Origin of the sequence: Stenotrophomonas veracruzanensis (assembly GCF_032911525.1) — a bacterium.
GTDB classification, from domain to species: domain Bacteria; phylum Pseudomonadota; class Gammaproteobacteria; order Xanthomonadales; family Xanthomonadaceae; genus Stenotrophomonas; species Stenotrophomonas africana.
This window is the reverse complement of record NZ_JAWJTI010000023.1, coordinates 1-57,671: the sequence shown is the minus strand read 5'-3', so window position 1 is coordinate 57,671 and position 57,671 is coordinate 1. Positions and strand designations below refer to the sequence as shown.

At 66.5% G+C, this 57,671-nt stretch carries 49 protein-coding genes (1 of these 49 running past the window's edge); 32 read left to right on the top strand and 17 right to left on the bottom strand.

Annotated elements, in window-relative coordinates:
* Positions 1-1,427, top strand: partial view of a TonB-dependent receptor gene (locus tag R1H25_RS14200; protein ID WP_317223900.1) — the 3' portion only. It extends 1,330 nt beyond the left edge of the window; 1,427 of the gene's 2,757 nt are visible here — the last part of the coding sequence; the start codon falls outside the window, past its left edge; its stop codon occupies positions 1,425-1,427.
* Between the two features lie 183 nt (positions 1,428-1,610).
* Here R1H25_RS14200 and R1H25_RS14195 read toward each other — a convergent pair whose 3' ends face one another.
* On the bottom strand, positions 1,611-3,224 hold the full coding sequence (locus R1H25_RS14195; RefSeq protein WP_317223899.1) for an alpha-glucosidase family protein: 1,614 nt from the start codon (positions 3,222-3,224) through the stop codon (positions 1,611-1,613).
* 214 nt (positions 3,225-3,438) lie between these two features.
* Between R1H25_RS14195 and R1H25_RS14190 the strand changes: the two genes are divergently transcribed.
* Entirely contained in the window at positions 3,439-4,437 is a 999-nt protein-coding gene (locus tag R1H25_RS14190) for a polyprenyl synthetase family protein (RefSeq protein WP_317223898.1), read from the top strand.
* An 84-nt stretch (positions 4,438-4,521) separates the two neighbouring features.
* Here the strand turns inward: R1H25_RS14190 and R1H25_RS14185 are convergent, their stop codons facing one another.
* The gene (locus tag R1H25_RS14185; protein ID WP_317223897.1) at positions 4,522-5,307 is read right to left on the bottom strand and encodes a dienelactone hydrolase family protein; all 786 of its coding nucleotides are present in this window, start codon (positions 5,305-5,307) and stop codon (positions 4,522-4,524) included.
* 132 nt (positions 5,308-5,439) lie between these two features.
* Here R1H25_RS14185 and R1H25_RS14180 point away from each other — a divergent pair, with 132 nt between their 5' ends.
* On the top strand, positions 5,440-6,036 hold the full coding sequence (locus tag R1H25_RS14180) for an SMI1/KNR4 family protein (protein WP_317223896.1): 597 nt from the start codon (positions 5,440-5,442) through the stop codon (positions 6,034-6,036).
* Between the two features lie 33 nt (positions 6,037-6,069).
* Here R1H25_RS14180 and R1H25_RS14175 read toward each other — a convergent pair whose 3' ends face one another.
* The 4 genes from R1H25_RS14175 to R1H25_RS14160 all read right to left on the bottom strand — a co-directional run bounded on the left by R1H25_RS14175 (position 6,070) and on the right by R1H25_RS14160 (position 12,102).
* Positions 6,070-6,600, bottom strand: a complete 531-nt coding sequence (locus tag R1H25_RS14175; protein ID WP_317223895.1) for a hypothetical protein — start codon at positions 6,598-6,600, stop codon at positions 6,070-6,072.
* A gap of 94 nt (positions 6,601-6,694) precedes the next feature.
* Positions 6,695-8,104: a UDP-N-acetylmuramoyl-L-alanine--D-glutamate ligase gene (murD, locus tag R1H25_RS14170; protein ID WP_317223894.1), complete on the bottom strand. Its 1,410-nt coding sequence runs from the start codon at positions 8,102-8,104 to the stop codon at positions 6,695-6,697.
* Positions 8,085-9,437: a UDP-N-acetyl-alpha-D-muramoyl-L-alanyl-L-glutamate epimerase gene (gene murL, locus R1H25_RS14165; protein WP_317223893.1), complete on the bottom strand. Its 1,353-nt coding sequence runs from the start codon at positions 9,435-9,437 to the stop codon at positions 8,085-8,087. The genes murD and murL overlap by 20 nt, the downstream gene beginning before the upstream one ends.
* 70 nt (positions 9,438-9,507) lie before the next feature.
* Positions 9,508-12,102 carry a bifunctional aspartate kinase/diaminopimelate decarboxylase gene (locus R1H25_RS14160; protein ID WP_317223892.1) on the bottom strand — a complete coding sequence of 865 codons (2,595 nt, stop codon included), beginning with the start codon at positions 12,100-12,102 and terminating at the stop codon, positions 9,508-9,510.
* Positions 12,103-12,177: 75 nt separating this feature from the next.
* Between R1H25_RS14160 and R1H25_RS14155 the strand changes: the two genes are divergently transcribed.
* Entirely contained in the window at positions 12,178-13,050 is an 873-nt protein-coding gene (locus tag R1H25_RS14155; RefSeq protein WP_317223891.1) for a PhzF family phenazine biosynthesis protein, read from the top strand.
* Between the two features lie 70 nt (positions 13,051-13,120).
* Positions 13,121-13,999, top strand: coding sequence for a PhzF family phenazine biosynthesis protein (locus R1H25_RS14150; protein WP_317223890.1), 879 nt, complete (start codon positions 13,121-13,123; stop codon positions 13,997-13,999).
* Positions 14,000-14,098: 99 nt separating this feature from the next.
* On the opposite strand, the gene R1H25_RS14145 is transcribed toward R1H25_RS14150, so the two are convergent.
* The gene (locus R1H25_RS14145) at positions 14,099-14,530 is read right to left on the bottom strand and encodes an OsmC family protein (RefSeq protein WP_005408443.1); all 432 of its coding nucleotides are present in this window, start codon (positions 14,528-14,530) and stop codon (positions 14,099-14,101) included.
* Between the two features lie 372 nt (positions 14,531-14,902).
* Between R1H25_RS14145 and R1H25_RS14140 the strand changes: the two genes are divergently transcribed.
* From R1H25_RS14140 to R1H25_RS14125, 4 genes are all read left to right on the top strand, one after another.
* On the top strand, positions 14,903-15,301 hold the full coding sequence (locus R1H25_RS14140; protein WP_010483539.1) for an HU family DNA-binding protein: 399 nt from the start codon (positions 14,903-14,905) through the stop codon (positions 15,299-15,301).
* A gap of 255 nt (positions 15,302-15,556) precedes the next feature.
* Positions 15,557-15,865 carry a DUF3861 family protein gene (locus R1H25_RS14135; RefSeq protein WP_049447529.1) on the top strand — a complete coding sequence of 103 codons (309 nt, stop codon included), beginning with the start codon at positions 15,557-15,559 and terminating at the stop codon, positions 15,863-15,865.
* A gap of 55 nt (positions 15,866-15,920) precedes the next feature.
* Positions 15,921-16,469: a hypothetical protein gene (locus tag R1H25_RS14130; protein WP_317223889.1), complete on the top strand. Its 549-nt coding sequence runs from the start codon at positions 15,921-15,923 to the stop codon at positions 16,467-16,469.
* Positions 16,470-16,550: 81 nt separating this feature from the next.
* Positions 16,551-17,147, top strand: coding sequence for a DUF1439 domain-containing protein (locus R1H25_RS14125; RefSeq protein WP_049447531.1), 597 nt, complete (start codon positions 16,551-16,553; stop codon positions 17,145-17,147).
* Between the two features lie 38 nt (positions 17,148-17,185).
* Here R1H25_RS14125 and R1H25_RS14120 read toward each other — a convergent pair whose 3' ends face one another.
* Together R1H25_RS14120 and R1H25_RS14115 are read right to left on the bottom strand one after the other, a co-directional pair.
* Positions 17,186-17,728, bottom strand: coding sequence for a type 1 glutamine amidotransferase domain-containing protein (locus tag R1H25_RS14120; protein WP_005412532.1), 543 nt, complete (start codon positions 17,726-17,728; stop codon positions 17,186-17,188).
* A gap of 128 nt (positions 17,729-17,856) precedes the next feature.
* Entirely contained in the window at positions 17,857-18,324 is a 468-nt protein-coding gene (locus R1H25_RS14115) for an SET domain-containing protein (protein ID WP_191862952.1), read from the bottom strand.
* Between the two features lie 209 nt (positions 18,325-18,533).
* Here R1H25_RS14115 and R1H25_RS14110 point away from each other — a divergent pair, with 209 nt between their 5' ends.
* The 5 genes from R1H25_RS14110 (at position 18,534) to R1H25_RS14090 (ending at position 23,836) form a co-directional block, all read left to right on the top strand.
* Positions 18,534-18,989, top strand: a complete 456-nt coding sequence (locus R1H25_RS14110; RefSeq protein ID WP_005408436.1) for an SUF system Fe-S cluster assembly regulator — start codon at positions 18,534-18,536, stop codon at positions 18,987-18,989.
* Between the two features lie 17 nt (positions 18,990-19,006).
* Positions 19,007-20,482, top strand: a complete 1,476-nt coding sequence (sufB, locus tag R1H25_RS14105; protein WP_043396952.1) for a Fe-S cluster assembly protein SufB — start codon at positions 19,007-19,009, stop codon at positions 20,480-20,482.
* A 74-nt stretch (positions 20,483-20,556) separates the two neighbouring features.
* On the top strand, positions 20,557-21,321 hold the full coding sequence (gene sufC / locus R1H25_RS14100; protein WP_019337095.1) for a Fe-S cluster assembly ATPase SufC: 765 nt from the start codon (positions 20,557-20,559) through the stop codon (positions 21,319-21,321).
* On the top strand, positions 21,321-22,583 hold the full coding sequence (gene sufD / locus R1H25_RS14095) for a Fe-S cluster assembly protein SufD (RefSeq protein ID WP_317223888.1): 1,263 nt from the start codon (positions 21,321-21,323) through the stop codon (positions 22,581-22,583). Before sufC ends, sufD begins: the two co-directional genes overlap by 1 nt.
* Entirely contained in the window at positions 22,580-23,836 is a 1,257-nt protein-coding gene (locus R1H25_RS14090; protein WP_121503983.1) for a cysteine desulfurase, read from the top strand. The genes sufD and R1H25_RS14090 overlap by 4 nt, the downstream gene beginning before the upstream one ends.
* A gap of 889 nt (positions 23,837-24,725) precedes the next feature.
* Here R1H25_RS14090 and R1H25_RS14085 read toward each other — a convergent pair.
* A complete protein-coding gene (locus R1H25_RS14085; protein ID WP_317223887.1) occupies positions 24,726-25,682 on the bottom strand; it encodes an RHS repeat-associated core domain-containing protein in 957 nt (318 codons plus the stop codon).
* Between the two features lie 3 nt (positions 25,683-25,685).
* On the bottom strand, positions 25,686-31,016 hold the full coding sequence (locus R1H25_RS14080) for a wall-associated protein (protein ID WP_317223886.1): 5,331 nt from the start codon (positions 31,014-31,016) through the stop codon (positions 25,686-25,688).
* 240 nt (positions 31,017-31,256) lie between these two features.
* Between R1H25_RS14080 and R1H25_RS14075 the strand changes: the two genes are divergently transcribed.
* The 13 genes from R1H25_RS14075 (at position 31,257) to R1H25_RS14015 (ending at position 44,695) form a co-directional block, all read left to right on the top strand.
* Positions 31,257-31,796, top strand: coding sequence for a GNAT family N-acetyltransferase (locus R1H25_RS14075; protein ID WP_088479814.1), 540 nt, complete (start codon positions 31,257-31,259; stop codon positions 31,794-31,796).
* Positions 31,793-32,125, top strand: a complete 333-nt coding sequence (locus R1H25_RS14070; protein ID WP_088479813.1) for a non-heme iron oxygenase ferredoxin subunit — start codon at positions 31,793-31,795, stop codon at positions 32,123-32,125. The genes R1H25_RS14075 and R1H25_RS14070 overlap by 4 nt, the downstream gene beginning before the upstream one ends.
* Positions 32,126-32,328: 203 nt before the next feature.
* Positions 32,329-32,733 carry a hypothetical protein gene (locus tag R1H25_RS14065; protein WP_317223885.1) on the top strand — a complete coding sequence of 135 codons (405 nt, stop codon included), beginning with the start codon at positions 32,329-32,331 and terminating at the stop codon, positions 32,731-32,733.
* Between the two features lie 148 nt (positions 32,734-32,881).
* Complete coding sequence (locus R1H25_RS14060; RefSeq protein ID WP_049447539.1) at positions 32,882-35,170, top strand: TonB-dependent siderophore receptor; 2,289 nt, start codon at positions 32,882-32,884, stop codon at positions 35,168-35,170.
* A gap of 68 nt (positions 35,171-35,238) precedes the next feature.
* Positions 35,239-35,958 (top strand): tetratricopeptide repeat protein, encoded by a 720-nt coding sequence (locus tag R1H25_RS14055; RefSeq protein ID WP_088479811.1) that lies wholly within the window; start codon positions 35,239-35,241, stop codon positions 35,956-35,958.
* A gap of 10 nt (positions 35,959-35,968) precedes the next feature.
* Complete coding sequence (locus R1H25_RS14050; RefSeq protein ID WP_057501291.1) at positions 35,969-36,646, top strand: Fe2+-dependent dioxygenase; 678 nt, start codon at positions 35,969-35,971, stop codon at positions 36,644-36,646.
* A gap of 164 nt (positions 36,647-36,810) precedes the next feature.
* On the top strand, positions 36,811-37,212 hold the full coding sequence (locus tag R1H25_RS14045) for a hypothetical protein (RefSeq protein WP_317223884.1): 402 nt from the start codon (positions 36,811-36,813) through the stop codon (positions 37,210-37,212).
* Between the two features lie 143 nt (positions 37,213-37,355).
* Positions 37,356-39,776, top strand: coding sequence for a TonB-dependent receptor domain-containing protein (locus tag R1H25_RS14040; protein ID WP_317223883.1), 2,421 nt, complete (start codon positions 37,356-37,358; stop codon positions 39,774-39,776).
* A 229-nt stretch (positions 39,777-40,005) separates the two neighbouring features.
* Positions 40,006-40,644: a PepSY-associated TM helix domain-containing protein gene (locus R1H25_RS14035; protein ID WP_005408421.1), complete on the top strand. Its 639-nt coding sequence runs from the start codon at positions 40,006-40,008 to the stop codon at positions 40,642-40,644.
* Between the two features lie 26 nt (positions 40,645-40,670).
* The gene (locus R1H25_RS14030; RefSeq protein ID WP_004147429.1) at positions 40,671-41,189 is read left to right on the top strand and encodes a DUF2271 domain-containing protein; all 519 of its coding nucleotides are present in this window, start codon (positions 40,671-40,673) and stop codon (positions 41,187-41,189) included.
* A gap of 75 nt (positions 41,190-41,264) precedes the next feature.
* A complete protein-coding gene (locus R1H25_RS14025; protein WP_057502957.1) occupies positions 41,265-42,068 on the top strand; it encodes a DUF4198 domain-containing protein in 804 nt (267 codons plus the stop codon).
* 54 nt (positions 42,069-42,122) lie between these two features.
* The gene (locus R1H25_RS14020) at positions 42,123-43,094 is read left to right on the top strand and encodes an FAD:protein FMN transferase (RefSeq protein WP_317223882.1); all 972 of its coding nucleotides are present in this window, start codon (positions 42,123-42,125) and stop codon (positions 43,092-43,094) included.
* Positions 43,091-44,695 (top strand): sulfite reductase subunit alpha, encoded by a 1,605-nt coding sequence (locus R1H25_RS14015; RefSeq protein WP_317223881.1) that lies wholly within the window; start codon positions 43,091-43,093, stop codon positions 44,693-44,695. The genes R1H25_RS14020 and R1H25_RS14015 overlap by 4 nt, the downstream gene beginning before the upstream one ends.
* Before the next feature lie 46 nt (positions 44,696-44,741).
* On the opposite strand, the gene R1H25_RS14010 is transcribed toward R1H25_RS14015, so the two are convergent.
* The 4 genes from R1H25_RS14010 to R1H25_RS13995 form a co-directional block, all read right to left on the bottom strand.
* Positions 44,742-45,350: a HutD family protein gene (locus tag R1H25_RS14010; protein ID WP_088479807.1), complete on the bottom strand. Its 609-nt coding sequence runs from the start codon at positions 45,348-45,350 to the stop codon at positions 44,742-44,744.
* A 34-nt stretch (positions 45,351-45,384) separates the two neighbouring features.
* Complete coding sequence (locus R1H25_RS14005) at positions 45,385-46,110, bottom strand: murein L,D-transpeptidase catalytic domain family protein (protein ID WP_010483599.1); 726 nt, start codon at positions 46,108-46,110, stop codon at positions 45,385-45,387.
* 17 nt (positions 46,111-46,127) lie between these two features.
* Positions 46,128-47,213, bottom strand: coding sequence for a L,D-transpeptidase (locus R1H25_RS14000; RefSeq protein ID WP_057501285.1), 1,086 nt, complete (start codon positions 47,211-47,213; stop codon positions 46,128-46,130).
* A 352-nt stretch (positions 47,214-47,565) separates the two neighbouring features.
* The gene (locus tag R1H25_RS13995; protein ID WP_317223880.1) at positions 47,566-47,901 is read right to left on the bottom strand and encodes a helix-hairpin-helix domain-containing protein; all 336 of its coding nucleotides are present in this window, start codon (positions 47,899-47,901) and stop codon (positions 47,566-47,568) included.
* A gap of 190 nt (positions 47,902-48,091) precedes the next feature.
* On the opposite strand from R1H25_RS13995, the gene R1H25_RS13990 reads away from it, so the two are divergent.
* The 4 genes from R1H25_RS13990 to murU all read left to right on the top strand — a co-directional run bounded on the left by R1H25_RS13990 (position 48,092) and on the right by murU (position 51,721).
* Positions 48,092-49,585: a M20 family metallopeptidase gene (locus R1H25_RS13990; protein WP_049447554.1), complete on the top strand. Its 1,494-nt coding sequence runs from the start codon at positions 48,092-48,094 to the stop codon at positions 49,583-49,585.
* Positions 49,586-49,655: 70 nt separating this feature from the next.
* Positions 49,656-49,925, top strand: coding sequence for a GlsB/YeaQ/YmgE family stress response membrane protein (locus tag R1H25_RS13985; RefSeq protein ID WP_049434469.1), 270 nt, complete (start codon positions 49,656-49,658; stop codon positions 49,923-49,925).
* A gap of 63 nt (positions 49,926-49,988) precedes the next feature.
* Positions 49,989-51,014: a phosphotransferase gene (locus R1H25_RS13980; RefSeq protein WP_317223879.1), complete on the top strand. Its 1,026-nt coding sequence runs from the start codon at positions 49,989-49,991 to the stop codon at positions 51,012-51,014.
* Complete coding sequence (gene murU / locus R1H25_RS13975; protein ID WP_049447552.1) at positions 51,011-51,721, top strand: N-acetylmuramate alpha-1-phosphate uridylyltransferase MurU; 711 nt, start codon at positions 51,011-51,013, stop codon at positions 51,719-51,721. Before R1H25_RS13980 ends, murU begins: the two co-directional genes overlap by 4 nt.
* Positions 51,722-52,288: 567 nt before the next feature.
* On the opposite strand, the gene R1H25_RS13970 is transcribed toward murU, so the two are convergent.
* Entirely contained in the window at positions 52,289-52,924 is a 636-nt protein-coding gene (locus R1H25_RS13970) for a hypothetical protein (RefSeq protein WP_049448806.1), read from the bottom strand.
* 170 nt (positions 52,925-53,094) lie between these two features.
* Here R1H25_RS13970 and R1H25_RS13965 point away from each other — a divergent pair, with 170 nt between their 5' ends.
* Entirely contained in the window at positions 53,095-56,781 is a 3,687-nt protein-coding gene (locus R1H25_RS13965) for an indolepyruvate ferredoxin oxidoreductase family protein (protein WP_049448808.1), read from the top strand.
* Between the two features lie 73 nt (positions 56,782-56,854).
* On the opposite strand, the gene R1H25_RS13960 is transcribed toward R1H25_RS13965, so the two are convergent.
* Complete coding sequence (locus tag R1H25_RS13960) at positions 56,855-57,469, bottom strand: DUF938 domain-containing protein (RefSeq protein ID WP_317223878.1); 615 nt, start codon at positions 57,467-57,469, stop codon at positions 56,855-56,857.
* Positions 57,470-57,671 lie beyond the last annotated feature (202 nt).

Genomic DNA, 57,671 nt, shown 5'->3' with positions numbered 1-57,671 from the left:
GCAAGGTGCCGAAGGTGGAAGACCGGCTGAAGGGTGGCAAGCTGGCCGCCACCATCGCCCTGCCCGATGCGATTGCCTCGTGGGCGCCGGATATCGACATCGGTGTGAACTACGCCGACCGCCGCAAGGTGAAGACCCAGTCCGAAGGCAACATCCTGCTCGGCGCACAGGGCGACGCCAACATCGCCTCGGACCTGCAGTACCGTCCGGTCAACCTCGGCTTCGCCGGCCTCGGCACCATCCCGGCCTGGAACGTGCCGGCTGCGGTCGGTCGCTACATGAGCTTCAACCCGGTCGACAACCTGGACTACCTGATCCCCAAGTCGTGGACGGTCGAAGAGAAGATCACCACCGCCTGGGCGCGCCTGAACATCAACACCGACATCGGTGAAGTGGGTGTGCGCGGCAACATCGGCGTGCAGATGCAGCACACCGACCAGAGCTCGGATTCGCGCTACTGGGACAGCTCGCAGTCGGCCGGCAACAACGTGCAGCCGTACTCGAACGGCCGCACCTACAACGACTGGCTGCCGAGCTTGAACCTGGCCTTCATGTTCCCGCACCAGCAGACGCTGCGCTTCGCCGCCGCCAAGCAGGTCGCGCGACCGCGCGTGGACCAGATGCGCGCCGGCCTGGAATTCGGCGTGGACACCGGTACCGGCCGGCCGGGCGGCAGTGGCGGCAATCCGCTGCTGGACCCGTGGCGTGCCACCGCGCTGGACCTGTCCTATGAGAAGTACTTCGGCGAGAAGGCCTACGTGGCTGCCGCGATCTTCTACAAGGACCTGAAGAGCTACGTCTACACCCAGTCGGTGGACAACTACGACTTCACTTCGCTGCTGGGCAGCTACGTACCGCCGCCGGGCATGACCGCTCCGGTGCTGACCACCGGCACCTTCTCCGCGCCGCAGAACGGCAAGGGCGGCACGTTGAAGGGCCTGGAACTGACCGCATCGTTCCCGCTGGAGATGCTGACCGACAGCCTGCGTGGCTTCGGCGTGCAGGCCAGCGCGACCTTCAACAAGAGCGACATCACCATCCTGGATCCGGAGAGTGCCTCAAGCGTGGGCACCGACCCGATCAGCCTGCCGGGCCTGTCCAAGCGCGTGTACAACTTCACCGCCTATTACGAGCGCAGTGGCTTTGAGGCACGCGTGAGCCAGCGCCGCCGTTCGGACTTCATCGGTGAGATCGGCAACTTCAACGGCAACCGCAGCCTGCGCTACGTGGTGGGCGAGAACGTGACCGATGCGCAGGTCAGCTACACCTTCAGCGACAGCAGCGCCCTGCGCGGCCTGACCCTGCTGCTGCAGGGCAGCAACCTGACCAACGAGCCGTACCGCACCTACGCCGGCAGCAAGGACCGCCCGCTGGAGTACATCGAGTGGGGCCGCACCTACATGCTGGGCGTGAACTACAAGTTCTGACCACAGCCGCGTAGTGCCGGCCGCTGGCCGGCAACCCAAAGGGAGCAGGACCGGGAACCCGCTGCGCAGGCAGCGGGTTTTCTTTTGCGCGGATGCCGGCCGATGGTCGGCCAGGCCCACCCACAAAAAAGGGACGGGGCGCTTCGGCCCCGTCCCCGCAAGTACCGCCACCGGAGAAAACGGTCAGCTGCGTCGGGCGCAATACACCGCGCGCGGCGGCAGCTGGAGTTCATTGCCCTGCACCGTGCCCGCATCCGGGCCCGGCACCGCCACCTGCTGCCAGTTGCCCGGCGGCAGCGGATGGCTCACCGCCTCGGCCGACAGGTTGAAGGCCAGCAGGAGGGTTTCATCTGCAAGCATACGCTCGAACAGCAGCACTGGCTCGGCGCTTTCGATGAACCGGATGCTGCCATGCAGGAGCGCCGGCTGGCTACGCCGCCAGGCCAGGAAGGCGCGGAACGCCGCCAGGACCGAGTGCGGGTCGCGCTCCTGCACGGCGACCGCCGCGGCCCGGTGTTCGGCCGGGATCGGCAGCCAGGGCTGGCCGGTGGTGAAGCCGGCCAGCGGTGCATCGGTCCACGGCAGCGGGGTACGGCAGCCGTCACGGCCCTTGAAATTCGGCCAGAAGGTGATGCCATAGGGATCCTGCAGGGCCTCGAACGGCACCTCGGCCTCGGCCAGGCCCAGCTCCTCGCCCTGGTACAGGCAGACCGAACCGCGCAGCGAGCACAGCATCGCCACCAGCATCCGCGCCAGGCGCGGGTCGGCGGGGTGGCCGCCCCAGCGGCTGACCGCGCGCTCCACATCGTGGTTGGACACCGCCCAGCACGGCCAGCCTTCGGTCATCGCCGCTTCCAGGCGCGAGACCGTATCGCGGATGTAAGCGGCGCTGTAGTCGTCCACCAGCAGCTCGAAGCTGTAGCCCATGTGCAGGCGGCCATCGCGGGTGTACTCGGCCGTGGTCGCCAGTGAATCCTCCGAGGAGATCTCGCCCAGGCTCACCGCGCCCGGATACTCGTCCAGCAGCGCGCGCAGCTGCTCCAGGAACGGCAGGTTCTCCGGCTGGGTGTTGTTGTAGTAGTGGTACTGGTAGGCGTACGGGTTGTCCGGGCTGAAGCCGCGGCCTACCCGCTTGTCCGCCGGCTTGGCCGGGTTGTCGCGCAGCTGCGCGTCGTGGAAGCAGAAGTTGATCGCATCCAGGCGGAAGCCATCCACACCGCGGTCGAGCCAGAACCGCACGTTGTCCAGGGTGGCCTGCTGCACGTCCGGGTGATGGAAGTTCAGGTCCGGCTGGTCGACCAGGAAGTTGTGCAGGTAGTACTGCTCACGGCGCGGCTCCCACTGCCAGGCGCAGCCGCCGAACAGCGACAGCCAGTTGTTGGGGGGCGTGCCGTCCTCGCGCGGGTCGGCCCAGACGTACCAGTCGGCCTTCAGGTTGCTGCGGTCCTGGCGGCTCTCGCGGAACCAGGCATGCTCGATCGAGGTGTGGCTCAGCACCTGGTCGATCATCACCTTCAGGCCCAGGCCGTGGGCCTTGGCCAACAGGCGGTCGAAGTCGTCCAGGCTGCCGAACAGCGGATCAACGTCGCGGTAGTCGGCAATGTCATAGCCGAAGTCGGCCATCGGCGACTTGAAGAATGGCGAGATCCAGATCGCGTCGACGCCCAGCGCGGCGATGTGGTCCAGGCGCTGGATGATGCCCGGCAGGTCGCCCACGCCATCGCCGTTGGCATCGAGGTAGCTGCGCGGGTAGATCTGGTAGATGACGGCTCCGCGCCACCATGGATAGTGCGACATCGACAGCCCCCCTCCGGGCATGCGGGACCCGCCGGAAGCGGGCCGAAATCCTGTTCCGGCAAGCTTAGCGGCGGCCTCGCGGGCATGGCGCAACCTGCATACGTATTCACGCAGGCGGCAGCCGTGGCCGGGCCGCGGACGTCGGCCCACCCGGTTTGCGCCCGAATTCACAGGCAGCGCCTATAATCAGCGATGAGCCTGAAAGCCTGATCGCATGACCATCACCGAAGACACCCGTCCCGCCCTGGGCCTGCCCCAGATCCAGTCGCTTGCCGCGGCCGACATGGCCGCCGTCGACGCCCTGATCCGGCGCCGCCTGTCCTCTGACGTCGTGCTGATCAACCAGATCGCCAATCACATCATTTCCGCCGGCGGCAAGCGCCTGCGCCCGATGCTGGTGATGCTGGCCGGCCATGCGGTCGGCCAGGCCGGCCCGGATCACCACCAGCTGGCAGCGATCATCGAGTTCATCCACACCTCCACCCTGCTGCACGACGACGTGGTGGACGAATCCAGCCTGCGCCGTGGCCGCAGCACCGCCAACGCACTGTGGGGCAACGCGCCCAGCGTGCTGGTCGGCGACTTCCTGTACTCGCGCAGCTTCCAGCTGATGGTCGAGCTGGAGCGCATGTCGGTGATGCAGATCCTGGCCGATGCCACCAACCGCATCGCCGAGGGTGAAGTGCTGCAGCTGCTGCACGTGCACAACCCGGACACCGACGAAGCCGCCTACCTGCGCGTGATCGAGCGCAAGACCGCGGTGCTGTTCGCCGCCGGTACCCGCCTGGGCGCGCTGGCCAGCGGCGTGGACGAAGCCACCCAGCAGGCCCTGTTCGACTACGGCATGCACCTGGGCTACGCGTTCCAGATCGCCGATGACGTGCTGGACTACTCGGCCAATGCCGAGGAACTGGGCAAGAATCTGGGCGACGACCTCGCCGAGGGCAAGGCCACGCTGCCGCTGATCCACGCGATGGCCCACTCCGACGACGCCACCCGCGAGCGCCTGCGCACCATCGTGCAGGACGGTGATGCCTCGGCAATGCCGGAGGTGCTGGCTGCGATCCGCGCCACCGGCGGCCTGGAGTACAGCCGCGCGCGTGCCGAGGAATATGCCGAAGCCGCCGAGCGTGCGCTCGATGGCCTGGGCGACAATGATGCCGTGGCGGCCCTGCGTGGTCTGGCGCGTTACGCAGTGCAGCGCTCGCATTGATGGGTTGAGGTGTGCCGACCAACGGTCGGCACCCACCAAACCGGCATTCCGGTGGGTGCCGACCGTTGGTCGCCACGCCGTTTATTACCGGAAGCGTTCCTCGAAGAACTCATCCAGCGCCTTCCACGCGCGCTTGGCCGCCCGTTCGTTGTACTGGCAGCCCGGCGGGCTGTTGGCATCGCGCTCGGCGAAGCAGTGCACCGCGCCGCTGTAGTTGGTGAATTCCCAGTCGACCTTGGCCGCGTTCATTTCCTTCTGGAAACCGGCGATGTCCTCGGCGGTCACGCTCTTGTCGTCGGCACCGTTGAGCACCAGCACCGAAGGATGGCTGCCACCGGCCTGCGCCGGCAGCGGCGAACCCAGCCCGCCGTGCAGGCTGACCACACCGGCCAATGGCGCACCGGCGCGAGCCAGTTCAAGCACGGTGGTACCGCCGAAACAGAAGCCCACCGCACCGATCCGACTGGCATCCAGCGGCGCCTTGCCGGCCTGCGCCTTGAGCACGTTCACCGCTTCCAGCGCACGCGCGCGCAGCAGCGGCCGATCGTTGCGCAGCTTGGTCGCCACCGGCCCCGCCTCGGCATCGGTCTTCGGCCGCACACCCTTGCCGTAGACATCGGCCACCAGCACCACGTAATCATCGCCGGCCAGCTGTTTGGCCTTCTCGATGGCCGACTCGTTCACACCCTTCCAGTTCGGCACCATCACCAGGCCAGGTCGCCTGTCGTTGTCGCCGTCGTCATAGACCAGCACGCCACTGAAGGTCGTGCCCTGGTGTTTCCACTCCACCGGCTGCGTCTTCATTGCCGCCCACGCCGGCATCGCCGCCAGCCCCAGCATCACCGCCACACCGCATCGCCAACGATTCATGCGCCTGCTCCGCAAGAAAAAGGGGACGGAGGGGATTAAGCCGTATTCGCCCCTCCCGCGTCGCATTCTGCATTGGCGACGTGACGCAGGTGTGGTTGGATACGACTTAATCCCCTCCGTCCCCTTTTTCGCATGAACCTTGTTGACCGCTTTCTGTCTGGCCTGATCCCACGCCTGCCCGCCGACAATGCCGCGCAGTGGGCCCACGTGCACGGCGCCAGCGCCGAAGACCTGCAGCGCCTGCGCATGCAATGGCCGCAGGTGCCTGACAGCCTGGTGGAACTGTTGTCCCGGGTGGATGGCACGCACTTCCGTGAGTATCCCGGCGGCGGGGTCTGCGTGCTGATGCTCGGCTCGGACGTGGAAGACGGCGGCTATCCGTACTACCTGCGCTCGGTCGCGCAGATCTTCGAAGACCAGCAGCAGTGGGACGACAGCATCCGTTCCATCTACGAAGAATGGCTGGATGACGAGCCGGAGATTCTGGGTGAAGGCATCGACGCGGATCTGCCGATGAGCCGCCGGCTGTGCTTCTCGCACTGCATGAACAACGGCGGCACCTCGATGCTGTACCTGGATTTCGATCCCGCGCCGGGCGGCACGGTCGGCCAGGTGGTGCGCTACCTGCACGATCCAGACAGCTACGTAGTCATCGCGCCCAGCTTCGATGCGTATCTGCAGCAGCTGATTGATGGCGGTTACGCGTTCATCGATCAGGACACCGACTGAATAGTAGATCCACGCCATGCGTGGATGACGGCCTCACCCGCGTTCGATCCAATGCAAGGTGCCCGGCTCGAACGCCAGCAGATCCGCGGCCGCCAGGCGCGCACGCGGCCAGTGACGTTCCGGTGGCTTCGGCTGCCGGGCACTCACCGCACCATCGTAGTCGCGTACCAGTAGGCCGATGCACGCGGCCCCGGCCAGCAGAGCATCGATACGCTGCAACCACTGGCCGGCGTCGCCCACTGCTTCATCGCGACGTGCCTGCTGATCCTGTTCATGCCGCGCTCGCTGCTCGGCCAGCGCGCGGGCGATCTTGGCTTCGCTCCAGCCCTTCTTCCGCCAGCGCTCGGCATCGCCCTTCCACTCCCGCTCGGCCCGCGACGAGGCCAGCGCAGTACCGCAATCGCAGTGCACGGCGCTCAGCCACGGCTGCCAGCCAGGCCCGACCGCGGCCTGCAGGCTGGGCGAATCCTGCGCGAACAGGCGACGGCCGCTGCGCTCCATGATCGCGGCGGCGTCAACGTGCGCAAACGAGGTGGGTAGGAACACGGTGATGAAGGTGCACATCGGGCTTCTCGAATCCGTCCGGGAATGCGCGATGGTAACTCGCTGGGGTCACAGCCCTTTCCCGCGGAAAGGGATCCGACCCCGATCCCGCGGATCAGGCGATCCCGATACCCGGAATCGCGCTGATGCTGTCCGGGTCGAAGCCGGCCAGTTCGGCAAAATGACGACCACGCGCCACGTAATCGCGGTACGCGCCAAAACTCGGCGCACCCGGCGACAGCAGCACCACCCCGCCCTGCTCGCCCAATGCGCGACGCGCCAGCGCCATCGCCTCGGGTAGATCCGCCGCCGCGTGCAGACCGAAGCGGCCGGCATCGGCCAGCGGCTGCAGCATGGCGTGGATACGCGGGCCGTTGCTGCCCATGGTCACGATCTCCACCGGCGGCACGTCGTGGGCCATGTGCTGCATGAAATCGGTCCAGTCCAGGCCACGGTCGTGCCCGCCCACCAGCAAGGCGATGCGCTGCCCGGCGAAGCACTCCAGCGCGGCCAGGCTGGCATGCGGTGTGGTGCTGATCGAATCGTTGACGTAAGTCAGGCCATCGGCCACGCCGATGCGCTGCAGGCGGTTCGGCAGCGGACGGAAGTCCTGCACCGCCGGTGCCAGCGCCACCGCGTCCAGACCCAGCGCTTCCAGCGCGGCCAGCACCGCGCACAGGTTGCCGCGGTTGTGGCGACCCGGCAGCGGCGTGTTGCGGGTATCAAACACCGCCTGTTCACCGCGATGCACGATGTCACCGCGCATGTGCCAGCCCTGCGGCTGGTTGAACCAGACCACTTCGCTGTCAGGCAGCGACAGCGCGGCCAGATGCGGATCGGCGGCATTGAGCACGGCGATGCGCGGTGCGGCTTCAGTCACCAGCCGCAGCTTGTCGTCGATGTAACGCTGCTCGCTGCCGTGCCAGTCCAGGTGCTCGGGGAACAGGTTCAGGACCACCGCCACCTGCGGATGGGCGCCACTGCGCGCCACGTCGCCGGTCTGGTAGCTGGACAGTTCCACCGCCCAGTACTCGGGCGCGGGTTGCGGGTCCAGCACTTCCAGCAGCGGCAGGCCGATGTTGCCGACCAGACCGGTACGGTGGCCGGCGGCACGCAGCAGGTGCGCCACCAGCGCGGTGGTGGTGCTCTTGCCCTTGGTACCGGTCACGCACACGGTGTCGTGCACGACGCCATCGGCACCCGCATGCTCAGCGAACCACAACGCGGTGCCACCGATAAAGGTGGCGCCCCGCCCCGCCGCCGCCAGCGCGATCGGCTGGTAGGGACTGATGCCGGGCGATTTGATCACCACGTCGAACGCGGCCAGCGCTTCAGCAGAAGGCTCGCCACGCACGTCCACCACGCCCTGCGTTTCCGCACGCGCGGCCTCGACTTCGGCCGCCGGGCAGAACAGGCTCAGCGGCAGCGTGGGCAGTCGCTCACGCAGCACCGCAAACGCGGCGCGGCCCTCACGGCCCCAGCCCCACAGCGCAACGCGCTTTCCTTCAAACTGCGAAATCTTCACGCACCCGTTCCCACAGCGCAGCCGGAACGCGGTGCTCGCCCTGCAGCTGCAGCAGCGGTGCCAGTTCCAGTTCGACGGCATCCAGCTGCGGCTGGATCTCATTGCAGAAGCGCTTCACCAGCACGTCTTCCTTCCACTCCGGACGCTGCGCCAGGGTCGCCATCGCTGCGCGCGATTCGCGGCCTTCGCCCACGCACTCGAACGGCTTGTGGTCCTGGAATTCCAGCAGCGCGTCGAAGCCACCGGCCTGCTCGGCATCGTCCAGCAGGTTGCGGCCGAAGATGCGCACCAGGCGCGTCTTGGGCATGAACGGGGCCAGCGCAAGGAACACGAAATGGCACTTCGGGCAGACGCCGCACCAGCGGTTCACCGGGCGCTCGCCGAGGATGTGGAAGTTGCGGTTGCAGCTGGAGAAGTGCGCGTCGTAGAAATCGGTCTTGGCGAACTGGCGGGCCACCGCCAGCTCGGACATCGGGCGCAGCAGCGAGTAGTACTGCAGATCCGCAGCGACGTGCTTCTGCACATGGCTGCCGAACGCCTGCTCGAACGCCCAGCCCTTGGACCACTGGTGGTTCACCTCGCCGGTGCCCGGAATCTGGCTGCCGTAGCTGGCCGAACGCTCATTGGAGAACACCACCTGGTCCACGCCCTGCAGCAGCGCGGCCAGCACCATGATCGCCGAGTTCACCGCGGTGACCGGGATATGGCCGTTCCAGGCGCCCTGGCGGTTGAGCTCGAACAGTTCCGGCGCCAGCGCGCGCCCCAGGTTCAGCGTCGGCAGGCCGGTACGCTCGGCACAGGCGCGGATCAGCTGCGAACCACCGATCCAGGTCACCGTCTCGTCCACGCCTGCACGGCGCAGCGCTTCGATGCTGACCAGCGAATCCTTGCCACCGCCGATCGCCACCAGCGCGTGCGGCTGCAGGCCAAGCACCGGGGCCTGCACCGCTTCGCCCTGCACCGGCAGGCGGAAGCGCCCGCGCAGGTTCAGGCCGTTGCGGTAGGCAAATTCGCCCAGGCCATTGAGATAGACCGTCTCAACCAGCGCTGCGGTATCGGCATCGATGGCGTAGCTGTCGATGCTGACCGTCTCCGGCACGCCCGCCTTGTAGTAGCTGACACCGGCGATCAGGTGCAGCAGCTGCAGCGCGCGCTGCACGGCGGCGGTACGCGCCTCGTCCAGCACGAACGGGGCGCCCGGCACGGTGATGGTCTCCACCATCTCCGGGCCGTCGTCAAAGGCATAGACCAGCTTGGCCACGCCGGTATCCGCGGCGAATTCGCAGCGGACGAAGCGGAAGCGGGAAACCTGGTGTTTGTCGAAAGCAGTCATGGTGTATCCGGTCAGGCACGGGCCCGCGCGATGGCGCGGGGCGTGTCGGTGGGCGGGTGCAGGGCGGCGATCATTCGATCACGTCTTCGCGCGGCAGCATCCGCTGGTTGTAGGTGTTGGCCATCACATAGCCGTAGGCACCGGCATCGGCGATCAGCATCACGTCGTCCGGCGCGGTCGACACCGGCAGCTTGCGGCGCTTGCCGAACACATCGCTGGATTCGCAGATCGGGCCGACCACATCGAACGCCGCCTCGGCATAGCCGCCCTGGCGGCTGAGGTTCTCGATATCGTGCCAGGCGTCGTACAGGGCCGGGCGCATCAGTGCATTCATGCCGGCATCCAGGCCGACGCGGCGCACGCCGTCCTTTTCCACCACCTGGGTGACATGGGTCAGCAGCACGCCCGACTCGGCCACCAGGTAGCGACCCGGCTCGATCGCCAGACGGAATGCCGGATGCAGCGCCTTGACCTCGGCCAGGCCCTCAGCCCAGGCGTCCAGGTCGAACGGCTCGTCCTCGGCAGAATACGGAATCGGCAGGCCACCGCCAATGTCGATCGTCTCTACGCTGCCGATGCGGCGGGCGAAACCGGCCAGCTCATCGCACATCAGGCGCCAGTGCTGCGCGGTCTCAACGCCGCTGCCGAGGTGCGCATGCAGGCCGACCACGCGGCTGCCCAGATCGGTGGCCGCGCGCACGAACTCGTCGACGCGGGCGATCGGCAGGCCGAACTTGGAGTCCTTGCCGCCGGTACGGACCTTGGCATGGTGGCCTTCGCCCCGGCCCAGGTCGACCCGCAGCCACAGCTCGCGGTTGCGGAACAGGTCCGGCCAACGCTGCAGTGCTTCGACGTTGTCGACCGTCACGGTCACGCCCAGCGCGAATGCCGCCTCATACTCGCTGCGCGGGCAGAAGCTGGGGGTGAACAGCACGCGCTTGGGCGACAGTTCCGGCAGGTGCTGGAACACGTGCTTCAGCTCGCCGTGCGACACGCACTCCAGGCCAAAGCCCTCGGCTTCCAACAGCTGCAGGATGGCCGGGTGGCTGTTGGCCTTGATCGCGTAGTAGCGCTGGTCGATCGGCTTGATCGCGGCCAGTGCACGGGCGCGGGCACGCACCGTCGGCAGGTGGTAGACGTAGCGCGGCGTACCCGCATCGGCCAGCTGCAGCAGGTGCGCACGCTGGCCCCGCCACCACGGCGTGCCACGCGGACGCACGGTGCCGGCAATCTCGCGCCAGCGCGGGCCGAACACTTCGGTCTCTTCCACCGGCATCGCACCGCTGTCGATCAGCTCAGCATGCAGGATCGGCAGCAGGCCATCGGCATCGGCCTCGTCGATGACGAAGGTCAGGTTCAGGTCGTTGGACGACTGCGAGATCATGTGCACGCGCTCGCGGCCGAAGGTGGCCCACACGTCCGACAGCTTGTGCAGCAGCGAGCGCATGCCACGGCCAACCAGGGTGATCGCCGCACACGGCACGATCACCTTCACCTTGCAGATCTGCGACAGGTCGGCCGACAGCGCGGCCAGCACATCGGTGTTGACCAGGTTCTCGGACGGGTCCAGCGACACGGTGACGTTGGTTTCGGCCGAACCGATCAGGTCCACCGACAGGCCGTGCTTCTTGAACAGGTTGAACACATCGGCCAGAAAGCCGACCTGCTGCCACATGCCGATGCCTTCCATCGACACCAGCACGATGCCGTTGCGGCGGCTGATCGCCTTTACGCCCGGCACCGGCGCGGCGCTGCCATCGATGCTGGTACCTGGCAGTTCCGGGCGCTCGGTATCGAGGATGGCCATCGGCACGCCGGCATCGCGGCACGGCTTGATCGAGCGCGGGTGCAGCACCTTGGCACCGGTGGTGGCGATTTCCTGCGCCTCGTAATAATCCAGGCGGGTCAGCAGGCGCGCATCCGGCACGTCCTTCGGGTTGGCGCTGAACATACCCGGCACATCGGTCCAGATCTCCACGCGGCTGGCGCCGAGCAGCGCACCAAAGTACGCCGCCGAGGTATCCGAGCCACCGCGGCCGAGGATGGCGGTGCCGCCATCGGCATGCCGCGAAATGAAGCCCTGGGTGATCAGCAGGCGGGTCGTCTGCGCGCGGAAGCGCTGCATCCACTCGGCATCGGCACGCCACTGGCAGTTCACCGACAGGCGCTGCGACCAGTCGCTCTGGTTCGGCTGCGGCGGCATCGCATCCAGCCACTGGCGGGCATCCATCCAGCCCATGTCCAGGCCCGAGGCGTGCAGGTAGGCTGCGCCCAGGGTGGAGGACAGCAGCTCGCCCTGACCCAGCACTTCAGCCTGCCAGTCCAGCGGACGGGTCGCGGCGCGCGCGTCGTCCAGCAGGCCCTGCAGCGCCGCCAGGCGTTCGGCCAGCACCTCGCGGCCCAGGCCCAGTTCAACCAGGAAGCCCTCGTGGCGTTCGACCAGCGCCGCCACGCGATCACGGCTGTCCGGTGCGCCGTCGGCAATCGCGGTCAGTTCGTTGGTGACCCCGGACAGCGCCGACACCACCACCAGCACGCGCGAGCCAGTCTCTTCCGCACGTTTTTTCGCCAGCTTCCCGATCGTGTCCCAGCGATGACGACGCGACACCGAGGTGCCGCCGAACTTCAGTACGATCCAACGATCGACAAGGGGGGAAGCTGACATGGATTGGCTATGTAGAATGTGGGGAAGCCGCCCTCGGGGGCGGAACCTTTGATTCTAAGCGCAATATCACCGTAGATGGCCGTCCTCCGTTACCTGCAGCTCGATGTCTTCGCCCCCCGCCCCGGCACCGGCAACCCACTGGGCGTCATCCTGGACGCCGACGGGCTCTCAAGTAGCCAGATGCAGGCCCTTGCCGCTTGGCTGAACCTGTCAGAGACGGTGTTCTTCCTGCGCCCCAGCACGCCGGGCGCCGACTACCACATCCGTATTTTCACCCCGACCCGCGAACTGGCGTTTGCCGGCCACCCCAGCGTCGGCGCCGCCTGGGCGGCGGTGACCTGCGGCCTGGCGCAACCGCGCGACGGCGCCCTGCTGCAGCAATGCGCGGCGGGGCTGCTGCCGGTACGGGTGAGCGGTCCGGCCGAGGCACTGCAGATCCGGCTGGCCAGCCCGCCGGCGCGGCAACTGGACACCAGCGCGGACGCCGCGCCGAAGGAGCTGCTGGCGCTGGCTGCCAGCGGGCACGTACCCGAACTGTGGGACAACGGTGCGCGCTGGTGGCTGTTGCCGCTACGCGATGCCGCCGCCGTACGTGGGCTGGCACCGGACATGGCCGCGCTGGCCGACTGGAGCCTGGCCACCGATGCCACCGGCGTGGCGGTGTTCGCCGACGAAGCCGGCACCGGCCACTCCCGCGTGGTACGTGCGTTCTGCCCCGCCGATGCGGCCAGCGTGCCGGAAGATCCTGTCACTGGCAGCGCCAATGCCCTGATCGGTGCCTGGCTGCGCCAGCGCGACGCTCTGCCCGGCCGCGAGGGCCGCTACGTGGCCAGCCAGGGCCGCGAAGTCGGCCGCGATGGCCGCGTACAGGTCGAGGTTGATGCGCAGGGCACGGTATGGATCGGCGGCCAGGTGCAGTGCGTGATCGACGGCAGCATCCATTGGTAGCGCCGCGCACGGTCGCCGGGCATGGCCCGGCGCAACCGTATCCCCTATCGTTTTACGGAGTTTGCCCCCTATGACCACCCGCCGTTTCCTGCAGCTGGATGTGTTCTCCCCGCGCGCCGGCGCTGGCAATCCGCTGGCCGTGGTACTCGATGCCGAGGGCCTGGACGATGCCAGCATGCAGGCCATCGCACGCTGGACGCGCCTGCCCGAAACCACCTTCGTGTTCCCGCCGCAGGTCGCCGGTGCCAGTTACCGACTGCGCATGTTCAGCCCGCAGAAGGAGGTTCCGTTCGCCGGCCACCCCAGCGTCGGCACCGCGCATGCAGTGCTGCAGGCGGGCCTGGCCACGCCGATCGATGGCGTGCTGGTGCAGGACGGCATTGCCGGCGCCCTGCCGCTGCGCGTCAGCGGTGAGGGTGCGCGGCAGCGCATCGCCATCCGTACCCCGCGCGCGCAGCTGGCCGAAACTGCCGACGCGACCGATCCACGCCTGCAGTCCGCACTGAAGGGCTGGCCGCTAGGCACGCTGCCACCGGCGCGCATGCAGGGCGGGCGCAGCTGGTGGGTGGTGCAGGTGGCCGACGAGGTGGCATTGCGCGCGCTGCAGCCGGACTGGGATGCGGTAGCCGCACTGGCTGAATCCACCGACAGCATGGGCGTGTTCGCCTATGCCTTCAGCGATGGCAGCGAGGGTTTCGACCTGGCCGTACGTGCCTTCGTCGGCAATGGACGCCGCTTCGAGGACGCCGCCTCGGGTGCCGCCAATGCGGTGCTGGCCGCGTGGCTGGACCTGCGCGGCGCGCTGCCGCGTGGCCGTGCACCGTTTGAAGTCAGCCAGGGCCGCGAAGTCGGCCACGACGCGCGCCTGACGCTGCTGGTCGACGAGGACGGTGAGGTCTGGTCGGGTGGCCAGGTGCAGACGGTGATTGCCGGCACCATCGATTGGTAAAGGAATGCTGTAGAGCCGGCCTCAGTCTCGGCTGCTCTCCGCCCAGACCATGGCAGCCGGGGGAGCCGAGCCTGGGCTCGGCTCTACAGATGCGCCGGCTCAGCCCAGCTCGGCTTCCAGGCTGATCGGCACCGCGCTCAGCGCCTTGGACACCGGGCAGTTCTGCTTGGCGTCATCGGCAATCGCGCGGAACTGCGTCGCGTCGATGCCCGGCACCACCGCCTTCACCTTCAGCCGGATCTGCGACAGCTGCGGGCCGCCTTCCAGAGACAGATCGACCTTGGCTTCGGTATCCAGCGAGGTCGGGGTAAAGCCGGCTTCGCCGAGCTTGGCCGACAGCGCCATGGTGAAACAGCCGGCGTGCGCGGCAGCGATCAGCTCTTCCGGATTGGTACCTTTTTCGTCGCCGAAACGGCTGTTGAAGCCGTAGCGGGTCTTGTCCAGCAGGCCACTCTGCGGCGTGCTCAACTGGCCCTTGCCCGACTTCAGATCGCCTTCCCAGTGCGCGGTGGCGTGTCGCGAGATTCCCATGTGCTGCTCCTGCGTGACGGTGATGAACGTTCACCCTCGCACGGGAGGCGTTAGCCCTGCGTCGCTCCGCCGCACGCTGGAGGTCGTCTTCCGAACCCGGCGCGTGGACACTTCCTCGCCAACCGGAAACGCATTTTTCTCTTGTTTTCAGTGATTTCGCGCACTCAGCCAATGGGCGGGCGCCACCCATCGCGCGCGCTGCCACCGCCCCTTCCCCCACTGCGGGCCATGTACTGAATCGGCCTGGATATGAAAAAACATGCACTTTCCGCGCTTCGGGCTATTGGCGGCGCCCGAGAGTTGCCCTACATTGCGCTTGCCGACGGGGTTCGGCGCCGACCAAACAACCAACCGTTCACGGAACAGGAAACCATGGCAAAGACCGCTAAGAAGGCTGCCCCGAAGAAGGCAGTGAAGAAAGTCGCGACGAAGGCAGCCGCCAAGCCGGCCGCTCCGAAGCCGATCAAGGAAGTGCTGACCAAGTCCGGCCTGGTTGCACACATCGCTGAAGCCTCCGGCGTCATCGCCAAGGACGTCCGCGCTGTGCTGGCCTCGCTGGAAAGCGCCGTCGCCTCCTCGGTGCACAAGAAGGGCGCTGGCTCGTTCACCCTGCCGGGCCTGCTGAAGATCACCACCGTCAATGTGCCGGCCAAGCCGAAGCGCAAGGGCATCAACCCGTTCACCAAGGAAGAGCAGTGGTTCGCTGCCAAGCCGGCCACCACCAAGCTGAAGGTGCGTCCGCTGAAGAAGCTGAAGGACGCCGCGCTGTAAGCGCGCGCCCCAACGCGGATTCCGACGGGACGGCTCTGGCCGTCCCGTTTTTTTTTGTCCCAACCACGGCCCGCAACACAGCGTTGCCGCATCACCGGGAATGTCCGGACAGGCCCGTCGCCATTGGCTGGGCGTGGTACGTGCCGGCCCCGGAACGTACCGGGTGGAACACTGCGTGCAGCGCCGGCCGTCGCCGCCGGCCGTGGCGTTGCCTATGGTGGGCACATCCTCCACAGCTACGGCGAGCCCCCTCTCATGTCCAGCCCCTCCACCCGCTACCGGATCTCGGTGACCCCCATCGAAAAGGACGGTTTGCAGTGCACCGGGCGCTGCACCATCGAACTGGAACATCGCGCCAGCCGCGACCTGATGCGCCTGCTGGAAGCTGCCCCGCGCACCGCTGGCATCAGCGGCGACGAGCGCGCGACACTGGTGATCGCCACCCAACTGCTGCGCGACATCGTGCAACGCCACGCCGAAACCGAAGGCCACGCCCTGGCCGCCATCGCCGCGCAGGTGCTGCCGGCGCTGGATGCACTGGAACAGCTGCCCTCCTCCCGCTGATCACGGCGCAGCCGATACACTGCCTCCTTCCGTTCGCCTCGGGGAGGAGGCAGACATGCACAGGGTCCTGTTGTTGATTGCGCCGCTGGTGCTGCTGGGCTGTTCCCGGCCGCCATCGCAGCCCCATCCAGCAGATGCCGCACCGTCGGCCACGACCGAGGCGGCTTCCCGCACGACGCCACAGACCGACGCAGACGGCGATGCATCGGCGGTGCAGGCCGTCGATGTCGATCCCCTGTTTGCCGCCGTTGCGGCCGAGGCCGAGCTGCCGGCGGGAATGCTCAATGCGTATGTCATGGCCCTGCTCAATCGCGATCACAAGGCCATCGACGCCGCATGGACCTTCCCACCCAGCGATGCACGGCGCGCAGACGATGCTGCATTGCGCCAGCTCACGGATGTGCGCAGCCTGCGCCTGACCAGCGAACTACCGGTCGCGCGCGACGGTCACCAGCCGCCGCAGTTGCTGGAAGTTCCGGTGCAGATCCGCGCGGTGACCACTGAAGGCACCTTCCGCTTCGGCGGCTGGTACCGCGTGCAGCCCAGCAGTGACGGCCGTGCCTGGCAGATCCAGTCGGCGCAACTGCGGCCAACGCTGGACTGAACCGTTGCAGCGGCATGCACGCACGATTCAGCCGGCACGGCTACTCTTTGATTCGTCCATTCATACCCACCGGTCACCGCCATGCGCCTGCGTTCCCTGATGACCCGCCTCGCCGCCTCCACCGTGCTGATCGCTGCTGCGATCGGCGCGCAGGCCGCCCCGTCCATCTCCGGCCGCGAACTGTCGGTTGGGGCCAGCGACGTGCAGCAGTACCTCGATGGCAGCTTCCCGCGCACCCAGGACGCGCTCGGCGGCCTGATCGCCCTGACCATGAGCCACCCGCAGCTGAGCCTTCCGGCCGGCGAGCGCTTGAACCTGGGCATGGACGTGGCACTGGCCACCGCCGGCGGCAACCCGGCCAAACTGGGTACGGTGAAGCTCAGCAGTGGCCTGCGCTACGACGCACAGACCCAGGGCTTCCACCTGCAGCAGCCCAGCGTGGATGATTTCACCCCGGCCAACCAAGGGGGTCGCCTCGATTCGCGCACCCGCGGACTGCTCAATGCCTGGCTGAGCGACTACGCCCAGCGCGAACCGATCTACAAGCTGGACCCGGCCATGGCCGGCCTGCTCGGTGCGCTGCAGGTGCAGTCGGCGCAGGTGAAGAACGGCAAGCTGGTAGTCACGTTCAACCAGAACCTGGGCAACCTGGTGCCGGCCGGCGTACTGGGCAAATGAGGTAGTGCCGGCCGCTGGCCGGCACTACCGGTAGCGCATCAGGCGGCAAGTGCCTTGACCACCGCCTCACTGAAGGCGGGGATGTCGTCCGGCTTGCGGCTGGTGATCAGGTTGTCATCGATCACAACCGCGGTATCGCGCCATTTCGCACCTGCGTTGACCAGATCCTGCTGCAGGGACGGCCAGGACGTCACGTCGCGCCCCTCAGCAAGGCCGCTGTTGATCAGCAACCACGGGCCGTGGCAGATGGCCGCCACAGGCTTGCCGGCTTCATCCACCGCGCGGATGAAGGCCAGTACGGCATCATCGGTGCGCAGTGTGTCCGGATTGATGACGCCTCCGGGCAGGACCACGGCATCGAAGCGTGCCGGATCCGCTTCATCCAGCGGAATATCCACCGCGACGGCGTCGCCCCAGTTCTTCTCTTTCCAGCCCTTGATCGTCGCCTCCTTTGCAGGCGACACCACGCTGACGCGCGCGCCCTCGGCTTCCAGCAGCCGCTTGGGCTCGGTCAGTTCTGACTGTTCGAAGCCGTGGGTGGCCAGGATGGCAATCTGCTTGCCCTTCAATCGCTCTGCCATGGGTGCACTCCGGTTGGGGAGCCGACAGAATGGAAGAAAGGCCCTTGCACGGCGGTGACCCTGCCGTGCACGGCAGGTGGAGAGCCTCCGGGTAGTGCCGGCCAGGGGCCGGCAGTCCCCGGTAACGGTCAGCGCTTGGGCTGCAGCATGGTGCCGGTGCACTTGGGCGAGCCGCAGCGGCACTCCCAGATCTTCTTCAACTTGGCGGTGTGGCGTTCGGCCAGGGTGATGCCGTAGTTGTAGGTCAGTTCCTCACCTGGCTTGATGTCACGCAGCGCCTCGATGAACACCTTGTCGCCACGGCTGTCGCCGTCCTCGTCTTCCTCGATCACCGCCTCGCAGTTCGGGTCGCAGCTGTGGTTGATCCAGCGCGCGTCATTGCCCTTGTAGTTGGCATCGATCACCCAGTCGTCGTTGAGGGTGAACAGGAAGGTATGGCCACTTTCGACGTCGCCGCTGTCATCGGCATCAACGTCGCCGTGGCTGCGCAGCAGGCCCTTGTACTGGATCACGCGCTCGCCCTGCTTGATCGGGGCCACGGCGAACACGCCGTTGCCATGGATGGCGGACTTGCGGGCTTGGATCTTCTTCGGCATCGGCACGGGCTGTTTGCAGCGAATGGAACAGGGATTCTCGCCCATTCCGGGTGATTGCGAAAATCACCCCGTTGGCGCAGCATTGCGCCCTGGCAACGGCCCCGGTGTGTCCTCCCGGCCCGGCCCCAGCGCCGGCTGAATGCCCGGGTTGGATGGCGGCGAATAAAAGCGTACAATTTCAGTCCGCTTTAAGAACCACTCGCATCCCCATGTTGCGCGTCACCAAACTCACCGATTACGCCACCGTCGTGCTGACCGTGCTCGCCGCCCGTCCGGGCGAGGTGCTCAGTGCCACCGAGCTGGCCGAATTCACCGGTCTGGAGCCGCCCACCGTCAGCAAGGTGCTCAAGCCGCTGGCCCAGGCCGGCCTAGTTGAAGGCCTGCGCGGCGTCCGTGGCGGCTATCGCCTGACCCGCCCGGCCATCGAGATCTCGCTGTTCGAAGTGGTCGAAGCGATGGAAGGGCCGCTGGCCCTGACCGAATGCAGCCACGACCACCATCAGTGCGGCATGGCGCCCAAGTGCGGCGCGCGCAGCAGCTGGCGGCTGATCAACGACGTGGTTTCCGAGGCCCTGCGCGATGTCACCCTTGCGCAGATCCTGCCCCCTCTCCCCCTTGCCGATGACGAACAGCGCCGCACCATCGCTGTCGACGTCGTCTCCTGATCCGTAGGCAGCCCCCCATGGCCACCGAAACCATCGAAAACGTCGCCCACGACGACACCCCCAACCGCGAGATCCACGAGCAGCTCGGCCGCAAGTATTCGGCCGGCTTCATCACCGAGATCGAATCGGACTCCCTGCCGCCGGGCCTGGACGAGGACACCATCCGTGCCCTGTCGGCCAAGAAGGAAGAGCCGGAGTGGATGACGCAGTGGCGCCTGGACGCCTACCGCCACTTCCTGACCATGCCGATGCCGGACTGGGCCAAGCTGGAGATCGCGCCGATCGACCTGCAGGCGCTCAGCTACTACTCCGCGCCGAAGGGCCCGAAGTACGCCTCGCTGGATGACGTGCCGAAGGAACTTCTGGACACCTACGACAAGCTGGGCGTGCCGCTGCACGAGCGTGCCAAGCTGGCCGGCGTGGCGGTGGACGCGGTGTTCGACTCGGTGTCCGTCGGCACCACGTTCCGCAAGGAACTGGCCGAGAAGGGCATCATTTTCTGCTCGATGTCCGAGGCCATCAAGGAACACCCGGAACTGGTCCGCCAGTACCTGGGCACCGTGGTGCCGGTGGGCGACAACTACTTCGCCGCGCTCAACTCGGCGGTGTTCTCCGATGGCAGCTTCGTGTTCATTCCCAAAGGCGTTCGCTGCCCGATGGAACTGAGCACCTACTTCCGCATCAATGCCGGCCACACCGGCCAGTTCGAGCGCACCCTGATCGTGTGCGAGGACAAGGCTTACGTGTCCTACCTGGAAGGCTGCACCGCGCCGATGCGCGACGAGAACCAGCTGCACGCTGCGGTGGTCGAGCTGGTCGCGCTGGAAGATGCGGAGATCAAGTACTCCACCGTGCAGAACTGGTACCCGGGCGACGAGAACGGCGTCGGCGGCATCTACAACTTCGTCACCAAGCGTGCCGAGTGCCGTGGTGCGCGCAGCAAGGTCACCTGGACCCAGGTCGAAACCGGCTCGGCGATCACCTGGAAGTACCCGTCCTGCGTGCTGCTGGGCGACGACTCGGTCGGTGAGTTCCACTCCGTGGCGCTGACCCATCACCGCCAGCAGGCCGACACCGGCACCAAGATGATCCACGTCGGCAAGCGCACCAAGAGCAAGATCGTCAGCAAGGGGATCAGCGCCGGCCGCGGCCAGAACACCTACCGCGGCCTGGTGCGTGTGGACCGCAATGCCGATGGCGCGCGCAACTACACCCAGTGTGATTCCCTGCTGATCGGCAAGCAGTGCGGCGCGCACACCTTCCCCTACATCGAGGTGAAGAACCCGGGCGCCACCGTCGAGCACGAGGCCACCACCTCGAAGATTTCCGACGACCAGCTGTTCTACTGCCGCGCCCGTGGCATCAGCCAGGAAGACGCGGTGTCGATGATCGTCGACGGCTTCTGCAAGCAGGTGTTCCGCGAACTGCCGATGGAGTTCGCGGTGGAAGCCAAGAAGCTGCTGGAAGTCTCGCTGGAAGGTTCGGTGGGCTGACCGCCCGCCCCTGCCCCTCGCAAACGCATTCTCTTTACCGGCGGGCCGCGGCCCGCCCCACGGAAACCCCCACCATGCTGAAGATCGAAAACCTCCACGCCCGCATCGGCGACAAGGAAATCCTCAAGGGCCTGTCGCTGGACGTCCAGCCGGGCCAGGTGCACGCCATCATGGGCCCGAACGGCGCCGGCAAGTCCACCCTGGGCAATGTCCTGGCCGGCCGCGACGGCTACGAAGTGACCGAAGGCAGCGTGCAGTTCGACGGCGTCGACCTGCTGGAGCAGGACCCGGAAGCGCGCGCCGCCGCCGGCCTGTTCCTGGCGTTCCAGTACCCGGTGGAAATCCCGGGCGTGAACAACACCTACTTCCTGCGCGCGGCACTGAACGCCCAGCGCAAGGCGCGCGGTGAGGAAGAACTCGATTCCATGCAGTTCCTCAAGCTGGTGCGCCAGAAGCTGGCCGTGCTGCACCTGAAGGACGAACTGCTGCACCGTGGCGTCAACGAAGGCTTCTCCGGTGGCGAGAAGAAGCGCAACGAGATCTTCCAGCTGGCCGTGCTGGAACCGAAGCTGGCGATCCTGGACGAAACCGACTCGGGCCTGGACATCGATGCGCTGAAGAGCGTGGCCGATGGTGTCAACGCACTGCGCGCCGCCGATCGCTCGTTCCTGGTCATCACCCACTACCAGCGCCTGCTGGACTACATCAAGCCGGACGTGGTGCACGTGCTGGCCGATGGCCGCATCGTCAAGAGTGGCGGCCCGGAGCTGGCACTGGAACTGGAAGCGCACGGCTATGATTTCCTGAAGGACCGGGTTGTGCCCGAGGCGGCGGTCTGATGAGCGCCCTGCTTGATTCGATGGCCCAGGCCTTCTGCGGCAGCGATGCGCGCCGCGAAGTGCTGGATGCAGCCCTGCGCGACGGCCTGCCGGCCGCCCGCAACGAGGCCTGGAAGTACACCTCGCTGCGCCAGCTGGAACGCCGTGCGTTCGCGGCTGCACCACTGCAGGGCCCGGCGCTGGATGCCGCGCTGCTGGAGGACATCCCGGCACCGCGCCTGGTGTTCGTCAACGGCCGCCTGGATGCCGCGCTGAGCGACGTGCAGGCGCTGCCGGCCGGCGTGCAGCTGCAGCCGCTGTCGGCCGCACTGGCCGCCGGCGAAGACGCCGTGCGTTTCCTTGGCCGCCGCTACGAGCACAGCGAGGAGATCTTCGCCCGCCTGAATGCCGCGCTGGCCGATGAAGGCGTGGTGCTGCGCGTGGATGAAGGCGTACAGGTCGACGTGCCGCTGCAGCTGGTATTCGCCAGCGTCGCCAGCGACACCGATCTGGCCTGGCACCACCGTCACCTGATCGAACTGCGTGCCGGCACCAGCCTGGGCGTGGTCGAGCACCGCTTCAGCGTGGGTGACTCCGCCCACCTGGACAACACCGTGCTGCATGCCCACGTCGCCCGTGATGCCGTGCTCAAGCACGCCCGCGTGCAGGCCGGCAGCGCGCGCCAGACCAGCTTCCTGCGCACCGACGCCGTGCTGGCGCGCGACGCGCAGTACCACCGCGTCGACCTGGAACTGGGCGCCGCGCTCAGCCGCCATGAACTGAACGTGCGCCTGGAAGGCGACAATGCCCAGCTGACCGCCAACGGCGTGCTGCTTGGCAATGGCCGCCGCCACGTCGCAACCCGCCTGGGCATCGACCACATCGCACGCGATACCTCCTGCGAACTGCTGTGGCGCGGCGTCGCCGCCAACCGCAGCCGCGTGGTGTTCCATGGTGGCATCCAGATCCGCGAAGGCGCCGATGGCACCGACGCGAACCTGTCCAACAAGAACCTGCTGCTGTCGGCCGATGCCGAGATCGACACCCAGCCGACGCTGGTGATCGACGCCGATGAAGTGAAGGCCGCACACGGTGCGACTGTCGGCCAGCTCGACGCCAATGCGCTGTTCTACCTGCGCTCGCGCGGCCTGCCGCAGGCACAGGCGCAGGCTCTGCTGAGCGCCGCGTTCTGCCACGAGCCGCTGAAGGTCCTGCCGGACGCGCTGCGTGCGCAGCTGGCACGTCGCCTGGACAAGGCCCTCGCCGAGGCGGGTGTGGCATGAACCTGTCCACGCCGCGACCGATCGAAGAACGCGCCGGCGCCCCCGACTGGGACCGCGTCCGCCTCGACTTCCCGCTGCTGATGCGTGAAGTGCATGGCAAGCCGCTGGTCTATTTCGACAATGCCAACACCGGCCAGAAGCCGGTGCAGGTGATCGGCGCGGTGGACGAGTTCTACCGCCGCTACAACGCCAACGTCAGCCGTGCGGTGCATGCACTGGGCAGCGAGGCCACCGATGCCTACGAAGGCGCACGCAACAAGCTGGCGCGCTTCCTCAACGTGCGGCCCAGCGACCTGGTGCTGTGCAGTGGCACCACCTTCGCCATCAACCTGGTGGCCTACTCGTGGGCGCTGCCGCGACTGAAGGCTGGTGACGTGATCCTGATCACGCGCATGGAGCACCACGCCAACATCGTGCCGTGGCAGCTGGTCGCGCAGCGTACCGGCGCCACCATCCGCGTAGCCGAGATCACCCCTGATGGCGCGCTGGACCTGGATGCGCTGCGCGCGGCGATGACCCCGGAAGTCAAGCTGCTGGCGGTCACCCATGTCTCCAACGTGCTGGGTACGGTCAATCCGGTGCGCGAGATCTGCCGTGAAGCGCGCAAGCGCGGCATCATCACCGTGGTCGATGGCTCGCAGGCCGTACCGCACCGCAAGGTCGACGTCGCCGCGATAGGCTGCGATTTCTACGCCATCACCGGCCACAAGATGTGCGGCCCGACCGGCACCGGCGCACTGTGGGCGCGCCGCGAGCATCTGGATGCGATGCCGCCGTTCCTCGGCGGCGGCGAGATGATCAAGGAAGTCAGCTTCGACGGCACCGTGTTCAACGATGCCCCGCACAAGTTCGAAGCCGGCACCCCGAACATCGCCGGTTTCATCGGCCTGGGTGTGGCTGCCGACTACCTGCAGCAGCTTGGCCAGGAGAACGTGGAAGCCCGCGAAGCCGAACTGCTGGCGCACTTCACCGAAGAGCTGCGCCGCGTCGACGGCCTGCGCATCATCGGCGAAGCGCCGGAGAAGGCTGCGGTGGTCTCTTTCCTGATCGATGGCGCGCATGCGCACGACCTGGCGACCCTGCTCGACCTGGAAGGCGTGGCCGTGCGCTCTGGCCAGCACTGCGCGCATCCGCTGCTGCAGTACTTCGGCGTCGCGGCTACCTGCCGAGCTTCGCTGGCGTTCTACAACACGCATGCCGAGATCGAGCGGTTCATGACGGCATTGACGAAGGTGCGAAAGCTGCTGGGCTGAGGATTCGCCAGAATCGGGGAAGTATGAGAGCGCCGCAGGAAACTGCGGCGTTTTTTTATTGCGCGCTGGACGAAAGCAAGCAGAGGTGTAACCGAGAAACGCTGAGCGATGCCAGGAACGGGCAATCTCACCGTAATGCCGATCCATCCACCATCAACGACCTTGAGGCACCGTCCCCTACATGCCAACAAGCATGGATACCCCGGAGGCAATCAAGAAGACGTACATCATCACGACGCCCCTCAACACCCACCGTTCCCCCTGATGGAGCGTCTGCCCTTTGGAAGTAAGGGCAAGCACTGCAATACCGCGCAAGCACCTAAGCCACCAATCAACCTTGATGATTCCGACTGCAGCGAGTACTTCCGGCCGTTCACGCTCGATTTTAAGCAACATCCTGTGAGCCGCAAATGCGTTTATCCACATGGCACCTAGAATGGAGGCAGAGCAGACAGGATAGCTCTCAATAATGACTGTCACTTAGCCCCCACCTGAAGAAAAATGTGAGCTTCATTCAACTTTAATTACCACCCCATACCGACGGGAACGAACAACTCTCTCGAGAACACCCTTGATCACTGATAACCCAGTTCAGCGACGACAGCCTTGCAGCTCGAATCCAAATCAACGTGAAATGATTTAAGCTCTTCTGATGGCAACCTGCCCTTGTCGTCACGATGCATTACTGCATACCCCCGAAGCGCCCCCCCCTTACCCTCCGGAACAATGTCGTAGAGATCTCTGCCCCACCCCCGCGAGGCCTTCACGTAGTCAGCTATTACCGACATACATGCATCAACATGCCCGCCCTCATTTACCTCTCGCGCCGAACAACCCGCAGTTGCGACAAGGCACAGCATTGAACCAAGCGTCAGCCTATAAATTATCATCAGCGACCTCCCGGAATGGGGATGAACTCATAACCCTCATGCCCCCGAATCATACCGGGGACTCCCTGCTGTAACTGATAGTCGTAGTCATACCCGTTTGTACCAGGGAAATAACCCTCTGCTCTGGTATTTGGATGCGTATGAAAATATCCCTTTACTATACATCCGCATTCGAATTCAGAAGGCTTTCTAGTGGACTCCATTGACATTCTGTCCCTGGTTCCCGCGGGCGACCTTACCAACTCATGGCCTTCCTCTCCCACAAACTGGACGACCCATCCGCCGTTCTCTCGCTTCAGAGACCCAGACTCCCCCCTGCGAACGGCCGGGGCGAACGGGTTCGAATCATTCCAAGCGCTCTCCATCTGTCCCTTTACTTTAGGATCTCGGGTCCATTCAGGATCGGATGCCCGCGGCTCTCGCCCATAGCTTCCATTCGAACCTGATGCAGCATTCGCAGCTCCCAGAGTTCCCATACGGCTCCCTGGAGCGACCATCCCATTCTTTATTTTGCTTCCCACCACTGCGGATCTCCTCTGGCTTTTCTCTTCAGGCGCACGCCCGTCCGGGTCCACAAATCTGTAGGGGCTATTGTTACCGTAGAAGTAGCGTCCAAACATTGAGCTCGATGCGGAAATTGGGTCCACACTAAGAAACACACCCAGCCCCGAGTCGTAATACCGCTGCTGCATGTAACTCAGCCCGGTCCCCGAGTCCGTCACATGCCCCGTATATCCCGGCCCATCCTTCAACGGCCGATTCACCACCGCCCCATACGGCTCATACACCGTACGCTCGATGACGTTTCCGCTGGCATCGGTGATCGCCACCGGTGAACCCAGTGCATCAGTGTGGATGTACTCGACGACTTCCTGTGCGACCGCCGGAGCCACACAGGCTGCCAGCGCCCCCACCGCGAGTACCGCCCGAATCAACAGCAAAGAGAGTCCATTCATGGCTTAGTCCCAGCTCAGTACGCCGCGGGTGACCGGCCGTTCGGCCGACCACGGTGAGCAACCACCTGCGTTGCAGGCACGCACGCGATACTCATGCGCGCAGTATGTCCCGCCACTGTCGTTCACGTAGGTCAGGGGGCCCGTGTACAGACGCTGGCCACCGCCACCGCTTTCGAGCTGATACTCCGTTGCATCTGCCACCGGGCTCCACCCGGCAGAACACTGGACCTGATAAGGCGGCCTGCGTGTCGTCAGCCACTCTGCCAGATAAAGGCTCGTCGCCCCCGGCGGCAACACCACCGCAACAGTCACGACTCCGGAGTACGGACTGCACCCAGCGAAGTTGCACGCCCTTACACGATAGGCGTAGCTGCCCTTGCCACGGCTGGCACCAAAGCTGTTCCCGCCGCCGTTATGCACCACCGTCCAGCCACCACCATTGGCACTCTCCTCCAGCACGAAGCTCTCGCTGTTGGCCGGCACCGACCAGCTCAGGCTGTACTGCGGCACGTTCACCAGGCCCGGCGCACTGATCACCGGCTCGATCGTCGGCGGCCCGATCACCGCTACCGTCGACGTAGCCGACCACGGTCCGCAGCCCGCGCCATTGCAGGCGGCAACCCGATAGTCATAGTTGCCCACACCGCGTGCAGCGGTGGCATAGGAACCCGCGTTGCCGTCGAACAGCGTGACCCATCCGCCACCATTACTGCTCTCCTGCAAGGTGTAACGCGTGGCACCAGCCACCCCGTTCCAGCCAATGCCGATACTGCCCGGCGCAGAGCGTGCCGGCGCAGAGAGACCTGGCGCAGTGGCAGGCGGATACACCACCGTCACCGCAGCCGTGGCGCTGTATCCCGTGCACCCCACCGGGTTACATGCGCGAACCCGGTAGTTGTAGCTTCCCGCTGCCTTGCCACTGAAGGCCTTGGACTGACCGATGGCGTTGTGCACCTGGACCCAAGCGCCGCCATTGGCGCTTTCCTCCAGCTCATAGCGCTCGGCACCGGAGGCCGCAGACCATGCCACGCTGTAACTGCCATTGAAGGCCGTGGCAGGCAGGTTCAAGGTCGGTACGGTGGATGGCGCCAATGCCACGGCCACTGATGCGACATTGCTCCATCCGCCGCACACCGTCCTGCAACCGCGCACGCGGAACTGATAGGTTCCCGTGACCAGACCGGTGCTGGTGAACGATTGCGCCGCGCCATCGAAGACCGTACTCCAGGTGCCTGCAAGGGCACGCTGCAACTCATAGCGGTTGGCACCACCGGCCGGGCTCCAGGTCAGGTTCACGCTGCCCTGGGTGATGTAGCCCGGCGCACTCAGCGCGGGAACGCTGGGTGCGGCTTCACCATGCACCTGGGAGACCAGGCTGCCTGACAGATAGAGATAGTCGGTCTGCTTGCCGGTGCGTTCGTTACGCTGGAATCGCAGCACGCCGCCGTTGTCGTAGAACGAGTAGATTGCCCCCTTGCCACTGGCCCCGGCCTTCACCCGGCGACCGTGGGCGTCGTACTCGTAGCTCTCCGCCGTCCCCGCCGCGCGCAGCCGGTTGCCGTAGTCAAACGTGAAAGCTTGACCATTGCGCACCGAAAGATTGCCCTGCACGTCATAGCCAAGACCGGTCACGGTCGCCCCGGTTCCGGTTTCGATCACGTTGACCAGCCGATTGGTCGGATCGAAGTAGTGCGTACGATCGCGACTGCCGACCTTGGCACGGCGCAGGTTGTCCAGCGCGTCGTACTCATACAACGCGTTGCCGAAGCCCGGCGCAGTGACCGTCCGCAACCGGTCCAGGCCGTCATAGGTCATGTCCCGGTTGCCGGGCGCCCCGGGCAGGCCATCGGAAATGGCCATCACGTTGCCGCCGGCATCGTAGTCGTAGCTGTCATCCAGCACTGCGGCCGCTGCGGTGGCATCGCGGCTGCGGTCGGGCAGCCCTCGGGCATTCTGGGTCAACGTGTGCACGATCCCGTTGCCATAGACGAAGCGGGCCAACGCGCCGTTGGCGAAGTAACTGGCCTCCTTTGCATAGCCGCCGACCGTCGTCGCCCGACCCAGTGCATCCGGCGCATAGCTGACGACACGCCCACCCGGATAGGTATTGCTGGCCAGTGTCCCGTTGGCATCGTAACCATAGGCCAGGCTCAGGCTTCCCAGATCCGGATGCTGCAGGGTTTCGCCGCTGAGCAGGCGGCGGCGGTTGTACTGGTAGCGGTTGACGACCATCGGCCGGGCCGGATCGTTCTGCGTACTGATCTCGGCAGGCAGACCATCAGGTGCGTAGGACCAGTTCTGATTTCCGCGCCCATCCGGGAAGATCAGGGTCGACAAGCGGTTGGCGGCGTCGTAACTACGCTTCACCGCACGTCCACTGGCCAGCGCTTCACTGCGGTTGCAGTCGGTGGTGCTGGTCAAACCCGTGCCGGCCGCCGACCACAGCACGTTGCCTGCCGCGTCGTAATCCTGCACGGTCGCGCCGGTTTCCGGTTCGATGGTCTTGCACAGCTGCTGGTAGCCGTCATAGACGTAGCGGCGGGTCAGCGACTGGCTGCCGTCTGCACTGCGGCGGGTGATCGCCAGCGGCTTGCCCAACGTGTCTCGCTGGATCTCGGTCACCACGCCTTCCGGGTGCTGCAGCGTCAGCGGCATCTCATAGCTGGGCTGGTCGTAGGCAAGATGCCGTGTCGTCGTCGCCTGGCCGCGCGGGTTGGTCACTTTCACCGACAGATTGCCCACGTACTCGGTGCGGGTAACCAGTGCCCCCAGCTCGGACGATTGACTGACCACGGTGGGGCGGCCCAACGCGTCGTACTGCGTCGTGGTGCCGGCCAGGGCAGCATTGATATCGGAGAGCTGCCGCGTGGGATACGAGGCAAACACGGTCTTGCCACTGGTGTCGTAGCGGGTCACCACGGCACTGTCGAGCACGTTGTTGGCGTTTTCGGTTACCAGCACCGGGCGGAACATCGCATCCAGGTAGGTATCGGTGCGCCGCCCGCCCTGCGTGCGTGAGTGCTTCCATGCCCCGGCGGGCACGCCCAGTTGCGCGCCACCCAGGCGCTGCAGGTCCATGGTTACGCCATTCCAGTTCACGCTGTCGCCGCCAGGGAACTGCTGGCTGCGCAGCCTGCCCATGCTGTCGTAGCTGAAGCTGGTGGTTGCGCCGGTTTCGTCGGTCAGCGAGGTGATCCAACCGTTGTCGTCGACGACAACCGTGCGCATCGCACCATTGGGCGCTTCGGGCGTGGCCGGCATGCGGAGCTGCTGCGGAACACCACGCTTCCATCCCGACAGATGGCTGGTATTTCCACGGCCATCGGCCACCGATGCAACCGTGCCGTCGGCTGCGTAGGTCACCTGCTGGGCCAGGCGGCCAAATGCGTAGGCGCGCAGCGGCAGCGCTTTGGCCGTATCGAATTCGGTGCGGGACTGCTCGATGCCGTTGAGCACACTGCGCGCCGTCTGGCCGTTCACCCATAGCGCGGGATTGTCGTAGTAGCTGGTACTGCTGGTGCGACTCTGTCCAGCGGAATTCGCTTCGACGACGGAAACTTCGCGGACGAAGGCATCAAAGGCCTGCACCGTACGGGTGAACTGCACGCCGTCCTGATTGATGATCGTGCTCTGCACTGGGCGGTTCAGATGCTCTCCCAGCTCCGTGGCCCCGTACTTGAGATTCCGACCCGCCTCGCGCGGGAACGGTGCGCTGGCAAGCTGCGCGTCCGGGTAGTAGTTACTGCGCTCGGTTCGAACCACCGCGCCACCAGAGCTGGTTGTCGTCGACAGCAGCAGACCGTCGTTATAGCCAACTTCCTTTCCGAATTCGTATGTCCGGATCGTGCCATCCGGCAGGGTTTCAATCGTTATCTTGGGCTCTGCCTGCCCCACCGGGATCGCCGGCCACCCAGCCTGGTCGACTCTCCTGTCGTACTCCCACCCCAGATTGGTGTACTGATAGCTCCACTCCGCCGTGGGCATCCCCGGGCCACTTATCCGCTTTGCCACCAGCGACATCGCGTCCCGATAGATGGGTGTGAGATTCCATCCGTCGGCCAGCAACTGGTCGTCCCCGGAAGTCTGGCAGTTGAACGGAACATTCTTGCGGCCATGCCGGAAGGGTCGGAACACGAAGGTTCCTACCGCGCCTGATGGGTGCGTGATGGAGGCTGCAACCTCGGTCTGCACAATCTTGTTCGTCTTCGCGCAAAGAGCCGGGACCTCCATATAGGCCCAGACGTCCTGCCCGGTGTACTCCTGGTACTTCTTCGTCACATTGACAGGCGGCAGGTTGTAGCTCCACGCCGTCCCGTCCGGCAGCGTCACCGACTGCAACACACCGGCCGGGGTGTAGCCATAGGTCCAGGTTCGACCCGCTGCCGTCGCCGTTGCGATACGGCCCAGGGAGTCATAGGCAAGGCTGATGCTGCGCCCATCGTTGGCAACGATTCGATCCAGCCGCCCGCCGCTCCATTCGTAGCGGACCCAGTTGCCGAAACGATCGACAACCTGTGATGGATAAAGGAAGACCTTTTTCCGTTTCAGCGTGGCATGGGTGATGGTGTCGTAGGGCTGGAGAACGGCAGACTCGTTCTCGCGCGCCACCATCCAGTCGAAGTAGTACTTAGTTCCGTCTGGCGCGTGGCCCAGGAAACCCTCGCCCGGCTGGCCGCTCTTGAGTGCACTGAGGCAGGAGAAGAACCATCCCCCTTTTGTGTTCCAGGGCGTTGGCGTGCCAACCTGGGGCGTTGGCTGGCGCGCGTCCCCGCTGCCCGCCAGGACGGTTTCACCGCCTCCGCCCGGCAATGAAAGCCTCACCCCCTCCCAATAGGTGTACGGAGCAAAACTGATGGTCTGGGTATGCTTGTAATTCCAGACATCCAGCGACGGGGGTGCGGAAACTGTCGAGCAACGGGCACTTGGCGTCCAATGCCCGCCGATCGCGGTTTCGGGCTGGTCTCCGTAGATGCCTGAAAGCGATGGGATGTCGAGATCCCAGTTTCCATATTCCTTGTCATTTGCACTGCCGCTGACATCCCCGTAACTGCGGCTGAGCGATACCGCGAGCCCACCGTTGCCCGGAATCGAAATATCCGTGGCCTTGAAACTAATCGAGCCGTCATAGAGATTGACCTGCTCGCCGAAGATCTCGCCCTTCAGCGGTTCGACAAGGTCCCCGTACTTCAGCCGCTTGTCGTACTCCTGGCGCCAGGTGGGAACGATCTGCGCGGAAACGCCGACCGGTGCCAGCACGCACAGGGCAACGACACCCAGAAGCAGACACTTGGCGGCCATTGCGGCGCGCGGATGAGAAATGAGGCCAGACTGCATGCAGATCCTCCCTGGATCGACGTCCCTGTGTGCCCCACCCGCGCCGAACGGCAGTTGGCCCTCGACTAGGCGGCACCCACTCCGGCAGACAGCCACGCGTTGCATCACGGTGGGCGGGTGCTGGCTGCAGTTATGAACGAAACATGAAGGCGGCGTCAACAGGATGTAGTCGACACACTCTGCAAAGCCCCCCATCCCGCGACCTCCCGCGCCCCTCCCCGCTCCACCTAGAATGTCCCCATGACCACCCTGACCTACCGGGCCGCCACGCCGGCCGACATCCCCGCCCTGATCGCCCTGGTCACCTCGGCTTACCGTGGTGACGCCAGCCGCGTTGGCTGGACCACTGAAGCCGACCTGCTGGACGGCGCCCGCATCGACGCCGAAGGCATCCAGGCTGACCTGGACCGCCCGCGCTCCACCATCCTGCTGGCCGAGCGCGGGAACCAGCTGGTGGCCTGCGCCCACGTTGCCGATGTCGATGGCAAGGGCTACTTCGGCATGTTCTCGGTCGACCCGGCCCAACAGGGCGGCGGTGTCGGCAAGCAGATGATGGAGGCTGCCGAAGCGCATGCCGCGCGCGAATGGAGCGTGCCGGTGATGCAGATGACGGTGATCGACGTGCGCGACGAGCTGATCGCCTTCTACGAGCGCCGCGGCTACCAGCGCACCGGCATCAAGAAGCCGTTCCCTTATGGCGACGAACGCTTCGGCATTCCCAAGCGCGACGACCTGCGCTTCGAGATCCTGGAAAAGCCGCTGGCCGGAGCCGCCGCGTGAGCGAGGCCTGGACCTTTGTCTGTGCCGGCAGCGAGCTGCTGCCGGGTGAAATGAAGAGCGTGTTCGACGATGTGACCGGCACACCGATCGTGGTGTTCAACCTCGATGGCGAGCTGTATGCCCTGGAAGACCAGTGCACGCATGAGGAGTTTGAGCTGTCCTCGGGCGAGTTCAACACGACCGAAGGCAGCGTGGAGTGCGTGCTGCATGGGGCGCGCTTCGACGTGCGAGACGGCCGCGCCCTGTGTGCCCCGGCCTACAGCCCTGTGCCCAAGTTTCCGGTGAAGCGCGAGCACGACGCTGTCTGGACCCGCGACGACCGGGATTGAGGCGGCGCTCCGCCCTGAGGGATCACCCACGGGGTGCCCCGCGAGAGAGCATCCACCCATGGGGTGGATCTACTGGAGTGCACTGAGGGGCCTTCCGGGGCCCTTCCGGACCATCCGGACCGCCTGCCGGATTGCGCATATGCGAATCATTATCGTTGATGTTATTCTACGTAACATCTTCGTAACGACTCCGCCTCCGCGCCATGGCTTCGCCCGCGCCCATCGCCACGCTGCGCCAGCTCGCCCGTCAAGGGTGGCCGCTGCTCGTGGCCGCGCTGCTGACGCTGCTGCTGGGCTGGTCGGCCTTGCACGAAGGGCGTGCCAGCGATCCGGCCGCACACGGCTGGCAGGCACACGCTGAAGATCTGCAGCAGGTCATGCCGATGCCGGCGCCGCCGGCGGACGAGTGCCCGCACCATGCCGCGCCCGCACCAGAGCCGCCGCTGGATAGCGAGGGCACCACGCCCTGCACCGGACGGGCTCCCCCGCGCGCCCCCCTGGTCGCGCATATCCCGTTGTGGCGCTCCGACGCCCTGCGCTGGCAGCTGCACGATCCCGCACTGCGGTTGAACCCCGGCCACGCGCCGCCCGCACCGCACGCCAGCTGAGGCCCTCTGCGGCCGTTGCCGTGCGCCTGATTGCGTTTCCTGCCAGCCGAGCATCGGCTCGGCTCTACAGAAGAAGCCCTCCACGCGTCGACGCGCTGCCTGCGCTTCGGCCCTCGCCCTTTCCCGATCCACGCCACTACCCACCGCCATGACCCACATCACGTCCCGCAAGCACGCCCCGCGCGTTTCCCTGCTCGCTACCGCCACCCTGGCCGCCGGTTTCGCACCGCTGGTCGCACAGGCCGCCGACAGCGCCGACGCCGGCTCCCGCAACGCCACCGAGCTGGACAAGGTGCAGGTGCGCGGCAGCTGGTTCAATCCGTCCTCGCCGAAGTTCACCGCCGAGCTGCTGGACACCCCGAAGTCGGTATCGATCGTGTCGGAAAAGTTGATCGCCGAAACCGGTGCGACCAACCTGCAGGATGCGCTGCGCATGGTCCCGGGTATCACCTTCGGTGCCGGCGAAGGCGGCAACCCGACCGGCGACCGCCCGTTCATCCGTGGCTTCGATTCGCAGAGCAACGTCTTCGTCGACGGCCTGCGCGACGTCGGCTCGCAGACCCGCGAGATCTTCGACCTGGAGCAGGTGGAAGTGGTCAAGGGCCCGAGCTCGGCCTACGGTGGCCGTGACTCCGGTGGTGGCAGCCTGAACCTGGTGAGCAAGACGCCGAAGCTGAAGAACGAGACCAGCGCCAGCATGGGCATCGGCACCGACAGCTACGCGCGCGGCACCGTGGACGCCAACTACGTGCTGGGCGATGGCATCGCGGCCCGCCTGAACCTGATGAAGCACGAGTCGGACATCGCCGGCCGCGACGCTGCCAATGTCAGCCGTTGGGGCATCGCGCCGTCGATCGCGTTCGGCCTGAACGGCCCGGCGCAGCTGATCGCCAGCCACTACCACATGCAGAGCGATGACCTGCCGGACGCGGGTGGTTTCCCGTACGGCAATCCGAACGGTGCGCCGGCCTCGAAGTGGGTCGACGGCCGCCCGATGGTGCCGGACCGCAACAACTACTACGGTCTGGTCGACCGTGACTTCCAGCGCACCCGCGCCGACATCAGCACCCTGGACGCCAGCTACGATTTCGGCGGCCACAAGCTGCGGAACATCGCGCGCCTGGGCAACACCAGCAACGACTACCTGTGGACCCAGCCGGACGACAGCCAGGGCAACCCGAACAATTACGGCACCTTGTGGCGCCGCACCAACAGCCGCGCCGTCGACGTCAAGAGCTTCGCCGACCAGCTGGGCCTGACCGGCGCCTTCCAGACCGGTGCGCTCAAGCACAGCTACAGCGCGGGCGTCGAGTACAGCGACGAGAAGATGACCCGTGGCAGCTACCTGATGACCCCGGGCACGAGCAACCCGCTCACCGGCAACAGCAAGTGCCCGACCACCGGCGCAGCCACCGGCTACAACTGCACCGATTTCGCCAATCCGAACCCGCGCGATCCGTGGGCGGCCACCCATTCGGTATACCGCAGCGACAAGGCACTGGATGTCGAGCAGCGCACCAAGACCACCTCTGCTTATGTGTTCGACACCATCGAGCTCAATGAGCAGTGGATGGTCAACCTTGGCCTGCGCTACGACGACTTCCGCACCACCCTGACCACCCCGGTGGCCGGTGCGGCACCGACCCGCGTGCGCAACAGCAACGACTTCCTGAACTACCAGGCCGGCGTGGTGTTCAAGCCGGCCGCCAACGGCAGCATCTACCTGTCGTGGGGCACCTCTTCGACCCCGCCGGGCATGGATGGTGGCGACGGTTCGGACGGCCTGAGCGCCGCCGTGGCCGACCTCAAGCCGCAGGATACGAAGAACCTCGAACTCGGCACCAAGTGGGACCTGCTGGACAACCGCCTGAACCTGACCGCGGCGATCTTCCACACCGTGATGAACAACGCACGCGTGACCATCGACAACGGCACCAGCCAGAACGCGGGCAAGAAGGAAATCAACGGCTTCGAGCTGGGCTTCACCGGCCAGCTGACCGATGCCTGGAGCCTGTACGGCGGCTACACCTACCTGGATTCGGAACTGAAGGACAACGGTTTCGTCTGCGCCGTCTCCGGCCGCACCTGCCCGAGCGGTATCTACGTGCCGTCGCCGAACAACGGCAATGTGTTCCCGAACACCGCCAAGCACAGCGCCAACCTGTGGACCACCTACCGCTTCCCGATCGGCCTGACCCTCGGCGCCGGTGCGTTCTACTCGGACAAGCAGTACGGTGACGTCGCCAACACCAAGTGGATCGCCAGCTACACCCGCTTCGACGCGATGGCCAGCTACGCGATCCAGGACAACATCAGCCTGCAGCTCAACGTGCAGAACCTGACCGACAAGACCTACTTCACCAAGGCCTATGCCTCGCACTACGCGAGCATCGCCCCGGGTCGCTCGGCTACCCTGGCACTGAACGTGAAGTTCTGATGTAACTGCGCTCCACCACGGCGGCAGGCTCTCCTGCCGCCGTTTTTGTTTCCGGCGATACTCACCCCATGGCAACCCGTACCCCCATCGACAGCGATGCTCTGGCCGAGCTGCTGCAGCACGACCCGCAGGCTGCCTTCGCGCGCGTGCGCGACGCTGCGCAGGCCGGACAGGTCGAGGCACAACTGCTGCTCGCGCAGATGCACATGGAAGGCAAAGGCACCGCACAGGACGCCTCGGCGGCACGGCTCTGGTATGAAACCGCCGCCAACAACGGCGCGCCGATGGCGATGAACATGCTTGGCCGCTGCCACGAACTGGGTCAGGGCACCGCGCCCGACCCGACACTCGCCGCAGTGTGGTACCGGCGCGCGGCCGACACCGGGCTGGATTGGGGCCTGTACAACCTGGCCAACCTGCTGGCCACCGGCCGCGGCGTGACCCAGGACCGCGCGCAGGCACTGGCCCTGTACACCCGTGCCGCACACCTGGGCCATGCCAAATCGATGAACCTGCTGGCCCGCCACCTCGAAGACGGCCTGGAGATCGAGCGCGATCCGCAGGCCGCCCTGGGCTGGTACCAGCGCGCGGCCGAGGCCGGTGATTTCCGCGGCCAGGCCAACTACGCCTCGATCCTGCTGCAGGCCGGCCAGGTCGAGCAGGCCGTGCACTGGCTGCAGCTGGCGCTGGCCAATGGCAGCCCGACATTCATGGCACACATCGTGCCGGAGCTGGCCGCATCGCCGCATCCACAGGTGCGCGCCCTGGTCGCGCCGCCGTCCCTCTGAGGAGTCCCGCATGCTGCTGCACATCCCCGATATTCTCAGCGCCGACCAGGTGGCCGACTTTCGCCGCCGCCTCGATGCCGCCGACTGGACCGATGGCCGCGAAACGGTCGGCCATCTGGGCGCGCAGGCCAAGCACAACCAGCAGCTGCCCGAAGCCTCACCGCTGCGCCGCGAACTGGGCGAGATCATCCTCGTCGCGTTGGCCCGGCACCCGCTGTTCTTCAGCGCCGCGCTGCCACTGAAATACCTGCCGCCACGCTTCAACCGCTACAGCGGTGGCGGCACCTATGGCTTCCATGTCGATGGCGCGGTGATGAACCTGGCCAACGGCGAACAGCTGCGTTCGGACATTTCCTGCACCCTGTTCCTGTCGGCGCCGGACGAATACGAAGGCGGCGAGCTGATCATCAGCGATACCTACGGCGAGCACGAAGTGAAGCTGCCCGCTGGCGACCTGATCGTCTACCCGTCCAGCAGCCTGCACCAGGTGCGCCCCGTCACCGCAGGCGCGCGCGTGGCCTCGTTCTTCTGGGTACAGAGCATGATCCGCGACGATGTGCAGCGCCGCCTGCTGTGGGAAATGGACGGCTCGATCGAGCGCCTGCGGCAGACCGGCGGCGACGCCGAGGCGGTGCTGCAGCTGACCGGCGTGTACCACAACCTGCTGCGGCGCTGGAGCGAAGTCTGAGCCCCATTCGGCCAGCCTGAGACGTTTTGGCAATCATTCTCATTTGCAACAGCTAACAGCTCTCATTACAATCACGCCTCGTTGATGCCGGCCGCTGCCGGCAGACCCTTGGGGACCTCTGCTTGCTGCGCCCGCTTCGCCCTCGCCCACTCATCCATCGCAAGATGGGCACCGCCATGCGCGGCCAGCGTCCTGCGCTGGCCAGCCTGCTGGCGTGGGTGGCGATGCTGGCCTTGCTGCTGGGCACCCTGCCGCTGCTGCCAGACGGGCAGGCCGGAATGGCCGTGCAGATGCCGCTGGAAGAGCGCGGTGGCGAAGCCCCCCTGCAGGAAGAGGCACCGGCCAAGCTGCGCCGCTGCGCCTCCGCTCCGGTGAAATCGGCCGAGAAGGCACGCCCGCCCCTGCTGCTGGCCAGCCAATGGCTGCGCACTGAACTCGACCTCGTACCCGCCACGCCGGCCATGCCCGGCGCGCGCCCGGACTGGCCGCTGGCCACTCCGGACACTCCCTGGGCCGATGCGCCCGGGCGCCGCCAGCAACGCGGCCAGGCGCCGCCGCTCGCCTGATCCACGGCCCGACGTGACCGCCTGCGCGGTCGCGCCCGCGCGCCGCTGCCTGCTTCATCCCAGCCGCCCCTGACCGGGCCTCACCGTGCATGCCGCGCCGTTCGCGCGTGGCATCACGCCCTGCGTCCTTCGAGGTAACTGCCATGGCCCAGCGCCATCGTGTCCGTTCGTCCCTGTCCCGTACCCTGCTGACCAGCGCCGTGCTGGCCGCCATGACCGCCCCTGCCTTCGCCCACGGTGACGCTTCCGGCGCGCCACAGACGCTGGACAAGGTGGTGGTCACCGCCTCCGGCTTCGAGCAGAAGGTGGTCGATGCACCGGCCAGCATCAGCGTGGTCAGCCGCGAGGAACTCAGCAAGCGCCCCTACACCAACCTGGTCGACGCGCTGCGCGACGTCGAAGGCATCGACGTCGGCCTGGAGGCCACCGACAAGAACGGTCGCGCCACCATCTCCATGCGCGGCCTGCCGTCCGAATACACCCTGGTACTGATCGATGGCCGTCGCCAGAGCAATGTCGGCCAACTGTACCCGAACAACTTCGGTGGCGGCCAGTTCGCCTACCTGCCGCCGCTGGACGCGATCGAACGCATCGAAGTCGTGCGCGGCCCGATGTCCACGCTGTACGGCTCGGACGCGATGGGTGGCGTCATCAACATCATCACCCGCCGCAACCAGGACCGCTGGCAGGGTGCGCTCACCCAGGGCTTCACCGTGCAGCAGGACGACCAGTTCGGTGATGCGCGCACCACCGACCTTTACCTGAGCGGCCCGCTGCTGAAGGACCGCCTCAGCCTGGCAGTGCGCGGCAGCTACTACGATGCCAAGGCATCGAACCCGGAGTGGGATGCACTGACCCTGCCCGACGGCAGCCTCTGGGAGCGCAGCATCGGCTTCGGTGGCGGTGGCAAGTCGGTGGCCAACACCAACTGGAACACCGGCCTACGTCTGGACTTCCGCGTCAACGACGATCACGAACTGTGGTTGGACTACGACGTGTCGCGGCAGAAGTACGACAACAGCGAAGGCCAGACCGGCACGCTGGACAGCCTGGCCAGCCTCTGGCGCGTCGGCAATGCGGTCATCCCCAACCCGACCGGCAGCGGCACCGTCACCCGCCGCGTGGTGCAGCCGCGCGTGGGCTACACCGCCTACCAGCGCTACGAGCGTGATCAGCTGTCGCTGACCCACCAGGGCCGCTACAGCTTCGGCACCTGGCAGACCTCGCTGACCCACAGCAAGAGCAGCAACCTGGGCCGCTCGCTGCCGCTGACCCTGGACGAGCGCGCCAACCTGCAGACGCTGTGGAATGACGTCTGCCGCCGCACCGGTGCCGCCAACAACTGTGCGGCCGGCCGTGGTAATGCCCTGGCCGCGCTCAACCCAAGCGAGATGGGGCGCCTGCAGGCGTTCCTGCCGCGTCCGCTGCGCACCATGGAACTGGAAGGCTACGTGCTCGACACGATGCTCGATCTGGACTTTGGCGCGCACAAACTGACCGTTGGCGGCCAGTACAACGACACCGACATGATCGACGGCGTGTTCGGCATGGATGGCGCCGGTTATCGCAGCAACACCAAGCAGAAACACCGCATGTGGGCCCTGTTCGCCGAGGACAACTGGGCGCTGACCGATACCCTCACCGCTACCGTTGGTCTGCGTTATGACGACCACAACGTGTTCGGCAGCCACCTCAGCCCGCGCGGCTACCTGGTGTGGAACGCCAGCGACGCGTGGACCTTCAAGGGCGGCGTCAGCACCGGCTACAAGACCCCGCGTCCGGACCAGCTGTTCCCGGGCATCACCGGCTTCGGTGGCCAGGGCGTGCTGCCGTTGGTGGGCTCGCCGAACCTCAAGCCTGAAACCAGCACCAACTACGAGTTGGCCGCCTACTACGAAGGCCAGCGCTGGGGCTTCAATGTCACCGGCTTCTTCAACACGTTCGAAGACAAGATCGCCAGCGGCGGCACGTTCCCGAACTGCGAAGTGGCGCCGGCCGGCAGCGGTTACTGCGTGGACATCGGTCCGGGTTGGGCCGAGCTGGGCTACAGCACCTTCACCCAGAGCGTGAATATCGACAAGGCCGAGACCCGCGGTGCCGAGCTGGCCGGTCATGTCGACCTGCTCGACACCCTGCAGCTGCGCGGCAACTACACCTGGACCCAGAGCGAGCAGACCAGCGGCCCCGACAAGGGGCGCCCGATCGCAGGCACCACACCGGCAAAGCACATGGCCAACGCCAGCCTCAACTGGCAGATCAACGAAGCGATCAGCATGTCGCTGATCGGCGAAGGTCGCTACGACCGCTATCGCGACACCCTCATCGACAGTGCCGGCACCCGCCACGTGCGCTATTACGAGGACTACACGATCTTCCACCTGGGCGGCAGCTGGAAGGCCACGCCGTGGCTGACGGTCAACGCACGGGTCAACAACCTGTTCGACAAGGACTTCGTTTCGCAGTCGTGCCTGCTGCTCAATCCCAGTGAGTTCAGCTGCGTGGACGACTACGCAACCAAGGACCAGCGCCGCAGCTACTGGATCTCGCTCAACGCGAAGTTCTGATCGCCGCGCACCGGCAGTGCCGGCCACTGGCCGGCATTGCCCTGCCCTGGTGGGTGCCGACCTTGGTCGGCACCGCTTCATCCACGCATGGCGAGGATCTACCGATCGGTAGCGCCGCCGCTGGCCGGCAACCCGCCAGACCTGCTCCAGGGATACAGAACGACACGCAATTGCGAGCTATTCTCATCAATGATGTAATGGGCAGTCCCTTTCCGCCTCGAACCGTGCCGTGAGCCGTCCTGCTTCTTCCACCGTGCAGCAGCAACAGAACCGTGGCTTCTGGCTGCGGACGCTGCACCAGTGGCACTGGATCAGCTCGGCGGTGTGCCTGATCGGCATGCTGCTGTTCGCGGTGACCGGCCTGACCCTCAACCACGCCGCGAAGATCGAAGCCAAACCCGAGGTGCAGAACCAGCATCTGGAACTGCCGGCCGCGCTGCTGGGCCAGCTGGGCACGCGCGAGGACGGCAACGCGCCGATTCCGCGCCCGGCCCGGCAATGGCTGGACACGCAGCTGGGGATTGCCATCGGCGGGCGTCCGGCCGAATGGTCGCCCGAAGAGATCTACCTGTCGCTGCCGCGCCCCGGTGGCGACGCCTGGCTGAGCATCGATCGTGAGACCGGCGCAGTGGAGTACGAATCGACCTCCCGTGGTGCAGTGTCCTACCTCAACGACCTGCACAAGGGCCGCAACGCGGGCCCGGCGTGGGGCTGGTTCCTGGACCTGTTTGCCGTGGCCTGCCTGGTGTTCTGCATCACCGGCCTGTTCCTGCTGCACCTGCATGCGCGGCAGCGGCGCATGACCTGGCCGCTGGTCGGCCTCGGCCTGATGATCCCGCTGCTGATCGCCCTGCTGCTGATCCACTGACTTTCCTTCGTTTCCGGAGCCGCCCCATGCGCGTCACCCTGACCATCGCCCTCAGCGGCCTGCTGGCCACCTCGCCGGCCTATGCCACCACCCTCGACATCAACGTCGAAGTGCCCAAGCTCAACGTGGCCGAGTACCACCGCCCTTACGTGGCAGTGTGGCTGGAAGGCGCCGACCAGAAGGTCGCGGCCAATCTGTCGGTCTGGTACCAGCAGACCAGCAACAGCGAAGGCCACGGCACCAAGTGGCTGCCCGACCTGCGCCAGTGGTGGCGCAAGAGCGGCCGCACCCTGCAGGTGCCGGTGGACGGCGTGACCGGCCCGACCCGCCCGGCCGGCAAGCACGCGCTGTCGTTCAACGACAAGCAGCCGGCACTGAAGCAGCTGGCCCCGGGCAACTACACCCTGGTGGTGGAAGCGGTGCGCGAAGTCGGCGGCCGTGAACTGCTGAAGATCCCCTTCACCTGGCCGGCCACCGCCGCGCAGAACGGCAAGGCGCAGGGCGCCACCGAACTGGGCCAGGTCACCCTCGCCGTCAAACCCTGAAAAGGGGACGGAGGGGATTAAGTCGTAATTCCCTCCTCCTTGTCGCATCACCCCGCATCCACTGGAGTCTTCCGCATGAAGCGCACGCTCGTCCTCGCCGCCGCCCTGGCCGCTGCCCTTCCGTTCTCCGCCCTGGCCCACAAGGCCTGGCTGCTGCCCTCGCAGACCGTGATCGCCGGCAACGCGCCGTGGATCACCGTCGACGGTGCGGTCTCCAACGATCTGTTCTACTTCAACCACGTGCCGCTGCGCCTGGAATCGCTGGTGATCACTGCGCCGGACGGCAGCACCGTGCAGCCGCAGAATGCTTCGACCGGCAAGTACCGCAGCGTGTTCGACATCGAATTGAAGCAGCCGGGCACCTACCGCATCGCCTCGGTCAATGACGGCCTGTTCGCCACCTACGAGCAGAACGGCGAGCGCAAGCGCTGGCGCGGCAGCGTCGCCACCTTCGGCGAACTGCCGAAGGATGCGAAGAAGCTGGAAGTGAGCCAGTCGGTCGGCCGTGTGGAGACCTTCGTCACCAACGGTGCGCCGAACGACACCGCGCTGAAGCCGACCAACCGTGGCATCGAGCTGGTCGCCGTCGGCCACCCGAACGATCTGTTCGCTGGCGAGGAAGCCACCTTCCGTGTGCTGGTCGACGGCAAGCCCACCGCCGGCCTGGAATTCGAGATCGTGCGTGGTGCCACCCGCTACCGCAACGCACAGGACGAGCTGAAGGTCACCAGTGACGCCAAGGGCGAGATCAAGGTGACCTGGCCGGAAGCCGGGATGTACTGGCTGGAAACCGGCACCGAGGACAACAAGACGTCGGTGAAGCAGGCCGCCAAGCGCCGCCTGAGCTACGTCGCCACGCTGGAAGTGCTGCCGCAGTAATGACGTGGACCGCGATGCCGGGCAGCCCCGGCATCGCATCTGCAGCACACCACCATGACCGATCCCCTGCTCGACATCGCCCGCCTCGGTGGCACCACCATGGGCACCACCTGGAGCGTGTCGCTGGTCGCGCCGCGCCAGCGCGACCTGCACCCGCTGCATGCTGGCATCCAGGCGCGGCTGGACGAGGTGGTCGCGCAGATGAGTACCTGGGAGCCCGGTTCGGACCTGAGTCGCTACAACCGCGCCGGCGCTGGGCAATGGTGCGCGCTGCCGTTCGAAACCCGCCACGTCCTGGCCTGCGCACAGGCCATCGCCGCCGCCAGTGACGGCGCCTTCGATCCCACCATCGGTCCGCTGGTTGCACTGTGGGGCTTCGGTGCACATGCCGGTGAACGCCGCCAGCCCGACGCCGCTACCGTGCAGGCCACGCGTGACCGCTGCGGTTGGCAGCGCCTGCAGTGGCAGGACGATGCGCTGCTGCAACCGGGTGGACTGGAACTGGATCTCTCTGCGATCGCCAAGGGCTTCGGCGTCGATCAGGTGGCCGCCTGGTTGCGTGGACAAGGCATTGCTGCAGCGCTGATCGAGGTGGGTGGCGAACTGGCCGGCTACGGCAGAAAACCGGACGGCCAGCCGTGGCGCGTGCTGGTGGAATCCGCACCGGAAGAGGATGCGCACACCGATACCCCACCACGGGTGCTGGCACTGGATGGCAAGGCCGTGGCCACATCCGGCGATCGCTGGCACCAGTACCAGGCCGATGGCGAGGTTTACAGTCACAGCCTGGACCCGCGCTCTGGCAGACCGGTGCGGCAGGTTGCAGCGGCGGTCACGGTGGTGGCCGACGACGCCATGCATGCCGATGCCTGGGCTACCGCACTGACCGTGCTCGGTCGCGAACAGGGCATGGCACTGGCCGAACGCGAAGGACTGGCCGCGCGCTACCTGCAGCGTGCAGCAGGTGGCCCGCGGGAATGTCTCAGCAGCGCCTTCCAGCGCCTGCTCGACGAGCAGAGCGCATGAGCACTCGTTCGTCGCGTGCGTGGCTTGGCAACACTCTGGTCCTGCTTCTGTTGGCGCTGATCGGCTGGGCGCTGCTCCGCCTGCATCTGGGCGAGGCCTGGTGGCACGGCGCGCCGCCTGCGCGGCAGTCGCAGATCGCGGTGCTCACCACGGTGCTGTACGCGTTGGCCTGCGCTGCACTGTGGTGGCGGGGGCGCCCGCGCGACGATGCCGCAAGCGGAGACACCGCGCCCATTCTGCTGGTCTGGTCCAGCCAGACCGGCTTTGCCCGCGAACTGGCCGAACGCAGTGCCGAGGCCCTGCGCGGTGCCGGCGTGCCCGTGCGCGTGCGAGGGCTGCATGAGGTCGACGCCGCATTGCTGGCCGACAGCCAGCGCGCGCTGTTCATCGCCAGCACCACCGGCGAAGGTGATCCGCCCGACCATGCCCTGCCCTTCCTGCGCGGGGTGATGGCCACGCCGCCCTCGCTGCAGCACCTGCACTACGGCGTGCTCGCACTGGGCGACCGCAGCTATGGCCACTTCTGCGGATTCGGCCACCAGCTTGACCAGTGGCTGCGCCAGCACGGCGCGCATCCGCTGTTCGATGCGATCGAAGTCGACAACGCCGATCCGGCTGCGCTGCGTCATTGGCAGCAGTTGCTGGGTCAGCTCGGCGGTGGCGCCAGCGAACTGCCCGACTGGAGTCCGGCCGACTATCAGTCGTGGACGCTGCTGCAACGCGAGCATCTGAACCCGGGCAGCCCCGGCGGCCCGGTGTACTGGTTGCGCCTGCAGCCCCCGGCCGACGCAAATGCGCAGTGGCAGGCCGGTGACATCGCCGAAATCGGCCCGCAGCATGCACCGCGCACCGTGCGTGCCTGGCTGGACGCACAAGGCTTCGATGCGGACATCGCGCTGGATGACGGGCAGACGTTGCTGGCACGCGTTGCGCGCTCACACCTGCCCTCATTGGTTCCTCCGGGTGATCTGCCCGCATTGCTGGCGACCCTGCAACCGCTGCCGCATCGCGAGTACTCGATCGCCTCGGTGATGGCCGACGGCGCAGTAGAGTTGCTGCTGCGCCGACAGCTGCGCTCCGATGGTACACCCGGTATCGGCAGCGGCTGGCTGTGCGACCACGCGGCCATTGGCGAACCGGTACAACTGCGCCTACGCCGCAACGACAATTTCCATGGCGTGCCCGCCGATGTGCCGCTGCTGCTGATCGGCAACGGCACCGGAATCGCCGGCCTGCGCGCGCACCTGCACGAACGCGTACGCAGCGGCGCGCACCGCACCTGGCTGCTGTTCGGTGAGCGCACCGCCGCGCACGACTTCCACTTCGGTGAAGAACTGCAGGCAATGCTGGCCGACGGGACGCTTGCGCGGTTGGATGCAGTGTTCAGCCGCGACGGCGGCGCGCAGCGCTATGTGCAGGACCGGCTGCTGGCCGAAGCAGCAACGCTGCGGCAGTGGGTGGATGAAGGCGCGACGATCCTGGTCTGCGGCAGCCTGCAGGGCATGGCCCCGGCGGTTGATGCGGTGATCGAGCAGGTGCTGGGTGTTGCGGGCAAGGAAGCACTACTGCTGGCCGGTCGTTACCGGCGCGATGTGTATTGAGGTCGCCGCATCCACGCATGGCGTGGGGCCCACCGGCGCCCAGGAATCATCCCGCCGCTGCACAGACCCGTATCGCCAACAACTCGCCACCGCCCTGCAACGCGTGCCGCTGACGCTCGCCCGCCGCCAACCACGCGGTATCGCCCGCCTGCAGCGCCGGCAGGCCGCTGTCTGCACCGAACTCCGCCTGACCGGCCAGCAGATGCAGTGCCCAGGCCACGCCCGGTTCGCAGAAGAAGAACATCGCGCCCACCAGCGGTCGGTGCAGCAGTTCGGCCTGCAGCAGCTCGCGCTTCCACATCAGGTTGAAATCATGTGTGGTGCCATCGACCAGTTCGCCGTGCAGCGTTTCCTCGCCGGCAAAGCGCACCCGCCCGTGTGGCGGCAGCACTTCCGCCACACGGCCATCCTCGAAGCGCAGGCGCACGCCATTGCCCTGCAGCAGCACCAGTTCGCGCTCAACGCCGGGAAACGCAGAAAACGCGGCGTCCTGCTCGATCTCGGCCACCGACAGGCGCAGCGCCCAGTCATCACCCTGCGCAGGAAGGCGCAGGATCTCGCGGGTCCAGCCAAGTCCATTCCGCCAGCGTTCGCGACGATAGTCCAGGCTGGAAATGACCTGGCTCGGAGTGTGCAGCAGGGAGTCGATGTTCATCCGCGCATTGCATCATGCCGCGCGCCGTCGTGCATCACCGCGTGGCGAGCGTGCCCTGGCCACCGCATCCGCCGGCCAGCAGCTGCGAGTGCTTCAGCCAGTCCTGGTCGGGGTAGTAGGCAAACACCATCGTGCCGCCACGCAACGCATCGATCAGCGGCTTGGCCACAGACAGCCGCACCGCCGGGCAACCCAGGCTGCGGCCCAGCCGCCCCTGCAGCTGCGCGGTGGCCGGGTTCACGTACGGCGCACCATGGATGACGATCGCCCGGTCACGCGCGCGGTCGTTGAAGCCCGGTTCCAGCCCGGCCAGGCGCAGCGAATAACCGTTGCCGCCCATATAGGTCTCCTGCGCGGTGAACGCGCCAAGACTGGACATGAAACTGCCATCGCGGTTGGAAAAGTGCTCGGTGCGGTTCTCGCCGCTGTTGCGGCCATGCGCCACCCATTCCTCGAACAGCAGGCGCTGGTGGGCCAGGTCGAACACCCACAGGCGCGGCTCGGTGGACGGCCGCGAGTAGTCGATCACGCTGAGGCGATCACCATTGATGCCCAGCTCCGGACGCTGCAACGCACAGCGCATGGCGTGCGCCGCCAGCTGCAGCACGTGGCGGTCAGCCTTGGGCGCACTGCGCGACAGCAGGGCAGCCAGATCATCGGCGCTGGTGGCAAGGGCGGGCGTCTGTGCCAGCGCCGGGGCGCTGGCCGAGGTCGCCAGCAGGCCGAACGCGGCCAGCCGGCACAGGCGGGATGCAGTCATGGGCACAACAGGGGGACTCAGTTGTCCTTGAGGGTGGACCCTTGCGGCTCGGATTCCAAGACCGGCTGCATTCCGGATTCAGCCGGGCTTGGGCGGACCGCCGGCAGCGAGGTCACCAGCAGGGTCGTGCCCGGTACCAGCACCTGGTACAGCTGGCGGGCGAAATCGGCCGGCAGCGCCATCGGCAACGAGGGCGTGGCCAGCAGGTCCGGCGTGGCCCGGGCACGGTCCTGGCCCAGCAGCGGATAGGCCGTCCACTGGTGCAGGCGCTGGTTCACGTCCAGCGGGCTGGGGGTGTCGCTGTAACCCTGCCCCATCACGAACAGCGTGGTGCCCTGGAACGCCGGCAGGGCGTCGGCCTTGAGCGGCGACTCGCCGATCATCACGCCATCGCGCAGCACGTAGAGGCGCTGGTCGTGCAGGCTGACCAGGATGCCGACCTGCCCGGCCGGCGCCGCGCTGTCATCCCACCAGGCCTGCGCCGGCGCGCCGCCCTCGGTCTCCGGCAAGGCCTGCCCACGCGCGTTGACCGGCGCCAGCACCGACGGATAGGCCAGGGTCATCGGCGAGCTCTTGGCATCTGCCACGACCACCGTATCGCCGCGCTGGGTTTCACTGAACAACTTCTGCGCGAAGGCCTGCGGCAGGCGCACGCAGCCATGCGAGGCCGGATGCCCGGGCAGGCTGCCGCCATGCAGGGCGATGCCGTCCCAGGTCAGCCGCTGCATGTACGGCATCGGCGCGCTGTTGTAGAGGTTGGACTTGTGGTCCTTGTCCTTCTGCAGGATGGTGAACACACCGGTCGGCGTCTCGTGCCCGGCCTTGCCCGAGCTGATCGTGGTCAGGCCGATGGCAATGCCGTTGCGGTACACGTAGGCGCGCTGCTCATCGAGGCTGACCACCAGCACGATCGGGCCGGTCGGTGAGATTTCCGGATGCCAGAGGTATTCACCCGGCTTGAGATCAGTCGGTCCGCGTACTTCGGCGGTGCTGGCTGCGGCAGCTGCAGGCTTGGCAGCCGACGTCGGCGCAGCGGCGTGGGCCAGCAGCGGCAGGGCCAGCGCAAGAGCGAGCATCAGAGTGGTTGGACGGTGCAGAAGCATCCAGCGGGGATCCTTTCCATGCGGAGCGGCCACCGTACACCATCGGCCCGTGGTGGCCGCGGCAAAACCAGGCGCCGGAAATGAAACTGCCCGGCGACACAGCCATGTGTCGTACCGGGCAATCGTTACGTCCTTGTCGGCCTGCTGCCGCCCCCTCGCATCCTGCGCTGTGGGGGAAGCGTTGCATCCTGCACGCGGCCGCGTCTGTCCTGTTTGTATCTCAGCCCCTTCCACAGGTCTGTGATGCCACCATCCTGGTGATTGGTGCCGCATCCTGCGGCGGTCGGTGGTCACGGCCGTCCTGTCCGTGACCGGTGAACCAGCCTCCTGCCGGTTCCGACGATTCCTGCTGTCAGCGCCTGCGTACGGTCCGCACCGGTACCGATCCGGGTACCGGATCCGCCGGCAACAACCTGTTGCCTACGGTGATCCGCTGTCGATTCCGTTCGACGATTGCTTTCCCTATCCCCTTCACCTGCGTCAGGTCCTCGACGCGATGAAACGGGCCGTGTCTGCGCCGGTGCTCGACGATCGCCTCGGCCTTGGCGGCTCCGACCATCGTCAGTCCCTGCTGCAGCGCCTGGGCATCGGCGCGGTTGATGTCGATCGGTTCGGCGGCATGCGCCCCAGCGATCCACACGACCAGCACCAGTGCCCTCAACACGACACTCCAAGGCACGACGTGCATCTCCTTGTGATTCTGGCTGTCCCGACCGGCAATCCCGTCGGCAGGAACAGTGTCCGTCACCACATGCACACAGCCTATCGGTTTCCTGGATTTCTAAAAGCCAGCCAAATACCCGACGTGCTGTAGGAAAAACCCTACCCGTGGCACAGGCGTAGAATGGCTGGATCAGCCCATGCAACCGGAGTTTCAGATGGACAGCGCCAAGCTCGGCCAATTCGTCAATGACAAGTGGGACAGCGAAATCGTCCCGCAGTTGGTCGACTACATCCGCATTCCCAACAAGTCGCCGATGTTCGACGCCAATTGGGTGCAGAACGGCTACATGGAACAGGCGGTCACGCTGATGGAGAACTGGGCCAAGGCCCAGCAGCTGCCCGGCCTGAAGGTTGAAGTGGTACGCCTGGAAGGCCGTACCCCGCTGATCTTCCTGGAAATTCCGGCTACCGGCGCCGAAACCGGCGACGACACCATCCTGCTCTACGGCCACCTGGACAAGCAGCCGGAAATGACCGGCTGGGACGACGACCTCGGCCCGTGGACCCCGGTCCTGCGCGGCGACAAGCTGTATGGCCGCGGCGGTGCGGACGACGGCTACGCCATCTTCGGCTCGCTGGCCGCGGTGCTGGCGCTGCAGGCCCAGGGCCTGCCGCACGCCCGCTGCGTGGTGCTGATCGAAGCCTGTGAAGAGTCGGGCAGCTACGACCTGCCAGCCTACGTCGACCACCTGGCCGACCGCATCGGCAAGCCGTCGCTGGTGGTCTGCCTGGATTCGGGCTGCGCGAACTACGACCAGTTGTGGTGCACCACCTCGCTGCGCGGCCTGACCGGCGGCAACTTCACTGTGAAGGTGCTCAACGAAGGCGTGCATTCCGGCGATGCCTCCGGCGTGATCCCGTCCAGCTTCCGCCTGCTGCGCCAGCTGCTGTCGCGCATCGAGGACCAGGAGACCGGCCGCATCCTGATCGACGGCATGAACGTCGAGATCCCGGCCGAGCGCCAGGAACAGGCCAAGCGCGCCGCAGAAGTGGTCGATACCGAGATCTTCGAGAAGTTCCCGATGGTCGACGGCCTGCGCCCGATGAACGAGGACCTGACCGAGCTGGTGCTCAACCGCACCTGGCGCCCGGCGCTGTCGGTCACCGGTGTCGGTGGCATGCCGGCGCTGGAATCAGCTGGCAACGTGCTGCGCCCGCAGACCTCGGTGAAGCTGTCGCTGCGCCTGCCGCCGACCGCCGATGGCAAGACCTGCGGCGAGCTGCTGAAGGAAGCGCTGCTGCGCGACCCGCCGAACGGCGCGCAGGTCACCCTGGACCTTGAAAAAGCCTCTACCGGCTGGAACGCTCCGGCCATGGCGCCATGGCTGACCCAGGCCATCGACGACGCCAGCCAAGCCTTCTTCGGCAAGCCGGCGATGTACATGGGCGAAGGCGGCTCGATCCCGTTCATGGGCATGCTCGGCGAGAAATTCCCGGGCGCCCAGTTCATGATCACCGGCGTGCTCGGCCCGCACTCCAATGCGCACGGCCCGAACGAGTTCCTGCACATCCCGATGGGCAAGAAGGTCACCGCCTGCGTGTCCAAGGTGATCAGCGAACACTACGCCGCCAGCCTGCGCGGCGAGACCAGCGGTTCGCCGGTGGCTGCCGACAGTGGCACTCGCCACGGCGACCACGGCTGCTGCTGATTACGGCACACCGTGACGGACGCAGCCTGGCCTTGCTAGGCTGCGTCCACCCTTGGTGGAAATCGCGCGCATGAATGGTCTGTTCGGCAGCAGCAGCTGGCTCTACATCATCCTGGTCGGCTTCTTCGTTGGCCTGCTTGGGCGTTTCTTCATGCCCGGCAACAACCGCATGGGCTGCCTGCTGACCATCGTGCTGGGCATCATTGGCGCCTTGGTGGCAGGCTGGTTCGGCCAGTACATGGGCTGGTACGCCCCCGGTGAGCCGGCCGGTTTCCTCGGTGCGGTAGTGGGTGCGGTGGCCGTGCTGGCCGTCCTGCGCCTGTTCAGCGGCCGCCGCTGACCCCGCTCCCCTTCCCTTCCTGTTCCCGACGAAGGCGCGCCCGGCGCGCCCGGATATGCCTGCATGACCGAACCCGCCTCCGACCCCCAGCGCAGCGCGCAGCGCCTGCAGTGGGCCCGTACCCAGCTCGATGATGCCAGCGCGGTGGTCGAACGCGCCTCGGTCGATGCCGGCATGCGCAGCTACTGGCGCACCACCAGCACCGGTGGCAGCCACATCGTGATGGATGCCCCGCCGGGACTGGAAGATCCGCGGCCGTGGCTGCGCATGCGCGGCCTGCTGCACGACAACGGCCTGCGTGTGCCCGCGCTGCTGGCACAGGATCTGGATGCCGGTTTCCTGCTGCTGGAAGATCTCGGCGGCCCGACCCTGGCGAAGATCCTCGATGAGCGCAACGCTGACGACTGGTTCGGCCGTTCGATCGAACAGCTGCTGCGTCTGCAGGCGATCCCGGTGCCGGCCGACTTCGGCCAGTTCGGCGAAGCACTGCTGCAGCGCGATGCCGGCCTGTTCGACGAATGGTTCCTGCAGCGCCACCTGAACCTGGAGCTGGACTGCGGCGAGATCGAGGGGCTGCAGCTGGTACACCGCCGCTTGATGGACAACGCGCTGGGCCAGGCCCAGCTGATGACCCACCGCGACTACATGCCGCGCAATCTGATGCCGGTCGAGAATGGTCCCGCAGTGCTGGATTTCCAGGACCTGGTGCGCGGCCCGATCGCCTACGATGCGATGAGCCTGTTCAAGGACGCGTTCCTTAGCTGGCCGCTGCAGCGTGTGGACGAGTGGCTGGCGCAGTACCACGAGCGTGCCCGCGACGCCGGCCTGCCGGTGCCCGACCGCGCCACCTTCCTGCGCGATGCCGACTGGATGGGCATCCAGCGCCACGTGAAGATCCTTGGCCTGTTCTGCCGCCTGCGCTACCGCGACAACAAGGGCCATTACCTCGACGACGCGCCGCGCTTCATCACCTATCTGGATGAAGTGCTGCCGCGCTACCGCGAGCTGGCACCGCTGCAGCAACTGCTGGAGCACCGCATCAAGCCAGCGCTGGCCGGCCTGGCCGCACCGATGCGCGTGGCCCGATGAAGGCACTGATCTTTGCTGCTGGCCTCGGCGAGCGGATGCGCCCGCTGACCCTGCACACGCCCAAGCCGCTGCTGGAAGTGGCCGGCAAGCCGCTGATCGTCTGGCACCTGGAACGCCTGGCCGCACTCGGCGTGCGCGAGGTGGTGGTCAACACCGCATGGCTGGCCGAGCAGTTCCCGGCGACGCTGGGTGATGGCAGCCAATGGGGCCTGCGCCTGCATTTCATGTATGAAGGGCAGACCCCGCTGGAAACCGGCGGCGGCATCCTCAACGCGTTGCCGGTGCTGGGCGACGCCCCGTTCCTGGTGGTGAACGGCGACATCTGGACCGATTTCGATTTCGCCACGCTGCCACGCGAGCCGCAGGGCGAGGCCCATCTGGTGCTGGTCGACAATCCGGCTCAGCACCCAAATGGTGACTACCGCCTGGATGCCCAGGGCCTGCTGCACCACGACCGCGCAGGGCCGTGCCTGACCTATGCCGGCATCGGTGTGTATCGCCCTTCGATCGTGGCCGACTGGCGCACGGTGATCGGCGATGCCCCGGGCAGCGAGCGGCTGCCACCGAAGTTCTCGGTGGTGCCGCTGCAGAAGCATTTCATGTCGCAGGGGTTGATGACGGGGCAGCACCATCGCGGACGCTGGACCGATGTCGGCACCGTGGATCGCCTGCGCGCGCTGGATGTTGAGTTGGCCGCGAACGGCTGAGCCCCTCGTGGCTGGTCGTTTTCAGAGCAGATGCCGTGCTTGGCCGGGCGGGGTGGGTTCGCGGGGGACGCCGTGAACCCGTCCCTGGGGGCTTGGCCGCGGCATCCATGCCGCGGACACCCCCGCGAACCCACCCCGCCCGGCCTCTGACAATTTCCGAGTGCGTCCGCCACGGAAAAGAAAGAAGAAAAGCAGAAGCAAAAGCAAAAGCGCTTGGCTGGCCGCTCTTTGTAGAGCCGAGCCCACGCTCGACTGCGCTTCGCCCAGATATCGAAAAATCGATTCCGATGCAGATTCATCCACGCATGGCGTGGATCTACCGTGTCGACCAAGGTCGACACCTACCAACAGCAGCGTCGAACCGTCAGAAGTGGGGCGGTGTGGGTTGGCAGGACCGTTGGTGCCATGGATGGCGCCATCGAGCCCCCAGGGACGGGTTTACGGCGTGTCCTGCCAACCCACACCGCCCCACCATCCCGCAGATTGCCCGCTGTTGCTGTTGCTTCGGCTGTTGCTTCGGCTGTTGCCTCTGCGGGTGCCGGGTGCAACCCGGCCGAACCCCTTCCCTCAGGGCCAGGCAGGCGGTGCGGCCGCCCAGGCCTGCTGCACCTCGGCCAGCGACGCACGCTCATCCTCACGCCAATGCGGCAGCAGCTGCCCATAGTTCGCCGTGGTATTCCACTGCGTCGGCTCGGTGCGTACCGCAGCCGCATACCACTGCACCGCCTCCTGCTTCTGCCCCAGCCGCCACAGCGCCAGCGCGTAGGTCGGCGGCACCCAGCTGGGCTTCGTCCGTGCGCTGCCAGCGGAGGCCAGCCACTGTTCCAGTGCCGCCTCTGCCTTGCCCTGCCGCAGCAGGTGCCAGCCATAGTTCCAGCGCACGCTGCGGGCGACGCTGGCCTGTGCCGATGCCTCCTTCAGGGCCTCGCCATACAGCTGATCGGCCAGCTCGGCGCGGCCCTGGGTCCCGGCCACCGAGGCCAGCTGTACCGTCGCCTCGACCGCGCGGCGGCCCCGTTCACGCAGCTTGACCAGCTGGGCTACCAGATCATCGCCCTCGCCCTGCACCACCACCATCGGTGTGGCCGCCGGGTCGTTGTCGAAGTAGAACTCCTGCGGTGCCGGCACGGCCGGCGCGGCCCACGCAGTGGCCACTCCCGAGGCCAGCAGTACGCTGGCCAGGATCTTTCCTGGAACTGACATCCCTTCTCCCCAGGCCGCAACTGCAGCCTCCCTCTCTCTCTCCCGATCCTAACCCCAGCACCGCTGCGGGCGCGAGTGCCAGGGCCTGCGCGGCCCCGCTGCTACAATTCGCGCCTTTCCCGCCGCGTGCCTGCACGCGGCCGGTGCCAGCCGATCCTACCGGGCCAGCCATGACCAGTACCGCGCAACTCACTTCGCCCTCTTCCGCCGACCTGCTCGACCGTGATTACACGCTCGACCACAAGTACACCCGCAATGAGGGGCGGATCTACCTGAGTGGCGTGCAGGCGCTGGTGCGGCTGCCGCTGATGCAGCGCCTGCGCGACGCCGCCGAGGGCATCGACAGCGCTGGTTTCGTCAGCGGCTACCGTGGCAGCCCGCTGGGTGGCTTCGACCTGGAGTTGTGGCGCGCGCGCAAGCATCTTGAAGCCGCCAAGGTGAAGTTCACCCCGGGCCTGAACGAGGACCTGGGCGCCACCATGGTGTGGGGCACGCAGCAGACCAACCTGTTCCCCGGCGCCAACGTGCAGGGCGTGTTCGGCATGTGGTACGGCAAGGGCCCGGGCGTGGACCGCTGCGGCGACGTGTTCAAGCATGCCAATGCTGCGGGCACCTCGCGCTACGGCGGCGTGCTGGCACTGGCCGCCGATGACCATGCCTGCCGCAGTTCGACCCTGCCGCATGGCAGCGAGGACGAGTTCGTCAGCGCCATGATGCCGGTGCTGAACCCGGCCGGCGTGCAGGACATCCTCGACATGGGCCTGCTGGGCTGGGCGATGAGCCGTTACACCGGCCGCTGGGTCGGCTTCAAGACCATTGCCGAGACGGTGGAATCGTCGGCCTCGGTCGAGGTCGATCCGATGGCACGCCGCATCGTGCTGCCGGAAGACTTCGAAATGCCTTCGGGCGGCCTCAACATCCGCTGGCCGGACCCGCCGCTGGACCAGGAAATGCGCCTGCACCGCTATGCGGTGAAGGCTGCGCAGGCATTCGCCCGCGCCAACGGCATCGACAAGGTGGTGATGGACGCGCCGCGCGCGCGGCTGGGCATCGTCACCACCGGCAAGAGCTACCTGGACGTGCTTCAGGCGCTGGAATATCTGGGCCTGGACGAAGCCGCGTGCGCCGACATCGGCATCCGCGTGTACAAGGTCGGCATGACCTGGCCGCTGGAGCCGCAGGGCATCGCGCGCTTCGCGCAGGGTCTGGAAGACATCATCGTGGTGGAGGAAAAGCGTGCCTTCATCGAGCGCCAGATGAAGGAGCAGTTCTTCAACTGGCCGGCCAGCTGGGGCCAGCGCCCATCCATCGTCGGCAAGTACGACGAGAGCGGCGAATGGATCCTGCCATCCACCGGTGAGCTGACACCGGCCACCATCGCCGGCGTGATCGGCCGCCGCATCCAGAAGTTCTTCAACAACGAGTCGATCGAGCAGCGCCTGCAGTGGATGCAGGAAAAGGAAGCCGAGCTTGCGTTGCCGCGCGCCAGCTTCCCGCGCGTACCGCATTACTGCTCGGGCTGCCCGCACAACACCTCCACCCAGGTGCCGGAAGGCTCGCGGGCGCTGGCCGGCATCGGTTGCCATTACATGGTGACCTGGATGGATCGCAGCACCGATACCTTCACCCACATGGGCGGCGAAGGCGTGACCTGGGCCGGGCAGGCGCCGTTCACCGATACCCCGCACGTGTTCCAGAACCTCGGCGACGGCACCTACTTCCACAGCGGTTCGCTGGCGATCCGCCAGGCGGTCGCCGCCGGCGTCAACATCACCTACAAGATCCTCTACAACGATGCGGTGGCGATGACCGGCGGCCAGCCGGTGGACGGCCCGCTGAGCGTGCCGGACATCGCAAAGCAGATGCGCGCCGAAGGCATCCACACCATCGTGGTGCTGTCGGACAACATCGGCAAGTGGACCGGCCAGCGCGAGCACTTCCCCAGCGACGTCGAGTTCCACGACCGCAGCGAGCTGGACGAAGTGCAGAAGCGCCTGCGCGAAGTGAAGGGTGTTTCGATCCTGATCTACGAACAGACCTGTGCCACCGAGAAGCGCCGCCGCCGCAAGCGCGGCAAGCTGGAAGACCCGCAGAAGCGTGTGCTGATCAATTCGCTGGTCTGCGAAGGCTGCGGCGACTGCGGCAAGAAGAGCTTCTGCGTGTCGGTGCTGCCGAAGGAAACCGAGTTCGGCCGCAAGCGCGAGATCGACCAGTCCAACTGCAACAAGGACTATTCCTGCGTGAATGGTTTCTGCCCGAGCTTTGTCACCGTGCACGGTGGCCAGCCGCGCAAGGGCAGCAAGCGCGATGCCTCCACCCTGCTGGACAACCTGCCGGCGCCGACCCTCCGCGGCACCCTGGAACAGCCCTGGAACATCCTGATCACGGGCGTCGGCGGTACCGGCGTGGTGACCATCGGCGCGCTGCTGGGCATGGCCGGCCACCTGGAAGGCAAGGGCGCGACCGTGCTCGACCAGACCGGCCTGGCGCAGAAGGGCGGCGCGGTAACCACGCATATCCGCATTGCCCGTCGCCCTGAAGACATCCACGCCGTGCGCATCGCCGCTGGCGAAGCCGACCTGGTGCTGGGCTGCGACATGGTGGTGGTCAACGATTACTGGGCGCTGTCGAAGGTGCGTGCCGGCCGTTCGCAGGTGGTGCTGAACACCTACGAGGCGATGCCCGGCACCTTCACCACCCGCCCGGACATGCAGTTCCCCGCCGCCGACATCGTGGCCGGTGTGCGCGTGGCGCTGGGTGGCGAGGAACCGCTGCTGCTCGATGCCACCCAGCTGGCCACCGCGCTGCTCGGCGATGCCATCGCCGCCAACCTGTTCATCCTCGGCTACGCATGGCAGCAGGGGCTGGTGCCGCTGTCGTTCGAGTCGCTGATGCGCGCCATCGAGCTCAACGGCGCCGCCGTGGCGATGAACCAGCAGGCCTTCGCCTGGGGCCGCCTGGCCGTGGTCGACCCGCAGGCTGTGCAGCAGGCCGCCGGCCTGGTGCGCAACCGCCACACCGATACCGAGTCCACCCCGGGCCCGCTGCACCCGCTGCCGCCGGGCGAATGGGAAGGCAACGAATGGGGTGCCACCGCCGCACCGCGCAACACCGGCGACGAACGCGAACTGCGTGGCCTGCCCTCGCACGGTGGCGACGTGGCGTTCCTGCCGCTGGACGACGCACGCCTGTCGCGTTCGCTGGATGAAATGATCGAGCGCCGCGCCGCCTTCTTGGTCGAGTACCAGGACGCTGCCTACGCCAATCGCTATCGCAACCTGGTCGAGCGCGTACGCGCCACCGAAGCCGACCGCATCGGTGGTTCCACCGCACTGACCGAGACGGTGGCCCGCTATCTGTTCAAGCTGATGGCCTACAAGGACGAGTACGAAGTGGCCCGCCTGTACACCAGCGGCGACTTCCAGCGCCGCCTGCAGCAGCAGTTCGAGGGCGACTACCAGCTGCGCTTCCACCTGGCACCGCCGCTGTTCGCCAAGAAGGACGAGCAGGGCCGGTTGCTGAAGAAGGAATACGGCCCGTGGATGTTCAAGGCCTTCGGCCTGCTGGCCAAGCTGAAGTTCCTGCGTGGCGGCCGACTCGATGTGTTTGGGCGCACCGAGGAACGCCGCATGGAGCGCAAGCTGATCGGTGACTACGAGGCCACCGTGCAGGTGCTGCTGGATGGACTGAATGACGACCGCCTGGCGCTGGCGGTCGAGATCGCCAGCGTGCCCGAGCACATCCGCGGCTTCGGCCACGTCAAGGAAGCGCATTTCGAGCAGGCCAAGGCACGCGAAGCCGCCCTGCTGGCGCAGTGGCGCAATCCGAAGGCACTGCACATCGTGCAGGTGGCCTGATGGTCGTGGCGGCCGCTGGCCGGCAACCTGTTGCCAGGATCGATGCCGGCCAGCGGCCGGCACCACCGGCGGTTTACCCCAACCGCCACAGCAGCAGGCGGTTGTTGGCCGGCATTGCTAGATCCCCCAGGCGGGTGAATCCGTTGTCGGCGGCCAGCGCCTGCACCGCTTCGTTATCGCGGATGCCGCTGCGCGGATCACGTGCCTTCAGCCAGGCATCGAACTGCGCATTGCTGTCACTGGTGTAGCGACCGCCGTAGTTGAACGGGCCATACACTGCCAGCAGCGCACCATGACGCAGCACCGGTGGCAGCGCGGCGAACAACGCCTGCACGTGGTCCCAGCCCATGATGTGCAGCGTGTTGGCGCTGAATGCGGCATCGAACGCGCTGCCCTCGGGCAACGACAGGCCCGGCGCCGGGGGTAGTTCCACCTGCAATGCCACCGGCGGCAGCAGGTTCAGCAGCGCGGCCTCCGCACGCCAGGCCTCGATGCCGGGCAGATGGTCCGGATGATCGCTGGGCTGCCAGCGCAGCCACGGCCAGCGCTCGGCAAAGAAGGCCGCGTGCTGTCCCGTACCGCTGCCGATTTCCAGCACCCGATGCCGGTCGCCCATCCACGGGTCGAGTGCGATGGCGATGGGATCGCGGTTGCGCTCGCAGGCTTCTGAATACGGCTTGCTCGACATCAGGACGGTGTCCAGGCGGGGTCGGCCCCATTGTGCACGAGGGGGTGTTGCTCGGCAGGGCTGCGCCCTGCACCCCGCCGAAGCCGGAGCAACGGCAACAGCCAAAGCAACAGCGACAGCGGGCTTCCTGTGGGATGGCGGGATGGGTCCGGTTGCGGGGGACGCCGTAAACCCGTCCTTGGGGGCTTGGCCGCGGCATCCA

Coding starts and splice junctions, on each gene's coding strand:
- R1H25_RS14195 (WP_317223899.1), bottom strand. CDS start 3,224: ATGTCGCACTATCCATGGTGGCGCGGAGCCGTCATCTACCAGATCTAC.
- R1H25_RS14190 (WP_317223898.1), top strand. CDS start 3,439: ATGACCATCACCGAAGACACCCGTCCCGCCCTGGGCCTGCCCCAGATC.
- R1H25_RS14185 (WP_317223897.1), bottom strand. CDS start 5,307: ATGAATCGTTGGCGATGCGGTGTGGCGGTGATGCTGGGGCTGGCGGCG.
- R1H25_RS14180 (WP_317223896.1), top strand. CDS start 5,440: ATGAACCTTGTTGACCGCTTTCTGTCTGGCCTGATCCCACGCCTGCCC.
- R1H25_RS14175 (WP_317223895.1), bottom strand. CDS start 6,600: ATGTGCACCTTCATCACCGTGTTCCTACCCACCTCGTTTGCGCACGTT.
- murL (WP_317223893.1), bottom strand. CDS start 9,437: ATGACTGCTTTCGACAAACACCAGGTTTCCCGCTTCCGCTTCGTCCGC.
- R1H25_RS14160 (WP_317223892.1), bottom strand. CDS start 12,102: ATGTCAGCTTCCCCCCTTGTCGATCGTTGGATCGTACTGAAGTTCGGC.
- R1H25_RS14155 (WP_317223891.1), top strand. CDS start 12,178: ATGGCCGTCCTCCGTTACCTGCAGCTCGATGTCTTCGCCCCCCGCCCC.
- R1H25_RS14150 (WP_317223890.1), top strand. CDS start 13,121: ATGACCACCCGCCGTTTCCTGCAGCTGGATGTGTTCTCCCCGCGCGCC.
- R1H25_RS14145 (WP_005408443.1), bottom strand. CDS start 14,530: ATGGGAATCTCGCGACACGCCACCGCGCACTGGGAAGGCGATCTGAAG.
- R1H25_RS14140 (WP_010483539.1), top strand. CDS start 14,903: ATGGCAAAGACCGCTAAGAAGGCTGCCCCGAAGAAGGCAGTGAAGAAA.
- R1H25_RS14135 (WP_049447529.1), top strand. CDS start 15,557: ATGTCCAGCCCCTCCACCCGCTACCGGATCTCGGTGACCCCCATCGAA.
- R1H25_RS14130 (WP_317223889.1), top strand. CDS start 15,921: ATGCACAGGGTCCTGTTGTTGATTGCGCCGCTGGTGCTGCTGGGCTGT.
- R1H25_RS14125 (WP_049447531.1), top strand. CDS start 16,551: ATGCGCCTGCGTTCCCTGATGACCCGCCTCGCCGCCTCCACCGTGCTG.
- R1H25_RS14120 (WP_005412532.1), bottom strand. CDS start 17,728: ATGGCAGAGCGATTGAAGGGCAAGCAGATTGCCATCCTGGCCACCCAC.
- R1H25_RS14115 (WP_191862952.1), bottom strand. CDS start 18,324: ATGCCGAAGAAGATCCAAGCCCGCAAGTCCGCCATCCATGGCAACGGC.
- R1H25_RS14110 (WP_005408436.1), top strand. CDS start 18,534: ATGTTGCGCGTCACCAAACTCACCGATTACGCCACCGTCGTGCTGACC.
- sufB (WP_043396952.1), top strand. CDS start 19,007: ATGGCCACCGAAACCATCGAAAACGTCGCCCACGACGACACCCCCAAC.
- sufC (WP_019337095.1), top strand. CDS start 20,557: ATGCTGAAGATCGAAAACCTCCACGCCCGCATCGGCGACAAGGAAATC.
- sufD (WP_317223888.1), top strand. CDS start 21,321: ATGAGCGCCCTGCTTGATTCGATGGCCCAGGCCTTCTGCGGCAGCGAT.
- R1H25_RS14090 (WP_121503983.1), top strand. CDS start 22,580: ATGAACCTGTCCACGCCGCGACCGATCGAAGAACGCGCCGGCGCCCCC.
- R1H25_RS14085 (WP_317223887.1), bottom strand. CDS start 25,682: ATGAATGGACTCTCTTTGCTGTTGATTCGGGCGGTACTCGCGGTGGGG.
- R1H25_RS14080 (WP_317223886.1), bottom strand. CDS start 31,016: ATGCAGTCTGGCCTCATTTCTCATCCGCGCGCCGCAATGGCCGCCAAG.
- R1H25_RS14075 (WP_088479814.1), top strand. CDS start 31,257: ATGACCACCCTGACCTACCGGGCCGCCACGCCGGCCGACATCCCCGCC.
- R1H25_RS14065 (WP_317223885.1), top strand. CDS start 32,329: ATGGCTTCGCCCGCGCCCATCGCCACGCTGCGCCAGCTCGCCCGTCAA.
- R1H25_RS14060 (WP_049447539.1), top strand. CDS start 32,882: ATGACCCACATCACGTCCCGCAAGCACGCCCCGCGCGTTTCCCTGCTC.
- R1H25_RS14055 (WP_088479811.1), top strand. CDS start 35,239: ATGGCAACCCGTACCCCCATCGACAGCGATGCTCTGGCCGAGCTGCTG.
- R1H25_RS14050 (WP_057501291.1), top strand. CDS start 35,969: ATGCTGCTGCACATCCCCGATATTCTCAGCGCCGACCAGGTGGCCGAC.
- R1H25_RS14045 (WP_317223884.1), top strand. CDS start 36,811: ATGGGCACCGCCATGCGCGGCCAGCGTCCTGCGCTGGCCAGCCTGCTG.
- R1H25_RS14040 (WP_317223883.1), top strand. CDS start 37,356: ATGGCCCAGCGCCATCGTGTCCGTTCGTCCCTGTCCCGTACCCTGCTG.
- R1H25_RS14030 (WP_004147429.1), top strand. CDS start 40,671: ATGCGCGTCACCCTGACCATCGCCCTCAGCGGCCTGCTGGCCACCTCG.
- R1H25_RS14025 (WP_057502957.1), top strand. CDS start 41,265: ATGAAGCGCACGCTCGTCCTCGCCGCCGCCCTGGCCGCTGCCCTTCCG.
- R1H25_RS14020 (WP_317223882.1), top strand. CDS start 42,123: ATGACCGATCCCCTGCTCGACATCGCCCGCCTCGGTGGCACCACCATG.
- R1H25_RS14015 (WP_317223881.1), top strand. CDS start 43,091: ATGAGCACTCGTTCGTCGCGTGCGTGGCTTGGCAACACTCTGGTCCTG.
- R1H25_RS14010 (WP_088479807.1), bottom strand. CDS start 45,350: ATGAACATCGACTCCCTGCTGCACACTCCGAGCCAGGTCATTTCCAGC.
- R1H25_RS14005 (WP_010483599.1), bottom strand. CDS start 46,110: ATGACTGCATCCCGCCTGTGCCGGCTGGCCGCGTTCGGCCTGCTGGCG.
- R1H25_RS14000 (WP_057501285.1), bottom strand. CDS start 47,213: ATGCTTCTGCACCGTCCAACCACTCTGATGCTCGCTCTTGCGCTGGCC.
- R1H25_RS13995 (WP_317223880.1), bottom strand. CDS start 47,901: ATGCACGTCGTGCCTTGGAGTGTCGTGTTGAGGGCACTGGTGCTGGTC.
- R1H25_RS13990 (WP_049447554.1), top strand. CDS start 48,092: ATGGACAGCGCCAAGCTCGGCCAATTCGTCAATGACAAGTGGGACAGC.
- R1H25_RS13985 (WP_049434469.1), top strand. CDS start 49,656: ATGAATGGTCTGTTCGGCAGCAGCAGCTGGCTCTACATCATCCTGGTC.
- R1H25_RS13980 (WP_317223879.1), top strand. CDS start 49,989: ATGACCGAACCCGCCTCCGACCCCCAGCGCAGCGCGCAGCGCCTGCAG.
- murU (WP_049447552.1), top strand. CDS start 51,011: ATGAAGGCACTGATCTTTGCTGCTGGCCTCGGCGAGCGGATGCGCCCG.
- R1H25_RS13970 (WP_049448806.1), bottom strand. CDS start 52,924: ATGTCAGTTCCAGGAAAGATCCTGGCCAGCGTACTGCTGGCCTCGGGA.
- R1H25_RS13965 (WP_049448808.1), top strand. CDS start 53,095: ATGACCAGTACCGCGCAACTCACTTCGCCCTCTTCCGCCGACCTGCTC.
- R1H25_RS13960 (WP_317223878.1), bottom strand. CDS start 57,469: ATGTCGAGCAAGCCGTATTCAGAAGCCTGCGAGCGCAACCGCGATCCC.